Annotated in this window: 49 protein-coding genes, 1 tRNA gene, 1 pseudogene and 1 riboswitch (1 of these 52 running past the window's edge); of the genes and pseudogenes, 21 read left to right on the forward strand and 30 right to left on the reverse strand. The window is 45.6% G+C overall.

The genetic code is table 11. The features are described from left to right. Positions 1 to 184: 184 nt before the first annotated feature. Both FCL48_RS19735 and FCL48_RS19740 read right to left on the reverse strand, forming a co-directional pair. Positions 185 to 733, reverse strand: a complete 549-nt coding sequence (locus tag FCL48_RS19735) for a hypothetical protein (RefSeq protein ID WP_136874870.1) — start codon at positions 731 to 733, stop codon at positions 185 to 187. Continuing rightward, a complete protein-coding gene (locus tag FCL48_RS19740) occupies positions 717 to 962 on the reverse strand; it encodes a hypothetical protein (protein WP_136874872.1) in 246 nt (81 codons plus the stop codon). Before FCL48_RS19740 ends, FCL48_RS19735 begins: the two co-directional genes overlap by 17 nt. A 314-nt stretch (positions 963 to 1,276) precedes the next feature. Here FCL48_RS19740 and FCL48_RS19745 point away from each other — a divergent pair. Continuing rightward, a tRNA-Arg gene (locus tag FCL48_RS19745) sits at positions 1,277 to 1,353 on the forward strand. 220 nt (positions 1,354 to 1,573) lie between these two features. Here the strand turns inward: FCL48_RS19745 and FCL48_RS19750 are convergent. Beyond that, entirely contained in the window at positions 1,574 to 1,951 is a 378-nt protein-coding gene (locus FCL48_RS19750) for a YbaN family protein (protein ID WP_169309293.1), read from the reverse strand. Between the two features lie 175 nt (positions 1,952 to 2,126). Here FCL48_RS19750 and FCL48_RS19755 point away from each other — a divergent pair. After that, a pseudogene (locus FCL48_RS19755) lies at positions 2,127 to 2,327 on the forward strand (IS3 family transposase); the annotation flags it as partial. A 127-nt stretch (positions 2,328 to 2,454) separates the two neighbouring features. Here FCL48_RS19755 and FCL48_RS19760 read toward each other — a convergent pair. The 3 genes from FCL48_RS19760 to FCL48_RS19770 form a co-directional block, all read right to left on the reverse strand. After that, positions 2,455 to 2,913, reverse strand: a complete 459-nt coding sequence (locus FCL48_RS19760; protein ID WP_136874876.1) for an Sbal_3080 family lipoprotein — start codon at positions 2,911 to 2,913, stop codon at positions 2,455 to 2,457. A gap of 384 nt (positions 2,914 to 3,297) precedes the next feature. Further along, entirely contained in the window at positions 3,298 to 4,362 is a 1,065-nt protein-coding gene (ada, locus tag FCL48_RS19765; protein WP_136874878.1) for a bifunctional DNA-binding transcriptional regulator/O6-methylguanine-DNA methyltransferase Ada, read from the reverse strand. Positions 4,363 to 4,772: 410 nt separating this feature from the next. Next, the gene (locus tag FCL48_RS19770) at positions 4,773 to 5,192 is read right to left on the reverse strand and encodes a hypothetical protein (protein WP_136874880.1); all 420 of its coding nucleotides are present in this window, start codon (positions 5,190 to 5,192) and stop codon (positions 4,773 to 4,775) included. Positions 5,193 to 5,738: 546 nt separating this feature from the next. On the opposite strand from FCL48_RS19770, the gene FCL48_RS19775 reads away from it, so the two are divergent. Beyond that, positions 5,739 to 6,005 carry a hypothetical protein gene (locus FCL48_RS19775; RefSeq protein WP_136874882.1) on the forward strand — a complete coding sequence of 89 codons (267 nt, stop codon included), beginning with the start codon at positions 5,739 to 5,741 and terminating at the stop codon, positions 6,003 to 6,005. 96 nt (positions 6,006 to 6,101) lie between these two features. Here FCL48_RS19775 and FCL48_RS19780 read toward each other — a convergent pair whose 3' ends face one another. Then, positions 6,102 to 7,289, reverse strand: coding sequence for an MFS transporter (locus FCL48_RS19780; protein ID WP_136874884.1), 1,188 nt, complete (start codon positions 7,287 to 7,289; stop codon positions 6,102 to 6,104). 147 nt (positions 7,290 to 7,436) lie between these two features. Between FCL48_RS19780 and FCL48_RS19785 the strand changes: the two genes are divergently transcribed. Continuing rightward, positions 7,437 to 8,249: a molybdopterin-binding protein gene (locus FCL48_RS19785; protein ID WP_136874886.1), complete on the forward strand. Its 813-nt coding sequence runs from the start codon at positions 7,437 to 7,439 to the stop codon at positions 8,247 to 8,249. Between the two features lie 175 nt (positions 8,250 to 8,424). On the opposite strand, the gene FCL48_RS19790 is transcribed toward FCL48_RS19785, so the two are convergent. The 4 genes from FCL48_RS19790 to FCL48_RS19805 all read right to left on the reverse strand — a co-directional run bounded on the left by FCL48_RS19790 (position 8,425) and on the right by FCL48_RS19805 (position 12,085). Then, positions 8,425 to 8,739, reverse strand: coding sequence for a pyrimidine/purine nucleoside phosphorylase (locus tag FCL48_RS19790; protein ID WP_136874888.1), 315 nt, complete (start codon positions 8,737 to 8,739; stop codon positions 8,425 to 8,427). A gap of 214 nt (positions 8,740 to 8,953) precedes the next feature. Further along, entirely contained in the window at positions 8,954 to 9,493 is a 540-nt protein-coding gene (locus FCL48_RS19795; RefSeq protein ID WP_136874890.1) for a DUF924 family protein, read from the reverse strand. 108 nt (positions 9,494 to 9,601) lie between these two features. Next, positions 9,602 to 10,498 carry a carbohydrate kinase gene (locus FCL48_RS19800; protein ID WP_205747780.1) on the reverse strand — a complete coding sequence of 299 codons (897 nt, stop codon included), beginning with the start codon at positions 10,496 to 10,498 and terminating at the stop codon, positions 9,602 to 9,604. 237 nt (positions 10,499 to 10,735) lie between these two features. Continuing rightward, a complete protein-coding gene (locus tag FCL48_RS19805) occupies positions 10,736 to 12,085 on the reverse strand; it encodes a sodium-dependent transporter (RefSeq protein ID WP_136874892.1) in 1,350 nt (449 codons plus the stop codon). Between the two features lie 683 nt (positions 12,086 to 12,768). Between FCL48_RS19805 and FCL48_RS19810 the strand changes: the two genes are divergently transcribed. The 4 genes from FCL48_RS19810 (at position 12,769) to FCL48_RS19825 (ending at position 16,510) form a co-directional block, all read left to right on the forward strand. Beyond that, on the forward strand, positions 12,769 to 13,779 hold the full coding sequence (locus tag FCL48_RS19810) for a DUF2278 family protein (protein ID WP_136874894.1): 1,011 nt from the start codon (positions 12,769 to 12,771) through the stop codon (positions 13,777 to 13,779). 317 nt (positions 13,780 to 14,096) lie between these two features. Next, positions 14,097 to 14,459, forward strand: coding sequence for a hypothetical protein (locus FCL48_RS25265; RefSeq protein ID WP_205747781.1), 363 nt, complete (start codon positions 14,097 to 14,099; stop codon positions 14,457 to 14,459). 491 nt (positions 14,460 to 14,950) lie between these two features. Beyond that, positions 14,951 to 15,463, forward strand: coding sequence for a YgjP-like metallopeptidase domain-containing protein (locus tag FCL48_RS19820; protein ID WP_136874896.1), 513 nt, complete (start codon positions 14,951 to 14,953; stop codon positions 15,461 to 15,463). Between the two features lie 21 nt (positions 15,464 to 15,484). Continuing rightward, entirely contained in the window at positions 15,485 to 16,510 is a 1,026-nt protein-coding gene (locus FCL48_RS19825; RefSeq protein WP_136874898.1) for a radical SAM protein, read from the forward strand. Between the two features lie 227 nt (positions 16,511 to 16,737). Here the strand turns inward: FCL48_RS19825 and FCL48_RS19830 are convergent, their stop codons facing one another. The 8 genes from FCL48_RS19830 to FCL48_RS19865 form a co-directional block, all read right to left on the reverse strand. Continuing rightward, positions 16,738 to 17,727, reverse strand: a complete 990-nt coding sequence (locus FCL48_RS19830) for a sirohydrochlorin cobaltochelatase (RefSeq protein ID WP_136874900.1) — start codon at positions 17,725 to 17,727, stop codon at positions 16,738 to 16,740. A 106-nt stretch (positions 17,728 to 17,833) separates the two neighbouring features. Next, positions 17,834 to 18,016, reverse strand: a riboswitch (cobalamin riboswitch). 96 nt (positions 18,017 to 18,112) lie between these two features. Next, positions 18,113 to 18,541 (reverse strand): universal stress protein, encoded by a 429-nt coding sequence (locus FCL48_RS19835; RefSeq protein ID WP_136874902.1) that lies wholly within the window; start codon positions 18,539 to 18,541, stop codon positions 18,113 to 18,115. Positions 18,542 to 19,171: 630 nt separating this feature from the next. After that, positions 19,172 to 20,545, reverse strand: a complete 1,374-nt coding sequence (locus FCL48_RS19840) for a sigma-54 dependent transcriptional regulator (protein ID WP_136874904.1) — start codon at positions 20,543 to 20,545, stop codon at positions 19,172 to 19,174. Continuing rightward, complete coding sequence (locus tag FCL48_RS19845) at positions 20,538 to 22,709, reverse strand: transporter substrate-binding domain-containing protein (RefSeq protein ID WP_136874906.1); 2,172 nt, start codon at positions 22,707 to 22,709, stop codon at positions 20,538 to 20,540. The genes FCL48_RS19840 and FCL48_RS19845 overlap by 8 nt, the downstream gene beginning before the upstream one ends. After that, positions 22,684 to 24,654, reverse strand: coding sequence for a TRAP transporter permease (locus FCL48_RS19850; RefSeq protein WP_136874908.1), 1,971 nt, complete (start codon positions 24,652 to 24,654; stop codon positions 22,684 to 22,686). The genes FCL48_RS19845 and FCL48_RS19850 overlap by 26 nt, the downstream gene beginning before the upstream one ends. Beyond that, positions 24,651 to 25,103: a DUF1850 domain-containing protein gene (locus tag FCL48_RS19855; protein WP_240744899.1), complete on the reverse strand. Its 453-nt coding sequence runs from the start codon at positions 25,101 to 25,103 to the stop codon at positions 24,651 to 24,653. The genes FCL48_RS19850 and FCL48_RS19855 overlap by 4 nt, the downstream gene beginning before the upstream one ends. Before the next feature lie 77 nt (positions 25,104 to 25,180). Then, positions 25,181 to 26,140, reverse strand: a complete 960-nt coding sequence (locus FCL48_RS19860) for a TAXI family TRAP transporter solute-binding subunit (RefSeq protein WP_136874912.1) — start codon at positions 26,138 to 26,140, stop codon at positions 25,181 to 25,183. 325 nt (positions 26,141 to 26,465) lie between these two features. Continuing rightward, positions 26,466 to 27,068 (reverse strand): MarC family protein, encoded by a 603-nt coding sequence (locus tag FCL48_RS19865; RefSeq protein WP_169309295.1) that lies wholly within the window; start codon positions 27,066 to 27,068, stop codon positions 26,466 to 26,468. 689 nt (positions 27,069 to 27,757) lie between these two features. Here FCL48_RS19865 and FCL48_RS19870 point away from each other — a divergent pair. The 6 genes from FCL48_RS19870 to FCL48_RS19895 all read left to right on the forward strand — a co-directional run bounded on the left by FCL48_RS19870 (position 27,758) and on the right by FCL48_RS19895 (position 34,996). Further along, positions 27,758 to 30,064 carry a DNA topoisomerase 3 gene (locus tag FCL48_RS19870; protein WP_136874916.1) on the forward strand — a complete coding sequence of 769 codons (2,307 nt, stop codon included), beginning with the start codon at positions 27,758 to 27,760 and terminating at the stop codon, positions 30,062 to 30,064. A 429-nt stretch (positions 30,065 to 30,493) separates the two neighbouring features. Then, positions 30,494 to 30,808, forward strand: coding sequence for a hypothetical protein (locus FCL48_RS19875; RefSeq protein ID WP_136874918.1), 315 nt, complete (start codon positions 30,494 to 30,496; stop codon positions 30,806 to 30,808). A 98-nt stretch (positions 30,809 to 30,906) separates the two neighbouring features. Further along, positions 30,907 to 31,611 (forward strand): hypothetical protein, encoded by a 705-nt coding sequence (locus tag FCL48_RS19880; RefSeq protein WP_136874920.1) that lies wholly within the window; start codon positions 30,907 to 30,909, stop codon positions 31,609 to 31,611. Positions 31,612 to 32,006: 395 nt separating this feature from the next. Next, positions 32,007 to 33,335, forward strand: a complete 1,329-nt coding sequence (locus FCL48_RS19885; RefSeq protein ID WP_136874922.1) for a replication-associated recombination protein A — start codon at positions 32,007 to 32,009, stop codon at positions 33,333 to 33,335. A 170-nt stretch (positions 33,336 to 33,505) separates the two neighbouring features. Further along, the gene (locus tag FCL48_RS19890; protein ID WP_136874924.1) at positions 33,506 to 33,847 is read left to right on the forward strand and encodes a PilZ domain-containing protein; all 342 of its coding nucleotides are present in this window, start codon (positions 33,506 to 33,508) and stop codon (positions 33,845 to 33,847) included. A 357-nt stretch (positions 33,848 to 34,204) separates the two neighbouring features. Beyond that, the gene (locus FCL48_RS19895) at positions 34,205 to 34,996 is read left to right on the forward strand and encodes a hypothetical protein (protein ID WP_240744896.1); all 792 of its coding nucleotides are present in this window, start codon (positions 34,205 to 34,207) and stop codon (positions 34,994 to 34,996) included. Here FCL48_RS19895 and amrS read toward each other — a convergent pair. The 9 genes from amrS to mqnB all read right to left on the reverse strand — a co-directional run bounded on the left by amrS (position 34,993) and on the right by mqnB (position 47,199). After that, entirely contained in the window at positions 34,993 to 35,994 is a 1,002-nt protein-coding gene (gene amrS / locus FCL48_RS19900; RefSeq protein ID WP_240744897.1) for an AmmeMemoRadiSam system radical SAM enzyme, read from the reverse strand. The genes FCL48_RS19895 and amrS overlap by 4 nt on opposite strands. A gap of 118 nt (positions 35,995 to 36,112) precedes the next feature. Beyond that, complete coding sequence (locus FCL48_RS19905) at positions 36,113 to 36,862, reverse strand: arginyltransferase (protein ID WP_136874930.1); 750 nt, start codon at positions 36,860 to 36,862, stop codon at positions 36,113 to 36,115. 21 nt (positions 36,863 to 36,883) lie between these two features. Then, positions 36,884 to 38,233: an NADP-specific glutamate dehydrogenase gene (gene gdhA, locus FCL48_RS19910; protein WP_136874932.1), complete on the reverse strand. Its 1,350-nt coding sequence runs from the start codon at positions 38,231 to 38,233 to the stop codon at positions 36,884 to 36,886. Next, positions 38,233 to 41,271: a PEP/pyruvate-binding domain-containing protein gene (locus FCL48_RS19915; RefSeq protein ID WP_136874934.1), complete on the reverse strand. Its 3,039-nt coding sequence runs from the start codon at positions 41,269 to 41,271 to the stop codon at positions 38,233 to 38,235. The genes gdhA and FCL48_RS19915 overlap by 1 nt, the downstream gene beginning before the upstream one ends. A gap of 279 nt (positions 41,272 to 41,550) precedes the next feature. After that, on the reverse strand, positions 41,551 to 41,946 hold the full coding sequence (locus FCL48_RS19920; RefSeq protein ID WP_136874936.1) for a response regulator: 396 nt from the start codon (positions 41,944 to 41,946) through the stop codon (positions 41,551 to 41,553). 1 nt (position 41,947) lies between these two features. Further along, positions 41,948 to 44,542 (reverse strand): sensor histidine kinase, encoded by a 2,595-nt coding sequence (locus FCL48_RS19925; RefSeq protein WP_136874938.1) that lies wholly within the window; start codon positions 44,540 to 44,542, stop codon positions 41,948 to 41,950. A gap of 5 nt (positions 44,543 to 44,547) precedes the next feature. Next, positions 44,548 to 45,489, reverse strand: coding sequence for a molybdenum cofactor guanylyltransferase (locus FCL48_RS19930; protein ID WP_136874940.1), 942 nt, complete (start codon positions 45,487 to 45,489; stop codon positions 44,548 to 44,550). A 154-nt stretch (positions 45,490 to 45,643) separates the two neighbouring features. Next, on the reverse strand, positions 45,644 to 46,495 hold the full coding sequence (locus FCL48_RS19935) for a 1,4-dihydroxy-6-naphthoate synthase (RefSeq protein WP_136874942.1): 852 nt from the start codon (positions 46,493 to 46,495) through the stop codon (positions 45,644 to 45,646). Then, positions 46,474 to 47,199, reverse strand: coding sequence for a futalosine hydrolase (gene mqnB, locus FCL48_RS19940; RefSeq protein ID WP_136874944.1), 726 nt, complete (start codon positions 47,197 to 47,199; stop codon positions 46,474 to 46,476). The genes FCL48_RS19935 and mqnB overlap by 22 nt, the downstream gene beginning before the upstream one ends. A 312-nt stretch (positions 47,200 to 47,511) precedes the next feature. Between mqnB and queA the strand changes: the two genes are divergently transcribed. Beyond that, positions 47,512 to 48,588 (forward strand): tRNA preQ1(34) S-adenosylmethionine ribosyltransferase-isomerase QueA, encoded by a 1,077-nt coding sequence (queA, locus tag FCL48_RS19945; protein WP_136874946.1) that lies wholly within the window; start codon positions 47,512 to 47,514, stop codon positions 48,586 to 48,588. A 28-nt stretch (positions 48,589 to 48,616) separates the two neighbouring features. Here queA and FCL48_RS19950 read toward each other — a convergent pair whose 3' ends face one another. Next, a complete protein-coding gene (locus FCL48_RS19950) occupies positions 48,617 to 48,874 on the reverse strand; it encodes an FmdB family zinc ribbon protein (protein ID WP_136874948.1) in 258 nt (85 codons plus the stop codon). A gap of 273 nt (positions 48,875 to 49,147) precedes the next feature. Here FCL48_RS19950 and murI point away from each other — a divergent pair, with 273 nt between their 5' ends. The 5 genes from murI (at position 49,148) to rpsA (ending at position 54,322) form a co-directional block, all read left to right on the forward strand. Next, complete coding sequence (gene murI, locus FCL48_RS19955) at positions 49,148 to 49,930, forward strand: glutamate racemase (RefSeq protein ID WP_136874950.1); 783 nt, start codon at positions 49,148 to 49,150, stop codon at positions 49,928 to 49,930. 58 nt (positions 49,931 to 49,988) lie between these two features. After that, the gene (locus FCL48_RS19960) at positions 49,989 to 50,642 is read left to right on the forward strand and encodes an outer membrane lipoprotein carrier protein LolA (RefSeq protein ID WP_169309296.1); all 654 of its coding nucleotides are present in this window, start codon (positions 49,989 to 49,991) and stop codon (positions 50,640 to 50,642) included. 1 nt (position 50,643) lies between these two features. Next, a complete protein-coding gene (locus FCL48_RS19965) occupies positions 50,644 to 52,443 on the forward strand; it encodes a RiPP maturation radical SAM C-methyltransferase (RefSeq protein ID WP_136874954.1) in 1,800 nt (599 codons plus the stop codon). Between the two features lie 8 nt (positions 52,444 to 52,451). Then, on the forward strand, positions 52,452 to 53,051 hold the full coding sequence (locus FCL48_RS19970; protein ID WP_136874956.1) for a YfcE family phosphodiesterase: 600 nt from the start codon (positions 52,452 to 52,454) through the stop codon (positions 53,049 to 53,051). A gap of 68 nt (positions 53,052 to 53,119) precedes the next feature. Further along, positions 53,120 to 54,322, forward strand: coding sequence for a 30S ribosomal protein S1 (rpsA, locus tag FCL48_RS19975; protein ID WP_136874958.1), 1,203 nt, complete (start codon positions 53,120 to 53,122; stop codon positions 54,320 to 54,322). Between the two features lie 41 nt (positions 54,323 to 54,363). On the opposite strand, the gene FCL48_RS19980 is transcribed toward rpsA, so the two are convergent. Further along, entirely contained in the window at positions 54,364 to 55,551 is a 1,188-nt protein-coding gene (locus tag FCL48_RS19980) for an MFS transporter (protein WP_136874960.1), read from the reverse strand. Positions 55,552 to 55,812: 261 nt separating this feature from the next. On the opposite strand from FCL48_RS19980, the gene FCL48_RS19985 reads away from it, so the two are divergent. Further along, positions 55,813 to 57,671, forward strand: partial view of a response regulator gene (locus tag FCL48_RS19985; protein ID WP_136874962.1) — the 5' portion only. 214 nt of this gene lie beyond the right edge of the window; 1,859 of the gene's 2,073 nt are visible here — the first part of the coding sequence; its start codon is at positions 55,813 to 55,815; its stop codon lies off the right edge, out of view.

A 57,671-nucleotide genomic window follows, 5' to 3' on the forward strand; every position in this document is an offset into this window, starting at 1 on the left:
TTTGATTTTATTATGAATTGTGGTGATTCCATTATAATTCAAAGGTTAGGGCTCTTCAATGTTTTATATCATAATATCATGCATTTACTGATAATTTTCACCTATTTATTCAATCCCGAAAGTTGAGCCCTTAACAAGTAAGCTTGGTGCGGCCCATCCCGGCACGTGACATTGAATTATAAATTCAAGGGTTCAATTCACCCAAGTAAAATTCGGAGAGGACTTCACACATGCCAAGATCAAAAGCCCCATCCGGCAATTGGTGTATCAAACTCTTGCCGTAGGCCCACTGAATGGTTTCTATCTCTTTGGCAAGAGGTGTGCAGAGAAGCTCCGGGTCAGGGTAGATATCAACCCTGCCAAGATCTAACCTGTCACTGTCAAAACATGCCTGAACCGTAATATCACCATGGCTTATCGTGCTCGTATGCAGGCAACAGGCCGCCTGCAACAATTCAAATTCACTATCGTTGAGAGGGATAATATCACGCAGCTTCTCGGCAAGTTGCGCACCCCTCCGACCGTGCCCAGGGTCTTTGTGCTCATTTTCTCTCTGGCTGTCATGAAAGATAGAAAACAACTGGACGACTCTTGCGTTGACTCCCTGCTGCTCTGAAAGTTTAGCGCCAATATCGTACACCCGGCTCCAGTGAATGACGCCGTGGGTGCCCGTCCAGTTTAACGGGTAATGTTCTCTAATGGCTTCGAGTAATTCTTTACTGACTGCACTCAACTGTTTCACCTTTGCTCTTAAAGTTTACTAACCCGCGTTTCTCATGAGCATTTTGATTACAAACTCGACTACATGATTTCAATTTTAAAAATTGACTATCGCAGAAAACAGTGTGTTTTTCGTTTAAAATCAAAAGCTCACCCTTCGGGTCAATAGATTTTTCCGCAGGTGCAGCCTTACAAGCCACTTGCGGTAATGTACTACCGGAGTCTGCGCTTACCTGCTTCATGGCTTGTGTCTCCACCTGCAAAAAACTTTATTGATGAGGAACCCCGGCTAAAGCAGAAGCAGGTCCATCCCCTGCCTTCTTATCTTTTTACATATATCCCGAGACTCTTAAGATATCTTTAAAATTTGATTATAGTGTGCCGCAATAGTGAAAGAAAGATTTTAAGAAATCGACCCCCGTCAAGGAGTCAAAACAAAGGCCAGTTCAGCGGGATATTTGATATCCTGCAAATTCTATCAGGGCTCACCGCCAAAACTCTTGCAGACTGTTTTCTTTCGTGTATATTGTCTTTTCCATACACGACACAACACCATGCACCCGTAGCTCAGCTGGATAGAGCACCGGACTTCGAATCCGGGTGTCGCAGGTTCGAATCCTGCCGGGTGTACCAAATATATCAAGCACTTAGAGCGTTTCGCTTTAGGTGCTTTTTTGTTTCAAGATCGTTTGTCTCGCACCTGTCTCGACTTTCTATTTGTAACTTTCAACAGAGAATTGTTCGCCTTTCTCTATTCTTGAATCTTTTTTGATCTGATTTACGATATCCTTGCCACTATCAATATTTTAATTTCTCAAGCTCCACCAATTATAGGATTATGCCTGTATTCTGATTAGCTCCTCTGCAAGCTTAGCAGGTAGAGCGTCACCAGGCCACCTATGACAGACAACATTATGCCCACCCAAATATTGCCAACGAGACAGATGCTCACAAAAATACAGAGCCAGAGCGTAATAAGAGCGCTACGCAGTGCGGTAACTGTTATTGAACGGGTCTCAAGATAATTCTGAATGGTGTTTCCAAACACCGGATGGTTAAGCAGCCATCGTCTGATCTTTGGAGAAGAGTTATAGCTCAACACCGTCGCCAATATCAAAAAAGGAGTCGTCGGCAGGATTGGGAGAAAGGCCCCGATGAAACCGAGACCAATGCAGATGCATGCACCAATTTTCAATAAAACTCGCACTAACGGTTCTGAGACAGCTTTCATAAACAAGTTCCAAAGGCACATCGTGATTTTAAAATTCGTGGTCCTCTCTTCTGGATTAGCTGGAATTTAATACAACGATAAATAAGTTCAAGCAACCAGTCTTCTCAAGACTATCCAGATAACGTTCTATTGTGGCAAACAGATTTTTCCGGGCTGATGAGAACGGATGTGAAGAGTGGCTGAGAGTTTCTTCCAACTATTAAAGCAGGAGCGTATTAAGCGGAAAACCTACAAAAACCGTGAAACGGCAGGGAAGGATATATTCAACTATATCGAAATGTTTTACAATCCAGTTCGTCGACACGGATTCAACTATGACATTTCACCTGTTAAATTTGAGAAACAATACGCTATGAGGCGAAAAAGGGTTAAGTAAATCGGTAGAGATTCAAAACAGCTAGCTGGAGTTCTGCAAGGGAAACGGTTGGTTTTGTATTACCAACCGTGAGGGTTCTGGAAGCATCTCTAGATATTGAGATGCCTGTGCCAGCTTTGGACAATTTCTATTTTGGATTTGGATTCACGATAGGATAGTTTTTTAACATTTCATCAATAATGGGATCCATTTTTGTTTTGGTATTCTGCCACTTCATAAGTGAAAAACCTCCTTTACCATTTAGGTGATATTCAGCGTATCCAATCTGGGTTTGCATATGATAGAGGCGCAATTCAGCATGGTACATATACATTGCCATGTCCCACGTTTGATTACACATATATGTGAGATTGTATTCACATTGCGACGGAAGGTTGTCTGAATACACCTGAGTCGTAATATCATGCCGTCCAAAACCGTCACGAATCACACCAATCATTTGTCCATCAAAACACATTTCTTTACCATCTTCGATACATACATGCTTTATTTTTTCAACTGTTTCAAGTGGTTGAACCTTTACAGCAGTGCAACCAAACATTGGCACTAAGGCTACAATTATAAAAAGATGTCTAATAAATAACAATTTTATCTCCCTTCCTTATCAAATAATTTTTGTGAATATTCCAAGAGGTTTCTGTGGAATACGAGTCGTATTAACTAACTTGCATAACATGCTGATACAATGATATTTTCTGAGTCTATGATAGAAAAATACGAATGTCAAATCTTGTCTGAGAGAACGAAGTACTGACAGGACCTGGCATGTTGGTATAACGTTTTTGATCTAAGTTTATGTTCTGGAATTACTTTTTATTTTTGATCACAGCTTTTTACCCTTCTCAAACGGAATGATGAGAAGGTCTCTTCATTCATTAGTCGTGGAAATGGAGGCACGAAAATTAACTTGTTGCGGAACTGTTGGAGATGTTTAGAATTCTGTGTCAGCGTTTAACTTCTATTCAAGCTATCACTCAACTGGATCTTGCTCGGATTCAAGCAGCATCTTTTTCCGCTTGCTTCCCCATCTATACTCACCTGTCTTTCCTGCTTTTGATATAACCCTGTGGCAGGGAATAACAACCGCCAGTTTGTTTACAGCACAGGCAGAAGCTACCGCACGGACTGCCTTTGGTTTTCCCATCCGCTCAGCCACCTCCGTATAGCTCAGTGTTTCGCCTGGTTTGATTTGTCTTAAAACCTCCCAGACCTGTTGTTGAAATGCTGTCCCTTGAATATCGAGAGGAAGGTGGAAAGTATCTTTTGGTGATTCTATGAATTCAACGACTTCTTCGATAAGGGTTTTAAATCCCATGTCAGCCTTGTTAAGCTGAGCATTTGGAAACCTGGCCTGAACCTGGCCAGGCAGAGTTTTAGCATCATCCCCAAGTTCGATTGCGCAGATTCCCCGATCAGTCGCAGCAACGATTACCCAGCCAAAAGAACATTGAGCAAGCCCATAGGTTATCGTCACCCCATCGGCCCCACTACGATATACCTTCGGTTTCATGGCCAGTTGATCTCGCTTTTTATCGTAAGCACTGCCACTGGAACCATATCCAGATGAATATATCGCATCGGTGATTGATGCACTTGTTGTAAGGTTTGTCTGAAAACGGCGCGACTGATGCCTTGAACCATACTGTTTGGGAGTAATACCAACTATTTTTTTGAATAATCGATGGAAATGGTAAGGACTCAGATGTACTTGCGTTGCCAATTTTTCAAGTTTGATGGAGGTTTCACTTTGTTCTATGATCCTGCATGCATCAATAATCTTCTGCTCTATTTCTTTAACCTTTGACAATGCCGTGGGTTTACATCTTTTGCATGCTCGATATCCCGCGGCCTCAGCATCGTTGCAGGATATAAAATATTCCACATTGTCACGATTGGGTAACTTTGACCTGCAACTTGGCCGACAATAGATACCTGTTGTTATGACTGCGTAGTAAAATAGTCCATCCGCATCTGAGCTGTTGTTACATACGGCATTCCATCGAGTATCATCTGTGTTAAATTGTGTCAAAGTCATTTTCAGACCCTCTCGATCAAAGTTGTAAACTTGCCTTCCGAGTCAATACCCGACTCATTACCTGGACCCCACGACCATCAATTGATCAGATTATGAGAAGCCGCCATTCATATTGACTCATTTGTTTTATCTTTGTTTTCATGTGTCTTCCTCAGGTTAATATTTATTGGAGTAGACACAGTATATAGCCCTGTTTAGATTGGAACACTCAGCTTCTTGCTATCTCATTCAAGTTTATAACAACCAGGGTAAATATTTGATATTTGCAGTGAATCTGGTCTAAAAAGATTGTTCCTGTTTCTCTTTTATCGCTCACCACAGGGGAGATGGCCCTGCATTGCGAGGCTATGCATGGGGTATTGGATGGCAATGACCAAACACAGAAAATGAAGGGGTATCAGGTACTTCCTTTATGCACACTGCCCGTATGTCTGGCTCATGGTTTCAAGAAATAACATAGTCCAGAGCACTGTGCGTATCCAATTGGTTTTTATAAGACGTTCCACAAGTTCTCTTTTTTTCCCCTCGGCGTGTAAACGATTATGACAGGGAACAGAAAAGCTGAACGTCGAAATCCAAATTGCAGCAATGAAGCCGATACGCAGCCATCGTGAGGTCAGAAATAAAACGTGCATTATTTCAATCCCGACCTGAAAAAGCATCAGAGGGGTGACGACCAGTGCTATCAAGCCGGTATATCTGGCATGCCAGGTGATAAAATACTCGTCTGCGGTATATCGAAATGAAGGATAGATGATCAACTGAACAAGCCAGATCAGAATCAAGAGACCACTGTCGATTACCAGTTGACTAACTGTCAGATATTCCACGTTACAACCTCACAGCATAAAGCCCTAGCACCCAGAGTAACATTTTGAGACTAAATTCCTTTTGTCTGGACGCTGTCATATTAAGCATTTGATGTGGATCCATGCTCAGGCAGATGAAAGTGTTGTCAGGGTTGCACCTCACAGATCACGTTCAACATCTTTATCATCCATCGTGTAACACTCTGCAACCAAAATGTCTTTCTCGTTGAGGGGGAATTGCAGTGTGAAGCAGTTGCCTAAGCTATTCAATGATCTTGAGAGTACCTGCTATCACTCGTTTTCTTTCAGCTTACACGTTTTTGGGGTGGGATAACGCCTGCATTTGCACATTGAGCCATACCGTCATTACCCTCGATACAGTTTCGGGATTTTTTTTGTTGTTTAAACTGAGACTCTCAGCAGTTGCCCATTTTTACCTGTAGATATCAAGGATTGAGGTATATAGGCCATAGAATGCGAGAGGCTGGTTACTGGCCTGGAGATAGAGTATAATGCTGACATCTCAGCAGATACAGAGTTCAGACCAACAATCTACCAGAGAAAAAAATGATTATACCAATAGACAACTGCCCTGACGTTGATACAGATGACCTTAGCAGCGAGGAAAGGCACATCATCCAGAAATTGCTTTGCTGGAAATTAATCGTCAACTCCGTGGACCACTTCAGAGAAAAAACGGCACTGTCTCTTGCCACCGGCTGGAACAACTCCGGCCCTGTCAGTGCAAGCAAAGGGTTAACCCTGGTAATAGAACAGATGGAAAGGGAGCTTCTCATGCGTTTGCAAGAGGAGAAGGGTCAAAAAGATGCTTGACTGGGTGAGGCATCGATCAGTGTGCAATGTTTCCCCCGTGTGAGCCTTCCACCTCTCTTTTAAAGAAAAGGTGTCCTTCGATTTGCATATGCTATTTCAACCCTTTTCTTTAAAAGAGATCTGGCGGAGGAACAACCAGACAGCAGGAGGTAAAATCAGGGCAAAGGCATAACAGAGCAGCAAAAAGGCCTGCTGTACCCCAGCGTTATCGGCGAGCCTGCCGATCAAAGGCCCGGTACAGACGAAGCTGATACGAAAAACAAGTGATTGCAACGAGAGGATTCCAGCTCTGTTGGCAGAAGGAATTTCCTGCTGGGCATAATTCATGAGCATAGGCCCGCGCAGACCTCGCATAATGGTCAGCAGATAATAGAACAAAAATCCCCAGACCCCACCAACCAGGCCAAGTCCCAGATAGCCTGCGATTATCAGGCCAGAAAACAGAAACACCATCTGGCGAACCCCAAGTTTTAGATGGCTGCGCGAACTGCTAAAGGCCGAAATTGCAACGCTGAGATTTGCCACCGCCCAGATTGGTCCAAACCAACCAATGGGCACACCTCCCGCCTGCATGTAGGGCTGAATGAGCCAGACCGGATAAAAAGAAGCCATCCCCAGGATCAGATTTAAAAGGATCGTATAGCGAAGCCGACGGTTCTCTATAAATGCGTAGCGGGCCGACTGCAGGGCTTCGGCCAAATGGCTGGTTGGGGCTTGCAACTGCCGACAGGGTTCAACCAGGGTACGTGTCAGCATTAAAGCGAGAATCCAGACCACCACCTGAACCCAAAAGGGAAGCAGCGGAGCCTTCGCATACAGCACGCCTGCAAAAATCGCCCCGCAGGCCTCACCGATCTGCCCCAGACCATTCATCCGGCCTTCATGATGGGCATATTGATGTTCTTCTTTGGTTGTCTTGAGAGTTTCGTATAAAAGGGCACTGTCAGAGCCACTGATAAAGGAAAAAGATATCCCCAGGATAATCTCGGCCACCAGTACAAGACCAAAGGAGTCCGCAAAAGAATACAGGGCCCAGCCGATAATGCCCAGAATCGAGGCAGCATTCAGCGCTGCCCGATAACCGATCCTGTCACTGATATAGCCTGAAGGATACTCCATAATCGCCATGGCAATTGAGTAAATTCCCTGCAATAGCAGGATTTGTGTCAGGCTCAACCCGATATGATCCTTCCAGAACAAGGTGATAATTGCCATGGGAAACAGGCTCATTTTCAAAAAGGAGAAGAGGTAGAGCTTTTTTATGTTGGCGTTAATTATGGTCATCAGTCAAGAAAAGGGCTTTCCGGTTCGCTTTCTGGCGGAGTGCGCTTACTTTTGTATTAAAAAATAGATTTTATTGTAAATCTGGGATTTTATCGTACAAGTGCACCATGCGATAATACACTCCATATCCATACTATACGAGGCGTTATGAAAAAAGCAGCGAAAGTCGAAATCATTATCGTGGGCAACGAGATATTAACAGGAGATATTTTAGATACAAATACAAACTGGTTGTGCAAGCTGATATATGGCCGTGGTGGCAGTGTCACACGGGTAACAGTCATCCCCGATGAACTTGAAGTGGTGGCGGACGCCGTCCGTCAATCCGTTGCGCGAAAGATTGATATACTGTTCACTTCCGGAGGACTGGGACCAACATCGGATGATTTAACCCTTGAGGCGGTGGCCTTGGGGACAAATCGTGAAACTGTTTTGCATGAGGAAGCCCTTGAGTTGGTGAGACAGCAGTATGACCATTTTTTTGAAAGGGGTATCATGAAACAGGGAGGTTTAAATCCGGCCCGGCAAAAGATGGCTTGTCTGCCACTGGGTGGAGAGCCGCTTGTCAATCCTGTGGGAACCGCTCCCGGAGTTCTTCTTCGGGTGGATAAAACAACAATCATAAGCGTTCCCGGAGTACCGTCTGAGCTTAAGGGCATTATCGAGCAATCTTTGCAAACCTTTCTCAACGAGGTCTTTGGAGACGGTGAGGCAATGTCGCGCTGTGTAGGAGTGATGTGCAACGATGAATCCCAGCTTGAACCTGTACTGGTGCAAATCGTGGAAAAATACCCCGAGATTTATACCAAATCTCTTGCAACAACACTTGGAGAGAATCCTGAAATGAATATTATCATGACCATTTCCGGCATCGGAGAAAAACAACCTCTTCTGGATACCGCCTTTGAGGAACTGTGCAATGGTCTGACAGGGCTTGGATTCCCTATTACCCTTAAGTAGAGTCAAAGGGTTACAACTGGCAGACACCCGGTGGAAGATTATTGGGATCACGAAAAAGGGGCGGTGCCCGGACCTTTGCACTTCAGGATTCCTCTGAGCCGCAACCTCTTTAATACCCATCATTTACGTTAACCGGCGACGAGAACCGCCTCCGGTTGAACTATACACAATGTCTCTACTTAAGATATGAACAGCAATAATCAGTAAGGCTTTTGACCTTGAGTTTAAATTTACTCTCTGATGGAACTTCAAACTCCTCGCCACCTTTTATCGCCTGCCAGCCTTTATCCTCTGAGATTAAGACCTCCAGTTCCCCTGAAAGAATCTCCATAATTTCCTTTTCTGCAGTTCCAAATTCATATTCTCCAGGAAACATGATACCAAGTGTTTTTTTTGACCCGTCAGCAAAGACTAATGTCCGGCTTATCACCTTCCCGTCAAAATATATATTTGCTTCTCTGATTGCCGTAACATTCTTAAATTCTGACATACCATTGACCCTTATCGCAATATATACGGATACGTTATCCTGATTGTTGCGCCCGATGCGTCTTATCAGGACAACTTCTTGTTTAAATAAATTATTTCCGTTTACAGATCTTGTTATTTTAGTTTTAGAAACTCACCGTCCATAATCATCAGTTTCACACCGGTTTCTGTGACCAATCAACAGCTTGAAACGGGATAGAAATAACACCGACAGCTTAAAAACTTGAGCCCGGCGTCAATAAGAACTCCAACTCTTCAGAAGTCGAAATACGACCCTGAATTTTATTTCTGTGCGGATAACGACCAAAACGCTCAATGATAGCTTTATGCCTCATTTCATACTCCAGGTTACTCTTTGCTCCCAGCTGGGTAAATAACTTTACGGCCTCCTCGTGAATCAGCAAAGACTCGCTATGCATAAACGGCATGTAAAGAAAGGCCCGTTTGTCTGGAGAGAGTTGCCCATCAAAACCCTTAGAAATAGCTGTTTGGGCCAGCACCAGAGCAATGGAATCATAGGCAAAAGACTCTGGCTTATCCCGAAACATATTTCTTGAAAATTGGTCCAGTACCACAATTTCAGCAAGACTGCCAAGGGCTGTCGTACGCCACGAAAATAACTCGCATCTTATCGCCCGGGCATGAACTTTTAAAAACCTCCTGCATATCAGCGCATCAAACTCAGGGTCCTTCTTGAACCATTTCGTCTGATCCGTTTCGTTAAACCAGAATTCAATTATCTCTTGGTACATTATCTCGTCTCCAAGATGTCAGGGTGAGCGTTTCTCCCAGCTTCCTACGGCTGTCCTGTCCTGTGCCGCCAGGGAACTCGGTTTTAAGTTTACCGTGCCTTACAGGATCTACTAAAATATTCGAAATCTCTCCGGAAGGTGAGGCATAGCACCCTTTTGCGAACAGACAAAGGCCGCCACCTGGTTAGCGTTATCGTTTATTGTATCCAGCGTATATCCTTTTAACAGGCCAAGAATTACTGTTGCGGTAAAAGAGTCGCCAGCACCAATGGTATCCACAATATCTGTCTGACGGCCCGTGTGCTTTGAAATCTCAGAAGCGGACACCAGCAGACTACCCTCACCTCCACAGGTCAAGACGGCTAACTCAAGCTCATAACGTTCAACCAAGGCCTTAAGTTGAGCTTCTGCTGTACCTTTGAGATTTTCCATTCTGGCAATATGGACTATTTCTTCATCGTTGAGCTTTACTACATCTGCCACTTCCAGTGACGAACGGATAATAGCCTCAGTGTAAAAATGCTGGCGAAGATTAACATCAAATACTTTTAAGGTGTCTTCTCTCACCAGGGACAGATAGTCCATAACAGCTTTACGGGAAATATCCGAGCGCTGCACCAGACTTCCAAAACAAACAGCATCCAGCCGTGCTGCAAGTTCCTTAGTGCATTGCCGTATGGACAAGCGGTCCCAGGCAACGTCATCTGGAAAGGTGTAGCTCGCAACACCCTGGTCATCTACCTCAGCCAAAACATATCCGGTCGTAGCCCCTCCAATGACGGTGATATGATCGGTGGACATTTGTTGCCGTTCCAGTGTACTGAGCGCAGCCCTTCCCCTGTTGTCGTCTCCGACTGTTGAAATAGCATAGGATTCCGCACCCAAGGCACCGGTATGATAGGCAAAATTTACAGGTGCCCCGCCGAGTTCTTCCGAGCTGTCTATAACATCCCACAAAATTTCGCCAATTCCTGCAATAACAGGCGTCTTCATCTTGTTGGCTTGCATAATTACTCCCTCACCTGAAAGTGATATCAAATTGTGATTTCAGCTACGCCAGCCTGAATACCTTCTACGCGTTAACATAGCACACAGTAGACATCATACCAGAATTAGAGATCTCTTCAATTCCTGTTGAGAAGACGGAGAAAAGCAATAACGGATCAAAAAACAAAAAGAATGGAGCAATACCTTCATATAGACAAGGATATTGCTCCAGACAGGTTAACTCAGAGGCCGGGAAATTTAAAGTTTGATCACTCCAATTTTGGTAAGAAACACCAGAAAAACCAGAACCGGGGCGATGAATCGAATAGTGAAAAACCAGATATTAAAAATAGTCAGATAACCACTGCCATCTTCTGTAATTTCTGCCTTTGAAATCTTCTTATCCAGAATAAAACCTGTATATATTGCGATCAGCAGGCCACCAATTGGCAGCATGAAATTACTGGCAACGTAGTCCAGAGAATCAAGAATCTCCATTCCTTTAAGAAGTTTCACATTGCCAAAGGTGGAATACGAAAGCGCCGAAGGAATACCCGCAAGGTAGACCGCAATGGTCATGAAAATTGTTGCCTTCTTCCTGTTATATTTCTTTTCATCTATCATAAAGGCCGTCAGTACTTCAAGTAAGGAAATAGCCGAAGAAAGTGCTGCAAAAGCGAGCAAGAGAAAGAACAGGGTGGATAAAACCCCACCAAGTGGAATGGTGGCAAAAATCTGTGGCAGGGTCTTGAAGATCAGGCCAGGTCCGCCACCTGGTTCCATACCAACAGAGAAAACAATTGGGAAAATTGCAAGGCCTGCAACAATTGCAACCAGCGTATCTAAAAAAGCAATACGGATAGCAACCGGGTAGATTGCCTCTTTTTTATCCATATAGCTCGCATAGGTGATCATGGCTCCCATCGCCAGACTCAGAGTAAAGAAGGAGTGGCCAATCGCCTCCAGGACACCATTGACAGTCAGTTTGGAAAAATCCGGATAGAGCATGAACCTCAAGCCTTCCATTGCTCCACTGGTGGTCATTGCATAAATGGCCATAAAAAATATTATGGCAAAAAGTGTCGGCATCAGAATCCTGTTCCAGCGCTCAATTCCCTCTTTGATGCCACTGATAACCACTACAAGGCAAAGTCCCATAAATCCGGTAAGACAGATAAGCTGGCGAACTGGATCGGTGACAAGTGCACCAAACATCCCGGCAATAGCTTCTGGTTCATTCCCCGCAAAGGACCCGGCAACAGATTTAAACAGGTAATCCAGTGTCCAGCCTGCCACCACACCATAATAGGAGAGGATAATAAAAGCGGCCGCCAGATTTAACCAGCCAATACTCTTCCAGAATTTTGATTGAGGTGTAAGCTCACGAAATGAACCGACAACATCCTTCTGGGAATGTCGACCAATCAAAAACTCCGCCATTAAAATGGGAAGGCCACAGCAGAGAATGGCAATAAGGTAGACCAGAACAAAAGCACCACCGCCATTCATACCTGTGATAAAGGGAAACTTCCAAATATTTCCAAGCCCTACGGCTGAACCCACCGCCGCCAGAATAAACCCAAACCTGCTGCCCCAATGATTACGCACGAAATACCCCCTTTATGCTCAAATTAACAAAAGGCGACAGTCTAGAGCAAAATCTGAGGATGTCAACAATTTCCTCGACATTTTATGCGACTATATTCTCTTTCTTCTGCGAAATTTGATGTTTACACAAACATCCGCATACCTGCGCAAATAACCCCCTCCTCGTAAGCAAACCCATCGTACCTGTCTCATTTTACTCAACCTAACATACCATATAATATAATATCATATGGCATGCGAGTTATGGTGGAATACAGGTTACCCAACTTTTATAATTGAGTACGGCCTGTTAGCCTTCACATGGAATCAGAACACCAAAGGAATCGTCTACCTTTCATCGTGGTATATCAGAAAGGAGTCGGGAATTGCCCTGAATATTTCCACAAGTCCCGTGGTAAAATGGAAACAGGGTCTACATGGGGTTGAATATATAGATCTGAGCCCCAGAAAATGTTCCTACACATAGTACTGCATGAAGTATGAAACCAAAAACTTGCTTAAGCCCACGCCTGACTTATTATATCTGCATAATATTTTATATCTCTTTGCCGTTTTTTGGCCGTCACTGACACAGGTTTCCTTTTTGTACCTGAGCACAAAATGTTCAGCAGTGAAATTGATACAGTCTCGTTTGTTTTTTTCATAAACTCCCTGCTGTCCCATGCAGCACAAGGAGGTACATTATGTCATTGAACAATTACGGCGTACTCAAAGGTAAAGCCATTGACAGCATGGCCGGGCATGGCACCAGCCCTCACTATCAGGTTCAGCTGCGTGCCAATGATGTAGACTTCCGAATCGCCATCAACGTCAAATCCAAGCTGAGCCCATCCGAACTCCTATTCCTCGTCGATGACCGATTTCAACATCCCATCCTTGATTCATTGACTAGGTATGATGAAGGCTTTACCAAAATCCTCTCAAATCCAGGCGGTATAGCTCTGGACTTTATACGAGCCAATCTTTTTGATCACAATAACATGCTGCCCCTCGCTCACAACATACCCGGACCCGATAATGATCTTAATGAAAAGATCGGTCATTATATAAAACGTGCAATAGCCAGTAGTAACGCCATGGTCTACGCATTTGGCCAGCGCTGGGGCCCGGAAAATGATAAAAATGATAAATATTTTGGATTTTTACCCGGAAATGGTATCCACGATATTCATATGAATCAGGGAAACGTGGGCACATTCATAAGTGATGACGGGGTATGGCAGGATGGCGGCTTACTGATCCATTACCCGGACCAGAACCAATGGGTTGGTGTATTTTTAGCCTTTCAATCACAGAGCTGGCATACCGACGACATCACGGGCCACTCTATCATCCCCATCCACCCTGAAGCCCCGGTCACCGCATCTGAAGGACTGGTTAAAATCGTAGCGGCTCTGGTCAATCCGCCAGGAGATGATGCTGGCAAAGAAACCATCACCTTGCTCAACCTATCCCCTGACATTCTTGATCTGAACGGTTGGTCCATAGTCGATAAAAACGAAAGGAAGGAACAGCTCACCAACCTGATACTCGCTCCTGGGGCCGCAACAGCAGTCGTTTTATCCGGTGGGACAAGTCAGCTTTCCAATAAGGGAGGAATCATCTCTCTACTTGATCAGAATGGCATAAAAATAGACGGTGTTTCCTATACCAAAGCCCAGGTGAGTCGTCAGGGATGGAGTATTACGTTCTGAAAAAGTGGTCCTGGAAACTGATCCTATCCTTACGAAGAGACGTTTAAAACCCGTTGAACTTTTGTTCCATGTATTAAAACGCAGATCCCTCTGGGCCTTTGAACCACTCTTGATATTTTTAATACCTGTTAGAAGGGGCTCACGGACATGCCCCACTCTTTATGTTTTATCAGGTGCATGCGTTCCTTCTCAGAGTGTAGAACTGATTATAACCATTCACCTTTTGAGATGAATACATTCACTATTAAGGCCTTTAGCAATAATGTTTTTGGATGGAGACTCAAACTAGCCTATCCAATTTAATTCAGGAGGTCATAATGTTTTTTTCTTCTCGCCTGTTACTGCTGACCTTACTGTATGCTTTTCTTATTACACCTGCATGGGCTGAAGAATTTGAAGACACCATAAAAATGTTTTCTGATGCAGGTATTTCGGAGCTGTTTGACAGTGCTTACGGTTATGCATTGTTCCCGACTATTGGAAAAGCGGGATTCGTTGTTCGCGGTGCCCTTGGTAAGGGACGTATTAATGTACAGAAAAAGTATATCGGAGATGTCCTTATGGGCCAGGCTACGGTCGGCTTTCAGGTAGACGCTGCTGATTTTAGCCAGGTTATATTTTTGGAAGATCAAAGTGCCCTCCAGAAATTTACAAACGGAGATTTTGAATTCGGCGCATAAATCAGTGCCGTTGCGCTGACAGCAGCAGCCGGAACATCAGCCAAAACTTCAGGGAGCTCAGCCACCGCAAGTGGTGGTAAAAACAATCCCAACACCATCAGCCGTGGTCACAACAAGGGAATGGCCACCTTTACCATCGAAAAAAGTGGTGCAATGGTTAAGGCAAGCGTTGAAGGACAGAATTTCAAATTTACAAAGGCGACAGAATAAACGTCAATACCATCTCTGCATCTTCCTCAGAAAGGTAAGCCTCATCCCTATCACAGTACCATGAACAAATCCGCAGCATGAGGTGACTGCTCTTTTCTACATCCACCATAACCCACCAGAGGGTGCCAGCAAAGAACAGTGCCTTTATCGGCGAGCTCTGTTACTTTACGATATGGGTTTTGTAATCCTCCCTTAAGTAAAGGTGAGAAATGCAAGGGCCGGATTGTAAAAGTACTATTGCATTCCATTCTCTATTTTAACATTCTCAAACAGGTGACATAGTGCAGAAATTGCAGTATCTCCAGGGATATCCGGAGAACCTTACAGCTCAGGTTACGTCTTTGATAGAAACAAAGAAATTGCCAACCCTTCTTCTTGGGAAATATCCAGCCCCACACGAGATTCGAACAGACAAAGCTCTCTACGAATATGTGCTGGCTATAAAAAACAGTTCTATGCAGCAATCCCAACCACTGAGCAAAGTTCTCTACGACTCGAAAATTAAAATGCACAACCAGGCGCTTGGGGTGCATAAAATTATTTCTCGGGTACAGGGTGGTAAGCTGAAAGCGAAAAATGAGATCCGTATCGCCTCCACCTTCAGAAACGCACCTGAACCTCTGCTCCGCATGATTGTCGTCCATGAACTTGCCCATCTCAAAGAAAAGTCGCACGACAAGGCGTTTTACAAACTCTGCAAACATTTGGAACCCCAATACCATCAGCTGGAGCTTGACATGCGTCTCTATCTGACCCAACTCGATCTTTTTGGACCGTTGTACGTACCTCAATGACGGTAACTATCAAAGCATATAATGAATTACCCTATTGAACTCGGCCCCATACGCCCAGTTGACGAGGCCGACAGCCTGTTGATAAGAACGACGCGTAACTGCCCCTGGAACAGGTGTGAATTTTGTGTGAATTATCAAGGTGAACGCTTTTCAGTACGCTCTGTCCAGGAGATTAAAAACGATATCGATACGGCTGCACACTATTTTAACGGCCACCCGTTTACCAGCTGTTTTTTGCAGGACGGAGACAGCCTTATCATGAAAACTGGTGACCTGCTGGAGATCCTAGATTACCTGAAAAAACGCTTTCCCACCCTCATAACAATCTCAAGTTACGGCAGGGCATGGTCCATAAGCAGAAAAAGCCTGGAGGAGTTGCAGGAAATATGCAGTGCTGGTTTAAATATGCTCTATTGTGGCATGGAGTCGGGTTCTGCTGCTGTGTTGGAGACCATGAAAAAAGGTGTCACCCCCAGAGAAATCATCAGCGCCGGCATACAGGCAAAACAAGCAGGAATTTTTCTTTCAGAATTCGTGATATCAGGCCTTGGCGGAACCCGTCACTGGCAGGAGCACGCAAGCTCTACCGCTTTAGCACTCAATGAAATCAACCCGGACAAAATACGGGTTCTCACGATCGGGGTAAAAAATGGTTCCGGATTGGAGAAAAAGCTCCTTGCCGGAGAATACTGCCTGCAGACTGAAGAAAACATCATTGAAGAACAGAAGCTGATGCTTAAAAACCTCAATGGAGTGACCAGCCACTACGCCCATCACCATGGAATCGACCTGCTTATTGAGGTCCGAGGTAAGCTGCCTGAAGAAAAGGACCGGCTCCTCTCCATTCTGGACCGCTTCCTCAACCTGCCCGAAAACGAAAAGTTAAATTTTATCCTCGGCAGAAGACTTGGTCTCTACAATTGTCTCAATGATTTACGCGATACAGGCCGTTACGATGCGGTTGAAGAGCAGTTCAGAAAGCTCAAATTGACTCGCCGTGATGAGCTGGAGACACTTTTCCACTCACTGAGGGCAAAGGTCGTTTAACTGCATAAAGGATATATCTTTCATCTCAAGGTATTAAAGGTGCCTGGCTTATGGACAGGATGACACATGTATCTTTAGTACAATCGATTTTTCTCAGGCAAACTCCCATACCAAGGTCCTGATCCCACTGTGAAAACCGGTAACCTTTGCCCCAAGCCAACCCACCAGAAACTCATAAACAAGGATGCCTGGGCTCAACAGACATCCTTGCCTTTTTCCACGAACTACTACTTCAGGTGGAGACCTCTTGCTTCTGCCGCGTCGGCAATGTGTTGCACAAAGATGTTGGCAAATGCGTCATTTGATCCAAGCCCCTGCATCACGGGCTTGACTTCGTAGCCTTCTTTTGTCAGGATTGATTTCCAGGAATCCTCTTCCGGACCAGACATATCATTGGTCGCATGGTCCCCTGCAACAATCATGAATGGCTTGAGAAGTATTTTTTTGGTTTTGGCATATTTCAGGTGACCAATAAAATCTTCAAGTGCAGGTGCTCCTTCAACCACGCCGATATGCGTTGTTACCTCCGGATACATTTCCCGCATTTTCTTCTGAGTTTCTGCATAGATTCCAGTCGACCAGTGTTCATTTCCGTGTCCCATGTAGAGCAGGATAGCACCCTCTTCTTTGGCCTGCTTCACATCGTCTGCCAGCGTCTTAATGACAGCCGTCACATCGTCGTGATAAGAGTATTGATCACCTGGCATTCCAAGGGCTGGTCGTCCCATAATGATTGTGTCTACTGGCCGCCATTTCTTCTTCATCGTATGGATGGAGGCAAGTGCATTGACATACTGCTGAAGATCGTGGGATTGTTCCATAAAAAACATGTGGGTAGGTTGCACAATTATATTTGTGTATCCATCTTCCAAGAGATCTCCAACCGTTGCAATAAAGTTTTTCACATAGAGGACCTCTTTGGGAACTCCCTGGTCGAGCCATTTTTCAGGCTCTGCCTGGCGTTTTTTCCAGACGGAACGAATCATATTTGAAGTAAAGGTCAGGCGAACTTCTGTTGCCGGATAGGCTTTTCTTACCACATTACTGATATTGACGATGGAACTCACGGCCGATGGCACCGTAGTGCCAAAACTCGCAAGGATAATAGCATTTTTCCCGGTACTGTCGCCCTTCATTGGCCCGGAGGCTATAGCTGAGCCGGAAAGCATAAAAAGACTGACTAAAACCGCTGTAATACCATACAAGCTTTTCTTCATCTTCCTTCTCCTTGACCGTCCGGGCAAAAAAAATCCCGGACCATAAAATATGATCCGGGATTCCCTGTTGTCCGCGTCTCGTTTAGATAATGATCCTGTCCAGAGGATTCATTTACAATGTTCAGACAGGTCTTCTGACTTCTGGATCAACCTACTCACTACGTCTTCCCGAAATATATTCAGTGACTTCAATGTAGTTTTCGTCCCCAGTTACAGCGGCGGGCCCGTTCCGGATTTCCACCGGATTCCCTTTTAAGCTAAAAATAGCATCTAAACCTGTTCTATATTGACAGCATTCCAACAGGCATGTCAAGCTTTTTACGTTTATTTACAACTATCTACAACGTAGCACCTCCGGTATCTCAACCTCCGTCAGCAGCATTGATCAGGGGACAATGAGAACCGGGCAATATATTTTATTCAGCACCTTATGGGTAACACTGCCAAGAAACAGTCCTGCGATATCAGAGTGACCATGGGAGCCCATTATTACAAGATCATAATTCTTGGATTTTGCCCGCCTGGTGAGAATTTCTCCTGCAGAACCTGTGATGGTCTCGACAGTATATTTAACACCCTGATTTTCAAAAATCCCTATCGCACCTTTTAAAAGCACCTTAGCTTCTTCTACCCTGTTTAATTTTATCTGTTCAATCAGTGATTCAGGGACTTCGGAGAAATTCATTTGCCACTCATCACAGTAAATAATGTTGACGTGGGCATTGGTCATTTTGGCAAGACCAAGAGCATATCTGGCGGCGTTGAGAGAGTATTCCGAGCCATCAAAGGGAAGAAGAATATTGTTGATTTTCATACGATGCCTCCTGTAACAAGAAAGGAACAATCTTACGTCTCATACAATTATGAGACAACCGGTGACAGCAATTATAATCCTACACCCTAGAGACAATTGGGATGTGTATTTCCTCCCGGAATAAAAGTTAATCAATTATAACCACCTCTTTATTGTTCCCGTTATACAACCGAGAAAACTCACGCGAGAGGACAGGTCTATAGGAAAACAGTATTGTAATCAAAGCAGGAGAAATCAATGCGACAGTGTAGTAATCCTATCCATCTTTTTCTTTATGGTGGGGATGTATTTACCCATTAAACCGTCTTCGGTTTACTGGATATTACACAGGACACCTCAAGCTTTATTTCTGTCCCGCTTTTGAGAGGTGATCTTTGATGAGCTCTTCTCTGCAGTTACTCCATTTCTCTACAATTCCAAAAAAGTAGACCACCTTCTCAGAAATTATGCTGATAACTTTTAGGTCTTGTATTGGCAGGGTGAAAAGCAGCATTTCGTTTCCAGATATGGAGGAGTTATTCATCTGGGTGCTTTGAAAATGCTGAAAATTCGGGACTTGCAGACACGTACCTGCCATGGGGGGACCCGATGAGAAGATAACAGGTTCCGGCAACAACTTGCGGAAATCATTCAAGTTTCCTGATCAGGATTTTTCTCAGAATTCAAACGGTATCGTAAGTTTCGCTCGCTGATACCAAGTGTCTCGGCTGTTTTTCGCCTGTGGCCATTAAGGAATTTGAGTGTTTCGTTGATGAATTTTTCCTCCAGCTCACGCATACTTAATCCGACAAAGGGCCGCAGGGATACCTCGTGCTGGTCTGGCGAAAAGTTTAGCGAAGAACTCTTGATATTTTCCGGAAGGTCCTCAACATCAACTTCACTTCCTGAGGACATTACCATTGAATATTCTATGATATTAATAAGCTCTCTGATATTCCCTGGATAGTTGTAGATGGCGAGTCTTGAGAGAGCCTCCCTGGTGAACTGTTGTACATTGAGACCCTGTTCAGTGTTAAAACGCCGGATGTAATGGGCTACAAGTAGCGGTATGTCTTCTTTTCTTTGTGAGAGCGGTGGCAGCTGAATTTGTATAACGTTTATTCTGAAGTAGAGATCTTCGCGAAAGGTCTTCTCGACAATAGCCTGAGCGAGGTCCATGTTCGTTGCTGCAATCACTCGCACATCAAGATTAATTGTTGTATTGGAGCCGAGACGGGATATCTTTTTGGACTGAAGAACACGTAAGAGTTTAACCTGCAGGGGTTGCGGCATATCCCCAATTTCATCTAAGAAAATCGTGCCTCCCTGGGCGATTTCAAATTTTCCCGGTTTGGAACTTATGGCGCCGGTAAAAGCACCTTTCTCATAGCCAAACAGTTCACTTTCTAGAAGAGGTTCAGGAATAGCGGCGCAATTAATGATCTGCAGGGGGCCTTTCTGACGCTTTCCAGAAAAATGGATTGCCCGTACCACGAGTTCTTTTCCTGTTCCACTCTGACCGGTGATGAGAATGGTGGAATCAACATCTTTGACCTTATCGATCATCCTGTACACCGGTTGCATAGCCTTGCTTGATCCAATCAACTCACGGTATCGGTATTTACCTTCCAGTTCTTTGGAAAGGTACTCTACCTGCGAGTTCAAATGTTTATAGCGAACGGCACGATCGAGATTAAGCTGAAGCTCATTGATATCAATTGGCTTGGTTATGTAACTGAAAGCGCCACTTTGCAGGGCGTGTACCGAAGACTCAATTGAACCATAGGCGGTAATCATTATAATTTCTATCGATGGTTGAATACCTTTGATTCTTTTCAAAATTTCTATTCCATCGATTGTACCTATTCTCAGATCAAGAAGGCAGAGGTGAAATGATTCAGATTCCAGCAGTGTCAGTGCTGCTTCAGGGTCTGTAAATGTTGAGACCTCGTAAGTGTCTTCAAGGGCGAATGTGAGGGCGGTCAGGATCGACTCTTCATCATCAATAATGAGTATCTTATTCATGGGATTGCCTCGCTTCTGCTCTGTTAAAGTACATGGAAATGGTCGTCCCGATGTTTTTCTCACTCTTGAGCTTGAGCCAACCGTTATTCTGACGTATAAGCTGGTCTGCCAGGGAAAGGCCAAGACCGGTTCCCTTGGCTTTAGTGGTGAAAAAAGGCTCAAGAGCGTTTGATTTCTCTTCTACATCCATGCCAATTCCATTGTCGGTAACCTGAATACAAACCTGATTTTCTTCAGAGAATGCTTTGAGCTCAATGGTGCCAACAAAGCTTTCTTCGCCGGAGTTTTTTGCTTCTTCAAGGGCGTCAATGGCATTTATAATCAAGTTGATTATGACCTGTTTAATCTGATCATGATCTGTCATAATTGACAGATTTTCAGATATCTCGCGACTCAAATGAAAACCTTTATTACGGATTCCGTGTTCAAGCAGTATGGTCGATTCATCGATTACTTTTTTCACGGATACAAGCTCGGTTGTCACTTTTCTGGGACGTGCGTAGTTGATGAGTCCTTCAATAAGAATGTTAATACGGGTTATTTCTTTTGGGACACAATTTGTAATTTCCTGTTGAAATTTCGCGTTATGTATCTTGCGTGGGATAAGTTCGGCAAACGTCTTGATAGAACTGAGCGGATTCCGGATTTCATGCGCTATGCCGGCAACCACACGGCTGAGTGCACGATTCTTTTCCTGTTCAAATAATCTATTTCGAAGTTCAAGCTCAGCTGTGACATCCTCAAAACTCAAGATAATCCCATTAATCCTTTGATCATACTGGTAAAGCGGCGAAACGTTATATCTCAGATGGCGCATCCTTGTATCGGAGAACATAAATTCTATATGTTCTCCCAGAAAATGTTTGCTTTGACCCGATAGTAACGGGGTAATCTTCGCATCCAGCATATGGGCGAAGAGAGAGATGTCCTGGTAATTTTTTCCATCCAAAGGCCTGTCAAGATCAAGAAAGTTATAAACCATCTTGTTGATTTTGGTAATACTCCCCTGCTGATCGAGAATGATGATGCCCCGTGGACTGCTATCGAGGATTTGTTTGAGGAACTCATTGTTGTTCTGAGCAATGGTGATCTGTTTTACAAGGGCTTCATTGACGTCTTGAAGATCAACGGTTTTACGGGCTACTTCTTTTTTCAATTGTCGGTTCCAACGCATCCCAAGAAGAAAAACAATCAGGAATATCGAGATAACACCAAGGCCGACCTTCCACACCATCCGTACAATTCCACTTATCGCTTCTGCATCCTGATCAAACCATTTACGGTACAGATTACTGAATTCACCAGATTTTTTCATCCGCCGAATGCCGGTATTGACCGCGTTGAGAAGGCGGAAGTTATTTTTTGGAACAGCGAAAGAATACTCGACTGGCATCAGGTATGAATTGAAGAACTCATACCTGCTATTGAGGTCATATTTATTCAGGTAGTACCTGGCAGTTGCGATATTGCCGACAAAGACATCCGCCCGCCCTGCAAGAAAGAATCGCAGGGCGGTTTTCTGGCTGTTACTGACCTGATAATGAATCCGACGAACGTTTTTAAGAAAGTCATATTCGAGGGTGTTACTCTGGAGGGCCACGATCATGTTTGAAAGCGTGGAGAAGTCCTTGTTCTGGTCACCCGTAACAGGGGCAAGGATCCCAATAGAAGATGAGAATATCTGGTCAGAATGTTCCATGATATCAGCATGCTGGCTTGAGTACGAAATACTGGCAATAATATCAATCTCATGTGACGCTATCTTTCTGAGGGCTACATCCTTTACCATGGGGATAAAGGTAAGATCGATATTTTGATCCTGAAATATAGCCGTGAGCAGATCAACTGTAAATCCTTCAACGGTTCCTTTGGTCGAGTAGTTGAGTGGTGCCAGATCCGGTTCATAGGCCACCAGAAGTTGAGAATCGTCCTCTTGAGCAAAACCTTGAAGAGGCTGAAATATAGAAAGTACTGTCAGGAGTACGATAAAGAAGGTCGCGAATTGGTTCACCTTGTCATGTCCTTGTGACCTGATGTCCTGATACTTGGAAAAAGGTGGTTTTTCGCCTGTGCAGAGCAAAAAGTTCTGTTGTGCAATCGTTTTTTGCCCTGCAACGTGACTGATAGGATAAGATGGTTTAACGGGCTCCGCTCGCTTGCTCATGTATAAACGTCTGACGAGACTTACTCAGTCTCCATTGCAGGACGAGAACCAGGGCTGCGATACTGCATCCGATGATATCCTGAAGCATATTCGGGGTCATAAAACACATTGCCCCACCTGCTAATACAATCCTCAGCAGCATATGCATTCTGGTGAAGAAGAAACCTTCTGCTGCAGCTCCAAGCATTATCACTCCTATCACTGCTGTCAGGGCCACAATGGTACCGCCTAAAAGTGTCGTGTCGATCATGAGTAAAGCATTATTGTAGACAAAAATATAGGGAATTATAAAGCCGGCAATGGAAAGTTTCATCGACATAAAACCGGTTTTCATCTGATCACCTCCTGATATACCGGCAGCGGCAAAGGACGCCAGTGCTACAGGTGGAGTGATGTTGGCAAATATGCCAAAATAGAAAACGAAAAGATGAGCGACAAGCGGTAGCACACCAATTTTTATCAGGGCCGGACCTGCGATGGTTGCTGTGATAATATATGTTGGTATGCTGGGTAACCCCATGCCTAATACCATGCATGCCAGCATGGTGAATACCAAGGTGAGAAATATTGATTGCCCACCGAGTAAAACGATACCGTTGGCCAGTTTGAGTCCAAATCCCGTCTGGGTCGCAACTCCCACGACAATACCTACGGCTGCGCAGGCGATTGCTACCGCCACTGCAGAACGAGCGCCATCTTCCAGAGCACCAATAATATCCAGCAGTGAGAGTCGTGTAGATTTACGAAGCATGGCCACAATCACCGTCAGGATGATAGTGAGAAAGGCGGAGTAGATGATCGTAGTTCCACTGAAAAAAAGCATGTACATAAGAAAAATGAGTGGAATAAACAGGTGCCCCCGGTCCTTTATCACGGACATCACTTCTGGAAGGTTTTCGCGGGAGATTCCTTTCAGGCCGTCTTTGGTTGCACGAAGGTGAATCTGAACGATAACACCAAGGTAAAAAAGGAGCGCTGGAAGAGTAGCCGCCAGAGCGATGTCCTTATAGGGAATACCGAGCATCTCAGCCATGATGAAAGCTGCAGCTCCCATTACCGGTGGCAGGATCTGTCCTCCGACGCTAGCTGATGCTTCGACTGCACCAGCAAATTCTTTGGAGTACCCTATCTTCTTCATTAACGGAATAGTAAAACTACCGGTGGTTACCACATTGGCGACCGCAGCTCCGTTAATGCTTCCAAGAAAACCACTGGCAATTACCGCAACCTTCGCTGGCCCGCCTTTGCTTTCTCCGGCGATCGCCATGGCCATGTCGTTAAAGAGTTGCCCCATTCCCGATTTTGCCAGAAAGGAACCAAAGAGGATGAAAAGAAAAATATAGGTTGCTGAAACGCCGATGGCTGTACCGTAAATCCCCTCTGTCGTCACATACATGAAATTGATGATGTCTTCCCAGGAGTAGCCACGATGGCGAAAGATGCCGGAAAGTTCTCTCCCGAAATGTCCATAACAAAGGAAGAGAACGCCCAGCAGAGGAAGTGCCCAGCCGGTTACACGGCGTGCGGCTTCAATAACTAACACAATAAGGATGCCTCCAAAGAGTAAATCAAGCTGATTGGGCATCCCTCCGCGATTGTAGATAGCTGTGTTTTCAATAGCCATATATATCGCAGAGCTGAAGGCAAGAATCGCAAGGATCAGATCCCACCAATGGAGGCGATCTCGCTTGAGCTTATTTGATGCTGGATAGAGCATGTAGGCGAGAGCGAGAATAGCAGAAAGATGTATCGATCGATGGACCAGAGTTAGAGGGGTTCCAAAATATGAAGTGAACAGATGATACAGTGAAAGTGAGACAGCAAGAGTCGTCACCATCAAGGTAAGCCCCTTGTTGCCAAATACTCGTGTAGAAGATTCCTTGTCATATTTTTCAAGGACCTTTTGAGCTTGGTCGTCGAGAGGGACGTTCTTGGATATAGTCATCGTATTTCACCTCTAATTGAGAGTTTTAACGGCTCGTGATGTGGCATATCTTCAGTTCTCAGGAGAATATTGTTGTTTAATTGAACTTGAAATTTTGCTGATCGGGAATGAATCCATTGCAATGCAGGAAGAACCTTGTTGATATCTTCATATATCATCCAGTCCCTTTCCTTTCTGAATGTTCCTCCGTATTCGGGTACACCTGCCCCGTAGGACTGAAAACGAGTTGTAACTAAGAGAAGTTCCCCGGTCGAAAGAATATGATAATACTCCTCCCAGGGGGTAAGTTCCACTGAGTGAATCCAGCTGAGTCGTATAACATCCTTTGCATGTACAGCTTGAGTAAATAGCACCTCTCCTGTTCGAGCGTGGCTCAGTGCCAGGAGTAACGACTTGGATTGGTTTCGTGGTGGGCTACTGCCCCAAAGAAGAGTAGCGGTCATTAGCATCACTATCGCCGCTCCGAAGAGCGGAGACAGGGAGCTTTGTAGTCGGTTCCTCATGAAAGGTACACGTGTGCTCACGTTTATTTCAATGCGCCGACTTCTTTGAAATACTTTTCAGTACCCGGGTGAAAAGGAATTGGCATGCCGTCGGCCACAGTTGGCAATGAGATGTTTTTGGCCGCATTATGGGCGCCGTAAAGGGTCTCCAGATTTTCAAAAAGTGCTTTTGTTATCTGGTATGCAGCATCTTCGGAAAGAGAGTCACTAATGAGCAACAGATTGGTAATAGTTGCAGTTTTCACATCTTCCTTCTGCCTGTAGGTTCCTCCTGGGATTGTACCTGAGGAAAAGAAAGGATATTTTTCCTTGAGGTAGGCCATGGCCTCGCCATCGATAGGAAGTACAATGGTGTCGTGAGATACGGAAAGATCGATAACAGTCGAATTTGGAACTCCGCTTGTGACAAAGGCTGCGTCTATCATTCCATTTTTTATCTGATCAATGGCTTCACTATAGCTCAAATAGTCTTGCTTTATATCATCGTATGAAAGCCCATACGCTTCAAGGATGAGGCGAGCGTTCAACTCCACTCCAGACCCGGGGGCGCCAACACCAACATGTTTTCCTGCAAGATCCTTGATACTCGTGATCCCAGTTTTACTGGTTGTTACAACTTGTACGAAATTGGGGTAGAGAGCTGTCAGGCCACGGAGGTTCTTAATAGGCTCTTTTCCTTCGAAAGCTCCAGAACCATCATAGGCCTGGGCAACTGCATCTGCCATAACAATTGCGATTTCAGCTTTACCTGCTTTAAGCAGGTTGATATTTTCTACGGAAGCACCGGTCGCCTGCACCGAAGTATCAATTCCAAGCTCACTTGACAACACATTCGCGACAGCACCACCAATAGGGTAGTAGACACCAGAGGTACCACCGGTGGCAACGGTGACAAAGAGATCTTTTCCAATATCAACGGTACCGGTTGCCCAGCTACTGGTTGTACCCAGCATTAACAGTAGAATAGCAAAACATTTTTTCATTGTGATCCTCTAAATATAGATAGTTACGATGAACCAACTACGGGATGAACCGTGTCGGCAAGGAGTTACTGGTCATCAGTTAGCAACAATGATGCCAGACTCCTTTCATGGTATTTTCCCTATCATTTCCGTTTCTAAGAAGATTCAACACAACCAAGGGAAAAACAATTACCGGCAAATTCTGCCGCATGCGGCAAATTTTGCCTGTGCTCGTAGAGGGGAGAACAATCTGCGCTGAAAACAGTAATTTTGTAGGAAATAACACACTGCATTTCCTGTTTTTATTGATGAGATGAGAACATTTCACCCGTCTTTTTGTGATATTTCAATTCATCAGACCTTTCACACCGTCGGCGATGAACTGAATGGCAAGGGAAGCAAGAAGTACGCCCAGTAATCTTTTGAAAACGTTGTTCAAGGTCTGGCCTACCAGGCGAACCAGGGGTTTAGAAAACAAAAAACAGACCAAAGTGATTGCATAAATTGCGAAAACGGCTCCAACAAGAGGCAAGAAAGATAATTCCTGCTCACGCACATCTGAAAAGAGAAGAATTGTCAGGGTCAGACAGCCCGGCCCTGAGATCAGAGGAATTGACAGTGGAAATACAGAAATGTCTTCAAATACATCACTATTACCGCTCCCTGAAGTTTCATCTGGCTTGGTGATCATGCCAAATGCTGCATAAAAAATGAGCAGGCCACCAGCTATCTTAAATGATTCCATCTCAATCCCCAGGGTTCCCAGGAAGCGTACCCCCCAGAAACCAAAGCAGAAGACGAGAAGTATTGAAATTACAACCGAACGAACAGCCATCATGCGGGCATAGGCCCTGTCTTTTCCGCTCGTCAAAGCATTAAAAATGAGCGAGGCCCCAATCGGATCAACAATCACAAAGTACGCAATAAATGCATTGATAAAACTGTCCACGTTACACCTGTTGGCAAGAAAACCGATATTTATTAGTGACAAGCTGGCAAACAAACAATCGGTTCATATGTTATTCTCTTTCTACTTTTTCATCCAGCCTGTATTTGAGAGTTCAAGGATAAAAACAAATGAAGAGCAGGTGAGAAAAGAACTGCTTCAGCAGTACACTTTGTAAATAAAATTTATGCAGTGTAGTATAAAACCGATGACGACAGCAGTCTGTAGCGAAGAAATCATTGGTTCATAACCAATTTATGGTCTGCAAGAGGTGGTTACTGCCATGTCATTGGGCGGCAACCGAACTTGACGCATGACAAAATTTAAGATAAATAGGCTCCTCAGCCAAAACAGCATGATCTTTTCATCCCCTGCAAGGATGTGTTTTAAACCATCAGAAAACAAGTTTTCGTGACTTGGCAGTAAAGCTTTTCATGAAAAGAGATATGGTTCTTCGGGATTGAGCGTACTTGAAGTGAGAAAAGGTGGTTGATCACAACCTGGGACAGGGAAACAGACATCTGTTCCGGTCTTTAAAGCCGCAAAGCAAATCTTAACATTTCTTTTTTAAAACCCCGACTCCCGCACAAAGCCCGGCTCGACAACCTGGATCAAGCAAGGCAGGAAGCTATACGACATTTACCCGCAACAAACAGTGCTGTTTTTTGCGGTATTAACAAAAAGAGTATTTGATGGGAAAAACCTTACTTATAGCAGAAAAGCCAAGTGTCGGCAAAGACCTTGCCGCGTATCTTGGAATAATCAGTCGGGGCAAGGGATTTTTCACCTGCAAAAATGATATTATCTGCACCTGGTGTATCGGCCACATTCTAGAACAGGCAGACCCGGATTGCTACGATCCCAAATACAAAAAATGGAGGGCTGAAGACCTGCCCATCATTCCTGAAAAATGGATCCTTGAACCTATTCCACGAACCAGAGAGCAGCTGCAGACCATTAAAAACCTCCTCAAAGATACAACGGCAGTTATCAATGCAGGCGACCCGGAACGAGAAGGCCAGCTCATCGTCGATGAAGTGCTCGATTTTCTTGGCTACGAAGGTCCTGCGAAAAGGCTGTGGATTTCCGCCCTTGATATCCGAACTATCAAGAAAGGTTTTGCCAATCTCAAGGATAATAAGGAATACCAGAACATTAAGAATGCGGCGATCTGCAGATCAAACGCTGACTGGCTGGTCGGCATCAATGTTACACGAGGGCTGACTCTAGCAGCCTGTCAACCGGAAACGGTCCTTTCAGCGGGCAGGGTACAGACACCGACCCTTTCTCTGGTGGTTGATCGGGACCGGGAGATTGAAAATTTTCAGAAAAAGCCGTTCTGGATCCTCAGGGCAAACATCGACCACCCCAACGGAAGTTTTATAGCAACCTGGAACCCCAATGAACTGAGTGCCGGCCTCGATGCAGAGGGTCGCCTTATAAACGAGGGTGTTGGCGATGAAATCATCAACAAAATGCAGGGAGCATCCGGCCTTGTAACTGCCAGAAAAAACGACCTCAAAAGCAAAAAACCTCCACTGCCCTTTTTACTTTCTGATCTACAGAAAAAAGCGGAGGATAAATTTGGATACTCCCCCAAAGAGACCCTGGAAATCGGCCAGGGGCTCTACGAAAAGCATAAAGTCCTCACCTATATGAGAACCGAGTGCAGATATCTGCCCAATGAAATGTTTGAGGACGCCCCTTCGATTATTGAATGCCTGAAAAAACAGGGTATTGAAGGAGCCGCTGATGCGGACATAACCATTGAATCTCCTGCATGGAATACCAAAAAGCAGGGGGCAGAGGCGCACCACGGGATCATCCCCACAGAGGTAATGCCCGGCCATCTCAGTATTGAGGAGAACAATATCTATCAGCTGGTGGCCAGGCGTTTTCTGAAACAGTTCTACCCGGATTACCAATATTATTCCAGCAGTGTAGAGATCGAAGCCGAGGGTGAGAAGTGGAACGGTAACGGTATTCTTCTCAAAGAGCTTGGCTGGATGGTCCTCAACGATCAACAGACAAAGGATAAACTCCTGCCCACAATGGCTAAAGGCGATGCGGTGAGCTTTGCTGGGGTTGAAAAAGAACAAAAATTTACCAAGCCACCAAGTCGTTTTACCGAAGCATCCCTCCAGGTTGCGATGACAGAAGTCCATAAATTTGTCGATGACCCCGTCATAAAAGCACGCTTAAAAGAAAACTCGGGCATCGGTACCTCCGCCACCCGTACCAATATCATCACGGAACTCCAGAACCGCAATTACCTCGAAAAAAGCGGCAAGACCCTCATTTCTACAGCAAGGGGTAGAGAACTCATTGATAAAATCCATCCTTCGTTAAAAAACCCCGGCATGACCGCCATCTGGGAAGATGCACTTAACCGGATATGTGAAGGAGAGCTTGGGAAAACAGAATTTTTAACAGAACTCACAAAACGCATGTCTAATATGGTGAAATATGCATTAGCCACACGTTTTTCTGAAAATGTCATGGGCAAGGTTTACCGCTGCCTCTGTGGAGGGTACCTCTCACGGCTGGAATCAAAAAACAAAAAAGGCAAATATTTCTGGGTCTGTTCCAAAGGTCAGGAGAACGGCTGCCCCCTCCGCTCGGATTTCAACGGTGCACCCGGTGCCGCATTCATGGACCGGCCTGAATCAGGCCCTCCCTGCCCTCACTGTGAAAAAGGCTACCTGATCCGCTTTGAAAGCAACCGGAAAATGGGCCATTATTTCTGGGCCTGCTCTACAGGAAAAAAAGGCAAATGCCCCCTTCTAAGAGACGAGAATGGTGCTCCCGGCAAGCCCGTCATTGACCCCAAGGCCCCCCAGGCACCTTGCCCGGAAAAGGGGTGTAAAAAGAAAGTTACTCTCATTCAATCCCAGAACAACAAGGATTTTTACTTCTGGAAATGTTCCGATCCAAGTCACCCTTTGAGGAAAAATGACAATGGAAAGCCCGGTGACATTATCGTTTTTTCCAGTAAATAGAATGATTGAAGCGGTGGCTTGGCAGAATTTTTCAAGTGTGTCCTTATTTTTTAGTCAGACAAGCCCCTGATAATCAACCGCACTATCCCACCCAGGATCTCAAGCCATCTTGAATGTCTGTAGCAATGTTTAAAAGAATGACTTACATTTAATACTGGGCGTGCAAATGTGTCCTGCAAAGAAACTATTTCGCAAGCCCCTTGTTAGCCTGACCTTCTTTAGGGTCCTTTGAAAAACGAGAAAATTTGTTCACATTCGAGTTGTTTGAGGAATTGTACCACAGGCATAGGATTGATATCGGAGTCTACGCTTACCTCCGAGGATAAAATTCTGAAAACACTGATAAAGTTTGCAAAATTGGCAGTTTTTCAAGGTGGTCTTTATGCAATGTCAGGTAGATGTATCCCATACATTTTTGTAGGAGAAAAAATGAGAGCTACATATCTTTTTTTGGTCCTCTGTATAGTCTTTTTACCGTCCCTTGCAACAACGGCAGCTCTGTCCAATGCTGCGCCTCTGCTTCCTGAAAGCCTCGCTGCCCGTTCAGAGATTGCCACAAACCAGAAAACACACACTGTATTTCTGGAAGAAGATGACCCTCAAAAGCTGACAGAACTCATCAATCTCACCAACAATGAATATGCACAAAAGGGGTGGTCAGTCTTTGCTATCAACTCCTACCTGCATAACGGGGATCTCGACGGGGTGTTTATCACCTATCAAAAAGGCTTAACTGCTAAATAATAAAAGATTTTTTATCCGGTTGAAATTACAGGTATAAGATTTAGAAATAGCGGATAATTTAAAGCATCCTTTCTTCCTATGTGTTTCAGGGGGTAATTATGGCAAAAACTATACTTGATGGCCTCGTAAAAAACTCGACCTGCTTCGTCGTACTTCTTTCAGGTTTTCTTCTCTCATCCTGTGCACCCAAGACCTTCATAGAGACAACCATCAATACCAGCCCTAACGGGGCTCGGGTTTTTATCAACGGCTCTGAATCGCTTCAGCCGAGCCCCTTTCAGTACACTTTTGAATTTGATGACAATCAGGAATATGAGCTTTTTGTGCAGAAAGAGGGATACTTTGAAGAGGAATTTATTCTTTCAAAAGATGTTCCCTCTCTCGCCCAAGGTGAGGTGACTATCCCCTTGTCCAAGAGTCCGCTCTGGGAAGCAACGACCTTTTCACCTGCTACAAACAGCTGGATACAGGTTCTGGTTGACAATAGTTTCACAGAAAAAGTCGCCTGGCAGACTCTTCTTGATACGGTCATTAAACATTCCCCTGACCTTAAAGAACTTAACTACCAATCCGGATACCTGCAGACACATTACACCGTTAAAAAATTCGACACAAAAAACGGCGAGTTTCTCCTTCGCTGTCAGCTTACAGCTGCTCTCGTTTCATCCAAACCGCTTATTTACAGAATCAAAGACCTTGCTGAGTGGTCTGGCAACGGCGTTCAGTGGCACTCCTATAATCGAATTTTCTTTGAGCACGATGACATCATAAAAGAAATTCAAGACCGCCTTGGCAGCAAATAGCCTTCCTTTTCCTTAACAAAAAACCGGAAACACAAAGAATCATCTCTTGGAACGGATACAGTAAGTTCATTCCCCCACCATTGTCCTTTCTTATTTTTTCACGTTTTTTCAGAAAGATAACATGAGCATCAAAAATTTTAACCTCCAACATTGCATATTACTTCATATGATATCATATAAAGCAACATAACTTGGCGATCCTTGCGGGTGAAGGTTTCAATCAAAAATTTTTTTCTTTTTAAAAAAATCAAACAGCAGGCATCAACGAAAAAATGTTTACAGTAGGACAAACTTTAGGTCAGAGAAGTCCGACTCGACAAAAAAACAAATAATGTGTCAAAAAACTATCTTGGAGAGCAACTCCAACCAGGGCGAGACAACTACAGGTATAACAGATGCAGAGATCTATTTTCGAACAGGTTCCAGAGCCCACTGACGTTCCACTTGCTGAAAAAGTAAGGCCACGTCTACTGGAAGAGATAAAAGGCCACACCAACCTTCTCTCCCCCCAGGCCGCGCTACGCAGGATGATTGACAGGGACGAATACGGTTCATTCATCCTCTGGGGCCCCCCAGGAAGTGGAAAAACGACAATAGCAAGGTTCATCGAACACAGAACCACGATGCATTTTTGTTCCTTTAGTGCTGTACTCAGCAAAATTGCAGATGTGAAAGCACTTATGGAAAAAGCCAAACAACTGCACCTCTACCACAACAAAACTACCCTTGTCTTTGTTGATGAAATTCACAGATTCAACAAATCACAGCAGGACGCCTTTCTGCCATATATAGAATCGGGAGCAATCATTCTCATCGGGGCCACCACAGAAAACCCCTCCTTTGAGGTTATCCCGGCTCTTCTTTCCCGCTGCCATGTCTTCGTCCTGGAACCACTGGTCGAAGACCACCTCCTCTCCATCTTAAAAAGGGCTCTCGCCCATATCGGTAAACGACTGGAAATTAAAGATACAGCCCTTGAAATTCTTGCCCAAAAGGCCGGAGGTGATGCCAGAAGGGCCCTCAATGACCTTGAGCTGATCAGTCGAAACGCAGAACAGGGTGATAGTATCGAAGCCGAAGATGTCCTTGCGCTCCTGAGTAAACGATCTCTGTTTTATGATAAAAACGGAGAGGAACACTATAATCTCATCTCTGCCTTCCAGAAATCGATTCGCGGCAGTGATCCCCAGGCAGCACTGTACTGGCTTGCCAGAATGATTGAGGCCGGAGAAGACCCACTTTATATTACCAGAAGACTTGTCCGGATCGCTTCAGAAGATGTTGGCCTTGCCGACCCCCAGGCTATTGTTCAGGCGATGGCCATAAAAGACGCCGTTCATTTTCTCGGTATGCCGGAGGCAAATACCGCTCTGAGCCAACTTACGGTATATCTTGCCACTGCGCCAAAAAGTAATGCTCTGGAAACTGCATATTTTCGGGCAAAGGCGGAGGCAGAAAAGACCAGCCATCTCAAAGCGCCGCTTCATGTCCGTAACGCCCCGACAAAGCTTATGCAAGATCTCGGTTATAATAAAGGCTACCGATATTCCCATGATTATGAAAACAACTACTCGTATCAGAACTATCTACCTGAAACAATGAAAAAAACCGAATACTACATCCCCTCACCCTTTGGTTTTGAAAAGGAGATTAAAAAACGAATTGACTGGTGGAATGGGCTGAAAGAGCAACAACTACAAAAAGAGAAACAGGGCGGAGAATGAGAACCTTTCAGAAAATGATCATACTACTTACATTTAATGATATTCTCGCGCCCTCCTTGTATTTTTGACACTTGGTTATTATTATCATTTATAGGTATTTATAAGTTCTACAACATTTTTCCAAGCCGTTGTACGACATCTCAATTCACTCCAATCGAAATGAGGTAAACATGGAAAAACGAAGACATGACCGCATTACAAGCCAGAAATTTCTGGTTAACATTTCTGATGGTGCAGGCTTTTTTACCGGAACAGTAAAAGATTTTTCAAGATCCGGGCTGCTTCTCGATGACCTGCCAAAACGTCTTGATGGGAAGTCCAAAAATATTTCGGTAATTATTGACAACAAGACAGAAAATTTTAAACTAAAAGCAAAAACCCGCTGGACTAGGCAGCAGGCAATAAGCCAGATGGTTGGTTTCGAAATAGTTAATGCCCCCTGGGGGTGGGCTGAATTTGTCCTCCAAAATCAGGAAGCCCCAAGCAAGGCTCCGGCAGAAATAACAATATAAACCCTTGTACGACAACTGCGTCAGAAATTAAAGGCAATCATTCACGATGCTGGAATGATTGCCTTTTTTGTATTTGTATGGTAGGGCCATACTTCAATAAAATCGTGAGCAATGGAGGAGGCCCTGGTAGATTTTGCTGCGTTTCGAGTAAAGCAGGTGTAATCCTTTTACAGCCTTAAAGAAAGCTCCGGGGACCAGTACGACTAAGGTACCTATCTTTTTAAATGAGAATTATTTAATTTTTCCACAAACCCGCATATCCGTCACACTCTTACAATTACTGTACACATGAACTTTATCTACGAAAAAATCACATATCTCTTTGACCCATTACACTATCTTTGGGAACATGAAAAAATGCACAAGAAAATCTCTTTTTTTCTGGTGCTCTTTTTCCTCCTCAGCCTTATCGGCATAGAGCTTAACAGGCAGGGTCTCCTGCCTGTAGCCTTTCAGAGCTTCACCCCTAAAAACCACTTTTTTGCTGTCCAGGCAGCCTTTACTGTGGTGCTTATTCTGGAGGTCATCAGTCTGATCTTCACGATCCCATGCTCCTTTAGCCGTTCGGTGGGCAAACAGTTTGAAATTCTGGCGCTCATCCTCATGCGAAACGCATTTAAGGAACTTTCCTACTTCCCAGAGCCCATTACTTTTCTTGGCAACCAACAGGCAATTTTGAACATTCTCTCGGACGGCTTCGGTGCCCTGTTGATCTTTGGTCTTCTCGGCTATTATTATAAAATCCAGGCCCTTTCGGCAGAAGACAAAATGCGTCCTGTCGATATCTACAGTTTCGTGGCAGCGAAAAAAGGCATCGCCATCATCCTGCTCGCTGTCTTCACCTTTCTTGGGGTAAACAGTGTCATCGCAACAATGACCCACCAGGAACATCCCGATTTTCTCCACAGTTTTTACACGATCCTTATCCTGACAGACATCCTGGTCGTATTGTTATCCCAATGTTTTCAGCCATCGTTTTATGCAATATTCCGAAACTCCGGTTTTGCCCTTTCGACCCTGATTATTCGTATTGCTCTGGCTGCGCCACCTTTTTTTAACGTCCTGCTCGGCATAGCTGCAGCAGTCTTTGCCATCCTGCTGACCATTATCAGCCGGGCACTCTTTCTAAAAAGGAGCAGCAAGCATTAAGGTAATTGCCACATTCCGGCAACCTTTGCCTGGCAGGATGGACAGGCTCCATCAACGAGCCTGTTTTCATTAACAATAAAATTATTGCGTACAATCAAAGGCAGACCACAATCAGGACATAAAGTTGCCATGCCATCAGTGGTTCTGATGTTACCACCGTACACATAGGGCAGACCACAGTCTCTGCCGATTTGCCGGGCAAAGTCAATATCAGATGGCCGTGTCATCTTTTTATCCATCATTTTATACGCCGGATAAAAGGCGCTTACGTGCCAGGGAATATTGCGATCGACCCCTGCTAAAAAGTTCGCGATCGATCGAAGTTCCTTTTCGCTGTTATTCATTTCGGGGATGATCAGAGTGGTCACTTCAACCCAGACTCCGCTGTCCACAAACCTTCTGATATTATCCAGAACGGGTTCAAGCCTTGCCCCACAGACTTTTCGATAAAAGCCATCGTCCCATGACTTGAGATCAATATTAATAGCCGTTAAAACCGGAGCCATTGCCTGCACCACCTTCTCAGACATATAGCCATTGGAGACAAAGATGTTGCCGAGTCCTCTCTCTTTTGCAAGCACTGCACAGTCGTAGGCAAATTCAAAAAAGACCGTGGGTTCAACATAGGTGTAGCTCAGGGATTTGCAGCCGGAAGCAAGGGCGGCGTCCACGATTTCCTCAGGCGATCTGTAAACGGTTGTCCGGCTGCCGGGCAGACCATCTTTTACCTGGGAAATCGAACTGTTCTGACAGTTTAGACAGCGAAAATTACACCCCGGCGTTGCAATGGAATAGCTCAGAGACCCGGGCAGAACATGAAAAAGTGGTTTTTTTTCAATGGGATCGATATTTTCCGCCACCACCTTGCCGTAAACAAGACTTTCAACAGCTTCTCCGGTACCTCGTCTGACACCACAGATGCCAATCTGTCCTTTTGCCAAACGACAACTATGGTGGCAAAGATCACATACTGCACTTTTTTCTGAGAATGAGTTCACAGCAAACACCTCCTCAAACATTCATTTTAAGGTATCAATCTCTTTTCACGATAGTAAGTTTTTAAAAATGAAATCAAGTAGTTGAGCTTTCAATCAAAATATTGATGAGAAATAAAGGCTAGTCAATGTGCTTCCAGCTATTGTCTATCAAAACTGAATGAGGCCTGAAATTACTCTTGTAACTCATTGCAGCAACATCCTTGATAAGATAACCAAGGTAGAGATACTCAACGCCCCAATCCAGACAGACCTCCACCAGCGTCATAATATTAAATGTCCCCAGACTCCGTTTTGCCTCCTCCGGATCAAAATAAAAATAGACAGCGTTGAGCCAGTTATAGCCAATATCCACAATAGATGTCCCGATCAACCGGCCATCTACCCTGAACTGCAACTGGGCACAACTGACGATGGAGGTGAGAAAAAAATCATGAAAATAGCCCCGGGCAGAGTTATTTTCCCTTGGATATCGCTCTTGTAAGAATCGGTCACACAACTCTATATTTTCATCATCTACCCGTAATGGCATGAACTCAACGACAACATCACTGTTTTTTTTGACACTCCGTTTTTGATTTCTGTTCGGCACAAAAAGTCTGGGCCGAAGGCGGATCGGAACACAGGCCTTACAGTCTTTGCAGTGCATCGTATACAGGCAATCCCCATTGCGCCTGTAGCCCGCTGCGAGAAACAGTTCCATTACGCGCTCCCCAATCGGCGCAAAGGTCGCCTGATGGAAGGTGGCGACATAGGGTAAGCCATAGGGGCAATCGATGTTGATTGAAAAAAAATACTGCTGTAATTTCGGATAGAGTGCTCCAAACTCCTGCCGGCATTGCGCATCATATGTTGAGGTCATGTCTTTCATTCAACCTATCTTTCCCCTCATCTAAACAAGGCCCTGATCGAGCATGGCATTCACTACTTTTACAAAACCTGCAATGTTGGCTCCTGCAACATAGTTACCTTCAACCCCGTATTCAGAAGATGCAGCCAGACAGGTGCTGTGAATAGATTTCATAATCTGTTTCAGGCGGTCATCCACTTCCTTCCGCGGCCAAGACAGACGCATGGAGTTCTGTGCCATTTCCAGACCGGATACGGCAACTCCACCGGCATTGGCAGCCTTACCCGGAGCAAAAAGAATGTTGTGGTCAAGAAATATATCGACAGCCTCTGGAATGGTCGGCATATTTGCACCTTCACAGACCAAGGCGACACCGCCTGACAACAGGTGGCTTGCGTCTTTTGCATTGATCTCATTCTGGGTGGCACAGGGAAAAGCACAATCTGCCTTATGCTCCCAAAGCGGATTGTAATCACGCTCGGGAGAAACAGGGATATATACAGCCTCGGGGTAACGCTCCTTGTATTCGCTGATCCTTCCCCGCCTGATATTTTTCAACTCTTTGACAAAGGCCAGTTTTTCAGCGTCTATTCCCGCCTCATCGTAAACATAGCCGGACGAATCGGAGAGGGTGGCTACCTTTCCTCCCAGCTCAATTATTTTCTCTGTCGTGAACTGTGCGACATTACCGGACCCTGAAACCAGGCAGCTTTTCCCCTCCAGGGTTTGCCTTCTGGTCTGCAGCATCTCTGCTGCGAGGTAAACGACCCCATACCCTGTGGCCTCAGGACGAATAAGGCTACCTCCCCAGGCAAGGCTTTTGCCGGTCAACACTCCGGTAAACTCATTTTTCAGCTTCTTATACATGCCAAACAGATAACCAATCTCGCGGGCGCCAACTCCGATATCTCCTGCCGGAACATCGGTATTAGGCCCTATGTGCCTGTACAGTTCCATCATAAAGGACTGACAAAAGCGCATCACCTCATTGTCTGATTTTCCCTTGGGATCAAAATCCGAGCCGCCTTTTCCACCTCCCATGGACAGGGTGGTAAGAGAGTTTTTGAACACCTGCTCAAAGGCCAGGAATTTAATGATTCCAAGATTGACAGAGGCATGAAAACGCAGACCGCCTTTATAGGGACCGAGGGCACTGTTCATCTCCACTCGAAAACCACGATTCACGTGTACCTGCCCATCATCATCCATCCAGGGCACCCGGAACATAATAACCCGTTCCGGCTCAGTAATCCGTTCAAGGATTCCCTGCTGACGATATTCAAAATTTCGATCCAATACCGGTTTCACACTATGGATCACCTCATCCACAGCCTGATGAAATTCCTTTTGCTCAGGATCTTTATCGCGAATCTTTTCTATGGTGTTTTCCATTATTCCTCTCCACTGAAAATATATTTCTGGCTCCAGACCTCATTACCATTTATTTCACATTTGTCTTCACACGATGCTGCTTTTTCAAAGATGACACTTTGCGACCGGGTCCCGTCGCACTTGAGAACGAAAGGCTGCTTGGTTCGTACATGATGCACATAAAGTCCTTTTTTCATGGATTCCTGCGCCTCAAGCCAATCCCAGCGGAAAAAATCTTGTGCCTCCTGACTGCTGCCATTCTTGCTTTCATTGAGCGTCAGATACGGGATACCGAGGGAGGTAATATTCTGAAAAAAATGAGTCCCCTGCGAGGCTTCCGCTTTAATGGAGCTGTTTCTGACCTCTATAATCCCTGCAACACCGGATATATCTGCCCATTGTACAGGAATACCAAGCCAGGGGTCGGAAGACCCCCAGCGGCCAGGTCCTATCAGAAGGAACGGAAGGTTCTCGGCAAGGAGTCTTCGGTTGATTTCGCCTATTTCGCTTGCCATCTCCTGGGTTTTAGCCCCATCAAACCCTCTGGTGGGTACATAGACAATGTCACGGATTGTATCAAACTGCCCATGTCCTAAGGACTGATGAACATGACAGATAGCATTTTCAATTTCATGATCGCAAATCTGCACATCAGCAAATTCTCCACCTGTAATCATCGGCCTGATCTGCAGGAAGTAAAAGGTAGATAACCCAAGCTCAGGATCCACGTCCACCGCAAACTCTATCTCGACTTCCCCACCCATAGCTGTTCTGCCGATGTTGAGAAGCTCCTGTAGTATGCTGGCCAGCGGATAACCATCATACTTTAGCATCTGGGCAAAGGTGACAATCTTTGGTCCCGGCATCCTCGTATCCCGAACTCTGTTTTCCACAGCGACATAGGTTGAGGTCAGCAGGCTCACAGGAGTTTCATGGTCAGCCTCCTGAACAGTACGTAAAACAAGGTTGGATATATCCCTTTCCAGACAGTTCTCCGGACTGACATCCAGAGCATAAAACTGTCTCTGGCTGTACTTCAGCATGTTCTCCACTGTGGAAAACTGTACCAGTTTTTTCGGCCTGGCAGGAGAAAACCAGAGGGCCTTGCCTCCCTCTACAACGGTTTTACCAAGCCCCAGAGCCACATGGGCAATCCCTTCAGCGGCTTTCATCCCCATAACCGGATAGAAATTATGGGACTGGGCGACCCCGGAAACTCCGGGATACCAGAAATCCCCGTATCGTTTGCCTGCAAGCTGTTGAATGATCACGGCCATGGAATCATCGCGACCAAGCCCTGTGACCTTTGAAAAGGCTATTGGCCCTTCAAACCAGGTCGAGGCGTATACCAGCTTGATTGCACTTTCAAGCTGAGCGAGACGTTCCTCAAACTCAGGGTGATTGTTTGCCAGAAAATAGGTGGAATACAGGCCCGCATAGGGTTTGAACTGGCCATCTTCCAGAAGACTTGAAGAACGTACAGAAAGAGGTGTTGTCGTTTTTTGCAGGAACCCCCTCAGGGCCTTGCGGAGCCAATGAGGAAGGGTTGCATCGAGAAACAGGTCGGCGACTTGTTCGTCGGGATAATTTTTGCAATAGTAAAGATTCTGTTCCTCGACAAAGGTATCAAAACCATCGGCAGTGATAATGCAGGTTTTCGGAATCGTAACCGGAGAGGAAGCCAGCACGGAGTTTTCATGATGTGCCCGTTGCAGACAGGCCCACATAAAGGCGATTCCCCGTGCCTTACCTCCCATTGACCCACTACCGATTTTCACAAAATCCATAATCTCAGGGTCGTAGAGATCGGGGTCAAATTTAACGACCACTCCCTGTTGGCGGTGCTTGCGCAGAGAATGTACCTTGGCAACCAGATCCTCCCGCATCCTGGCCCAGTCGTGGTCGACTGAAAGAGAATCCTTGTGGATACGACGGGCCAGCACCACTTCTGCCCGGGCCATGACCCAGTTGAAAAAATGGTTGCGCAGGGCATGGTAGCGCAGGGATTTTTCTGGAATCACCTTGAGCTGTTTTTCAAACTCATAAAGATTTGAGGCGGTACCAATGGCCGTTTCATCCGGCAGACGAAAAACAAAATCCCCAAATCCCAGGTAATTGAGAAAGAAGCTATGGAGTTCATCCCGTATCAGAGGAGAGTTTTTATCGAGAAATACTGCGGGAATGCTGTGAGCGCAGTCACGGTTCCGCTCTTCGGTTGAAACCATCAGCAGAGGAATATCGTGGGATTCCTGGCGGATAAATTTCAAAAACTTCCCGCCCGCCTGGGCATCTATTGCTCCGGATTTTTTATATCGGGCATCAGAAATAACTGAAAACACATAGGGTTTGTAGGCCTGATACAGGGCCATGGCTTCTTCATAACAGGTGGCGATAAGAATTTTAGGCCTGGCCCGCATCCTCAGCAGCCTGTGTCTTTCGTTGAGACTGTCACTGAGTACGGACTGGGTCTGCCGTACAATCTCATTGTAGATAAGAGGTAAAAAAAGCGATCTGTAGAGCGGTGAATCCTCCACATAGATAATGACCCGGACCATGGCCGACTGGGTATCCGCATCGACATTGCGGTGATCTTCAACATTTTTTATAATCGCCAGCAACAGATCAGCTTCACAGCACCAGAGAAAGGTCTTGTCAATACCATAGTCTCCGACCCTCTCCGGAAAGGTTGCCCGCAGATTATGGGCAACAAGGATAACCGGAAGATCAGGTCGAATATTTTTAATGGCTTTACCGAAGACATAGGCATCCATCCCCCCTAAAAAGGGCATGGTTATGACCATATCAAAGTTTTTTGTCTGGATGAGCCCGAGAGCCTCTTCAGCGGAAGAAGTTCTGGTTATCTTAGGGGGTTTACTAAGATTCAGCCCATGGTACTCATTGATCAGGCGGGTGGCGAGACTTCCATCCTCCTCCATGATGTAGGCATCATAAAGGCTGGAAACAAGCAATATTTCCTGAACCTTAAAGGGCATCAGGTCATGAAATATTTTAAAATGAGGATCAAAATGAGGAAGTATTTCTTTGGAGTCAATATACATGGCTTCCTCCCTGTGAGATAGTGTCCATCCTTGAACATAAGGGTTTGGGTCAAGACCTGGATGCAACATACATTTTTACCATATCCATACCCTTACTCTCAGAGTCATGCTTCCCTCCAATGGTTACGATACATGGTATAACGCCATGGTTAAGCCAAACAACAGTTTTCGAACGACCACTCGATACAACTACCTTGGCTGCAACTACACGACCCGCGACCCTTTATCCATCTACAATACAGTATATCTCTTTGGGAAAAAGGGAACTCATCTATAATCTCAGCCTTTGGATCCGCCAAGCCCACTTTCAACGGCACGGATCACAGCATCAAAACTGCCCAGCTTGTCGAGAATGGCAACAGGGGCAAGAGCCTTTGAACGTTCAATCACCTGCGGATCTCTGTGATTGCCCGTAAAAAAAATTACGGGAATATCCAAAAATGTCTTAATCTGTCTGGTCGCTTCAACCCCGTCAATTTTACCCGGAAGGGCCACGTCCATAAAGAGCAGGTCCGGTTTTTCACTGCGTGCCCACTCCACGGCTTCTTCACCCGTTGTGATGACATCGCTTGTGATATAACCATGGGCTTCAATTTTTTTACGAAGCATCATCCCAACGAGGACTTCATCCTCAACAAGCATAATCAACCCTTTTTTCCTGCCCCTGGTCTCCATTTTAAGTTCTGTCCTTAAAGGTAATATGAAAAGCAGTCCCCCTGCTTCGGTCTATAGCCAATGTTCCCCCTAACTGTTTTACCACCATACTGGATGTAATCTGGAGGCCGAAAGACGTTGCATTTTCAACATCAATTTCCGTTGGCAGCCCCGTTCCATTATCCTCTACAACAAGATAATAAACACCTTTTTTTACCGCGAGTTGGATACGGATAATTCCTTTTTTCCCTGAAGGAAACGCGTGTTTTACAGAGTTGGTGATAAGTTCACTGACGACAAGGCCTACAGGAACAGCTTTATCAAAAGGGACAGTCACCTGACAATAATCAGCACGAACCTCTATCTGATTGGAAAACGTCATATGCTCAACCTGGGTACGGGCAAGCTTTGCCAGATATTCACCGAGGTTGATTTCAACCAGGTTTTCTGACTGATAGAGATTTTCGTGGACCAGGGCCATGGCCCTGATCCGGTGTTCCATTTCCTCAAATATTTTCTTTGCGGCCTGATCTTCAATCTCCTCCATCTGCAGGGCAAGCATGGAAATGATAACGAGCATATTATTTTTGGTCCGATGGTAGACTTCACGCAGCAGCAGATCTTTTTCCTGCAGCAAGCCCTGCAGACTTTTTTCTTTGACTCGTATTTTTTCCTGTACCTGTACGTGGTCCGATATGTCAATCATGGTTCCAACCGAGGCGGGAACGCCCTTCCAGGGGATATACGAACCATCCACTTCGACATCAAAAACCTCTCCATTTTTCCTGAGACACTTCACATGGTGAGGCTGATCGGTTCGTCTGTAGAGACGTTCCTCCTGAAGAGACATCCTTTCCATGACCTCAACCTTATATTCCGGAGCAATAAGATCTATCGGCCCCATCCTGTTTATCAGTTCTATCTTACTGTAACCAAACATCTTGACGATTGCCGCGTTGACATATTTAAACCGGTTCCCCTGAACAATACAAAGTCCTGCAAGCGAGGCCTCCATGGTGGCGATAAGCTGGCGTTCCCGCTCTCTCAGGGCGTTGGACAACTTTCTATTCTTTTCACTCTCCACATGAACATCTCGCATCATAGCGCTGAGCTTTTGATTATTCCGCTGCAGTTGGGCAGTTCTGGTTTTTATGCCGTCTTCCAGCCTGTGAAAATATTGCTTCTTCATTGTTTCAGCAGAGACAAGGCCATCAATCATGGTGTTCATGGCTGTCGCGAGTGCTCCCAGTTCATCCCCCCGCTCAAGGTCTGATTTTTGAGAGAGGTCACCCTCGCCCACCCGCTCTGCAAGGAGGGCGAGCTTTTGCAGAGGGGCAACAAAATTTCTCACGGCAAGATAAGACAGACAGAGGATAATCAAGGTGATACAGAGGCTGTAGAAAACAAACCGTGTTTTCAGTGAAACTATCATTTCATCAAGGGCATGCCGGGTCTTTTCCGCAGACGAGACCAGGTCCGCTTCTCTTGCCACCATTACGAGTTTCCAACCATGGACAGAAAGAGTTTGACTGGCAACCAGATGGTTCTCTTCACCGAGTAATACCGTTTCAACACCGGACTCCTTGGCAAGAATTCGTGCAACCATCTTCTGAACCTGAGGGTTTGTTGATTGATCCAGATTGTAATCCAGCATATCCCTTGGATGTTCCATTTGTTCAGGAAGAGAAGGAAGACCAAAAAGTGACAGAAATTCTATGGGAAATGCTATAATTTCCCCGGAACTCCCCAGCAGAAAAGATAAAAGCACTCGACCATCACCCTGCTGTTCCAGCCCACCCGCATCCAGAATAGTGTCTACGAGCGTTGAGAGTGGTATATCAATACCTACGACACCACGTAAACGCCCGGTTCCGTCAACAATAGGCCCGGAAGCCGTCACTACGAGTCCATCAACCACATCATCCTGGTAGATTTTAGTCCACCGCACTCCCTTTTGCCCCTCTTCTGATTCAGTAAAAACGGTGAGTGGCGCGCCATTTCGCTGATCAAACTCCGTCGCCACGGGCAATTGGCGAACAGCCCTTCTGGCCTGAGAATTTTTGGTATAATACTTGCCGATTCCTGAGGTCGTAAGCACATGTGTCGCCAGTGCCTCAGGCAAAACCTTTTCCGCCTCCATCAGGCCGGAATCAAGGTGTCTCAGTGCAGCCGTTTCTATGAGGATATCTGCGGCCATGGATGAAGCTCCCCAGTATAAGGAAACGACAGGCTCACCCGGACCTGTGATGTACATCCGATTTTCCTGTTGAAAGTGGAGCGGAATGGGTTCACCTGTCATGGCTGCATAGGCGGAAAGGTCCTGATATACATCGCTTGCCTGGGTGGCTAAAAGATGTACCACGGCGGAGAATTTAGCAAAATACTCCTCATGACGGGCACCCTGTTCGTCGCAGAGACGAGTAAGATATGAAATTGCCTGCTTACGTATTTGTTCCTTATTAATTCGAGTTGAATAGTTACCAAAGGTGTTAACTGAGTCAAGCACATGGTGGGCAACGGGCAGAATAGTCAGTACCACAATAAGAACAAACGCCGCAAAGAGCTTGTTGCCTATCTTGTCACCGACATTTTTTGCAAAAACCCGAGATATCCCCATCCCTCTTATCCCTGCTGTGCGGCCCGTAACTGTTCAGGAGTATTAACGTTCTGCCAGGCAGAGCGTAAGGATTCGGGAATCCGTGGGGTATCAATTTTCAAATGAGTCGCTATGTTGCCAATACGTAAATTGCCGGAAAGAAGCTGTTCTTCAAGAAGATGCGCAGCTTTACCGTCATACCAGGCAAACAGGGGTTCACAGTAATCAGCCTCTACAAGACGGGGAACACGTCCCCAGCAACCCAGCCTGCGCCCGGCAACAAGCCAGTTCACTGCTTCAGCAGAAATAAAAGGCATGTCACAGGCTATAACAAGCCAACTGACAGCTGGTTGCCAGCGCATGGCCGACAGCACACCGGTAAGAGGGCCTGCGACTCCAGGAATATCGGGGACCCGCTGCATTTCATATAAACTCTGCGGGAGCTCTCCCCTGCCTGAAACAACCAGCCCATCAACCAGAGGTTCAACCAGACGAACAACTCTTTCCACCCAGGTCTGATCAGAACCTTCTGTCGTCTTTAAAAGATGTTTCGGCTCGCCCATTCTGGAACTGCGTCCGCCTATCAGGATGCAGGCCCAGACTGGTACCTGCTCTCTTATAATGTCCAGCTTTTCCAACAGCTTTTCTGAAAAATCCTCTATAGTTTGGATATTTCCCCCAGGCCAGTGCAAGTCATCGACTGTCAGCTCATGCCCCTGACCAATATATATTTTGTGCAGACTACAGTTAGCACTCCCCTCTACGAGTACAAGATCGCTTTCCCGGGCTAAAGAACTGAGTTCATAGCGCTGGGGCAGACTCCTGGAGACAATGCCGACATCCAGATGGCATGAATCAAGAATCTCCCGCAGCCTGCCAATAAACTCTGCTCTTTGTGCCTCTGAACCTCCGATAAGGTGAAAAATTGGAAACGCCTTCAGCTGATCTGTTTGATAGAGTTTGTCCATGATATAACCACCACTTTTTCATCTTTTACCAGATAAGTACCGTACAGATTGGCTTCTTGTTTTTTGACCTTATTAGAGCTTGCCCACCACATTTAAGGCCAGAATCATCTTGGTACCTCGCCCCTTAGCACCCTTTTTTGAAACAGCACTGCCCTTAACCAGCGCTGATAAAAATATCCTGTCTACCCTGGGGCAGCGCCCCTTTCTCTCTGCCTTTTTCAATAAACATCTGTACTGCTGCTCGCCCTTCTGTACCAAGGTTTCTTGAAAAATCATTAACATAGAGCTTGATATGACTTTCAACAACCTCCTTATCCAACTCCTGACTGTAGGACTGTATATAGTCAAGACATCTTTCAGGATAGCGAAAAGAATGCTCGACACTCAAGCCTATGACCTGCTCAATTTTTTTCAGAGTTTTCGGCCCAAAACTTCGTTTCGCCGCAATCCCTCCAAGCGGAATAGGCATGCCTGTGGTTTCTTCCCACCAAGCGCCAAGGTCCTGCAGACAGAACAAGCCTTCCTGCTGGTAAGTAAAGCGTGACTCATGAATGATGACGCCCGCTTCCACCTCTCCCTTTTTCACCGCAGCCATTATACGATCAAAGCGCATTTCAACAAGTTCACAGGGATGGGGCAGATACATTTGCAAAAGCAGTGCTGCTGTCGTGAGTTTTCCGGGAATTGCAATGCGCCTCAGGCGGGTTATATCCACCATTTCAGGGTCTTTAACAACGAGAAGCGGGCCACATCCCCTGCCAAGAGCGCTTCCTGTCGCCAGAAGACAGTATTCATCCAGTACATGAGCCAGGGCATGAAAAGACAGTTTGGTGACATCAAGTACCCCTGCCACCGCCCAATTATTTAATTGCTCGACATCTTCAAGAAGAGGTTGACTAAAGCTAAGCCCATGACAGTCCACCAGTTTATGCACAAGTCCATAGAAGATAAAAGTATCATTGGGACAGGGAGAAAACCCCAGACTCAGGTTGCCATTTTTTTGCATTTCATCTCTCTTTGTGTTTCTTCAACAATCATCTTTACTATCATTCCTGCTTTTTCGCAGGCTTCCTGCAAACGCCAGTTCAAGGGGTTCCGGTCTTCGACCATATTTGAAACACAACGCAGTTGGAAAAGTTCCACTCCAAAAGTCTTGCAGACCTGTGCTGCAGCCGCACCCTCCATATTCTCGCACAAGCCATCCCATCTTTTCTGAAGCCAGTCTCCGCGGGCTTTTTTCCCTGTAACACTGTGTACCGTAATAAACGTCCCACTGAGGTAGGCAATCCCGTTATTTTCAAGCACAGCTGTAGAGCTGGAAAAGAGGGGATTCCCCAGTTCAAACACGAGATGTTCTACAAGGTCCTCCCTGAAATACTCAATCCCGGCATCTCCCATACATATTCCAAGATCACCAAACAGGTCACGCTCTGCCACACAGACATCTAAAAGCTGTGGCTGGCGGGCAGAAGTGTTCTGAGGGAGAAAATAAGCCCCTGCAACCCCAAAATTTATTATCCCGTCAATAGTTTCTGTCGTCTCACAGAGAAACCTTGTAAGGTTCAACGTCGTGAGAACGGGTCCAACCCCAGTAACAAGAGCCCGCCAGGAATTAGAGGACAGACCCTTTGTCTGCGAAAGATCAAGAGCATCCATCGCCTCTAAAAACGCGTTCATCTCAAATTCAGTTGCAGCTGTCACCAGGATCATGGTATCTACAAGCCCCTTTGCACCTTAGGCCAAGATGGCCAAGACATCAGAACATTGCCAGGAGTGCAATATAAAAAGTAAGGAAAAGCATGAGATGCGTATCCTGTTTTCTGGAAAAAGTATTTTCTTGTCACAAACAATGTCCCATCTCTTTTAGCTTTTTCCCCAACCGGGTAGAAATGTACCTTGCAAGATCAAAGAGATGCGATACCTTCTGAGCTGAATAAATACAATCATCACAATAACACATAATAATTTTATATACATTGGCCCATTGGCGACTGTAGTATTTTTTACCCAAATATCAAGATAATGCAAGAAGATCTCAAGCTGGCAGCCTACCATTATGATCTGCCCCAGGAATCAATAGCTCAACGACCTGCGGATAAACGCGACAACTCTAAACTCATGGTGCTGAACCGGGCAGACAACAGCCGTCAGCATTGTCACTTCAGCGATGTCCATGAATTTATTCAAAAAGGCGACGTTCTTGTCGTCAACAACACAAAAGTTTTCCCGGCAAGACTCTTTGGTCAAAAAGCCACAGGGGGAAAAATTGAAGTGTTTCTCCTCGAGTTTCCAAAACTTCTTGAAAGTTCGACACATTCAGGACGGGCCCATGGCTTACTGAAATCATCCAAACGACCTGTAATAGGTTCAACAATCACCATAAATGAAGAGCTCCGTTGTCAGGTAGTGGACTATCTTGAAGGCGGCAAGGCTCTCCTGGAGATTCATTTCAACGAAGACCTCGGCTTGATGAGATGCCTGGAACTCGCCGGAAACGTTCCACTGCCGCCCTATATAAACAGAAAAGAAGGTTCGACCAAAGAAGACAGCCAACGATACCAGACGGTCTATGCCGATCAGCCTGGTGCGGTCGCAGCCCCAACTGCAGGTCTTCATTTCACTCAAGAATTATTGGAGAAGCTGAGAAACAAGGGTGTGACAATCGCAGAGGTCACCCTGCATGTAGGTTATGGGACCTTTGCACCGGTTCGGGAGTCGGATATTACCCGCCACCAGATACACAGGGAATATCTTTCAATTGGCCGGGATGTGGTAAAAAAGGTAAACGACACAAAAAAGCAGGGGGGAAAGATCTGGGCTGTGGGTACAACTTCAGTAAGGGCTCTGGAGTTTGGTGCAAGAGAGACCGGGACTTTACAAGCCATGGAAGACTGGTGTGATCTCTACATCTATCCAGGCTTTACCTTCAAGGTCGTTGATAACCTGATCACCAACTTTCACCTGCCGGACTCATCTCTTATGTTTCTTGTGTCAGCACTCTGCGGGAGGGAAACCCTTCTTAACTGCTATGAATCAGCAATTAAAAAGGGTTATCGATTCTTCTCGTATGGCGATGCGATGGCAATTATTGGCAGCTAAACGTTTTGGTATCGTGAATTTACGTGGTTCAGGTCGTGCTTGCTGCCGGGCAGCCAGCACAGGCGGAATCTGTCTTGCAGGCGGCGGGCTTTGAAACCCCACCGTTGGTACTGCTATAGCCGTCTGCATACCAGCCACCACCTTTGAGTTGAAACGAACTCATCGACATCAGTTTCGTAATGGGACCATCACACTCAGGACATTTGGTTAAAGGAGCGTCGGCCATTTTTTGCTGGACCTCAAAAACTTTTTCACACGTTTTACATTCGTACTCGTACACTGGCATTGTCTTCACCTATGGTGCCATAACCTTGCTATGGCAAACTAACCTAATAAAATTATTAATCAATTCGACAGCTAGTCCAAACTGCCTCTTTCGCTGGTGCAAATCTAATGCTCCAAGCCAAGTCTGTCAACACTTTGAACAATTCAAGTTACATTACAACACCTCCTTTTAGTTGAATCGTTCATTGCTTGTTGTTAATGTCTATTTTTGTTATAGAGGGCCCTTTAAACCACTCTTTAACTCTCCTTATACTTCTGTACTTAACGTAATTATATGATAGGAATATTTGATTCTGGGGTTGGCGGCATGACAGTTGCGAAAGCTGTTGAGCAGCTGTTACCTGAACACCCTTTACTGTACTTAGGCGATATAGCAAGAACACCATATGGACCCAAAAGTGCCAAAACAATTGAGGAATACTCGATTGAAAACACACGTTTTCTCATCAGAAACGGAGCGAAAATCATCGTCATTGCCTGTAACTCAGCCTCCAGTGTTGCAACCGGTCGTCTGCGTCGGGAATTTAATCTTCCTATTTTCGAGGTCATTACTCCCGCTGTAAACGCTGCCGTCAAGCAATCTGCAACCGGCAGGATAGGCGTTATAGGAACAAGGGCTACCATTGACAGCGGCTTGTATGAAAAACTGATACACCAACACAATGCCAAATTTAAGGTGGTCTCAAAAGCCTGCCCACTCCTTGTCAGCCTCGTGGAAGAGGGGTGGCTCAACAAACGTGAAACCAAAATGATCCTGCGTAGATATCTGAGTTATTTTAAAGATTTCCAAATAGACACCCTGGTTCTTGGGTGCACCCACTATCCCCTGCTGAGCCAACTTATCCAGCACAGGGTTGGTAGGCGTGTTCAACTTATTGATTCATCTCAAGCCACTGCACAATATCTGAAGCAGTGTCTTGTGGATAGTACAATCTCAACTCCCATTCCGGGGCATACCGCCCGTGAAAATAAATATTACGTCACGGATCTGACAAAAACTGCAGAGGGCGTCGCCCAAACTATTTTCCAAAGGCCAATAGAACTCCTCCGGGCATAATATCATGACAAAACAATTCTTCCATTTTTTCTCCAGTGTAATCCTCTGCTGTTGTTTCATGGCTTTATCAGGGCATCTGGTACAGGCCAGCGACACCGAGTTTCCTGAAGATATTGCCAAAAGACTACAGCAGCGTTACGACAGCATGAAGAGCATTACCTTTAATTTTAACCAGAATACACGGGGAGAAATCACCGGAAAACCAAAAACAGGTTCCGGCACCGCCGCATTTTTAAAAGGCAACAGTAAGAGTAAAATGCGCTGGGACTACCTCGCTCCCAAGCGACAGGTTTTGCTGAGTGATGGTCTGCATTTTTTTATGTATTTTGAAGAACTCAGGCAGATGATCATCTCACCCGCCTCAAGCCTTGAAAAAGATCTCACATATTCATTTTTTTCCGGCAAAGCACAGTTACAAAATGACTTCTACATCCGACCGGCCGATACCGAACTCGCCGGCGAGGAAAATAGCACCACCAATATAATAAAACTGATTCCCATTGTCCCCCACTCCCAGGTGCAGGATATTCATCTCTGGGTGAGCAAGGACTCTCTTATCCACAGAATACATATTCAGGATCACTTCGGAACCATTACCGTCCTTAATCTCAGCAATATTCACACAGATGGGCTGGAGGGCAAAGGCCAGGCTGAAATAGACACCCTCTTTTCCTTCACGCCGCCTGAGGGTACTGAAATCATTCAGCAATAGCATGAATCCCTCCCCCTCTGACACCTTTGCCCTTGGACTGTGTTCCATGCCCTGGGCAATTTTAAACCGTCCTTCGATCCAATTGGCTGCGCTGTCAGGGTATCTGCAGCAAAAATCTGCTTACCAGGTAGAGCTGTTTCATCCTTATCTTGCAGTGGCAAACAGTCTTGGAACCAATCTGTACCCTAAGATTGCCTTGTCCGGTTGGGCGGGAGAGGCTCTTTTTGCTCCCCTTCTCTACCCGGAAAAAAGGGAAGATGCAGCCAGACTGTTTTACACAAGTCTACCCTCGGTAAACTCGAAAGAAGTGGACTTCAACGCTTTGACTGAACAGGTCGAAGCTTGTTGTCAAAATCTGCTGGAGACCATCGATTTCAGTCACTACGGACTTTTTGGATTTTCCATCTGCTTTAGCCAGCTCTTCCCCTCCTTGTATTTAGCCAAGCTCATAAAGGCCCGACAACCCGACCTTCCTATTGTGATAGGTGGTTCATCATGCTCGGGAGAAGTGGGAAGATCCCTGATCAAGCAATACAATCAGGTCGATTTTGTCATAGATGGAGAAGGAGAAGCACGACTTCTGAGCCTCTGCAATTTTCTGACAAATACGGAGACGATGCTTGCGGATGGTATCCATAGTCGCATACCGGTCACAAAAAAGTCCCTGCCCGTTTCTCCACTTGCAATCTCGTCCCTGCCCTACCCGGATTACAGGCCCTACCTAAGCGAGATGCGGAAAAGTTTTTCCCATCAGCCTTTTATCCCCATTCTTCCTGTTGAGTTTTCTCGGGGATGCTGGTGGAACAAGTGCACCTTCTGCAATCTCAACATTCAGTGGGCAAATTATCGTTTTAAGGACTCTGGCAGAATGGTGGACGAGGTACTGGCGCTGGCAGAGCGACACGAATCTCTTCAGTTTACCTTCACCGACAATGCGTTGCCGCCAAAAGGGGCTGATCACTTTTTTGCAGCAATCAACGAGATGCCTCTTGATTTTGATTTTTTTGCAGAAATCAGAGCAACAGCAAAGATTGAACGCCTGAAAACATATCGCAAAGGGGGCCTGACAACGGTTCAGGTCGGCATTGAGGCCCTGTCTACCTCACTGCTCAAGAAAATGGACAAGGGCAGCACGACTATGGATAATATCGCCATGATGAAACTCTGCGCTGAACATGACATCAAGATGGAGGGTAACCTTATCGCAGAATTTCCAACAACCTCCAGTAAAGAGATAGAAGAGACACTGCTCAACCTTGACTTTGTCCTGCCTTTTGCCCCGCTCACGGTGGCTTCGTTTTTTCTTGGCTACGGCTCTCCCATCTACAGAGCGTTGGAAAAATATGGTATAAAGACCACCCTGCCCCATGACAAAACAAGATTGCTCTTCCCAAAAGAACCTCTCAATGCCCTGACAATGTTGATCTACAGCTACCGGGGCGATAAAAAGAAGCAGCAACAGAAATGGAAGCCGGTCAGAAAAAGGGTTGCCGCCTGGCAGGATTTTCATACCAACAGACCAGATAAAGCTCGTCCCGCCCTCTCTTACCGGGATGGTGGAAAATTTATTATCATCAGGCAGGAGAGACCTTCTGGAAAAACTCTGCATCACAGGCTTCGTGGCCTCTCGAGGAAAATATACCTCTCCGCGCAGGTTCCAACCCCGATATCAGAAATCAGGGCATGTTTTCCCCAGATAGCCCACGACACACTTGCAACGTTCATAGATGAAATGTGCTTAAAACGGCTCATGTTTCAGGAAAACGGACGTATCCTCTCCCTTGCCGTTCAACAACGTTGAAACCTTTTATGACAATACTTGCCATTCTCTCCGATACCCATGACCAGGTCGCAAACCTGCGGGCCGCAATAGATTATTGTAACCACAATCAGGTCGATGTTGTTGCCCACTGCGGCGATCTCATCTCCCCATTTATGCTCAAGCAGCTGGCCCGTTTTGATGGTCCTGTCCACCTGATTTATGGCAATAATATCGGAGATCAACGTCTTATTGCCGACAGGTGCGGCCGGGATTTTCCCAACATTACCCATCACGGCATTCTTGGCAAATTCACCATTGATACTTATACAATAGCCATGGTCCATTATCCTGAGCAGGCACAAGAGCTTGCCAGACAGTCAATCTATGATATAGTCTGCTGTGGGCATTCGCATATTCCCAGGATACAACAGTTTGAACAGTCGTTGCTTATCAACCCAGGACCACTGTTAGGAGAAAATGACCAGGCTGGCTTTGTCATCGTAGACCTTCTCAAGGGTACAACTCAACGTATTGGTGTAGGAATATGCATGTTTGATCATGACATTCCCATAACAGAAACTGCACCCCAGCCACGTGCTCTTCATCCGCCAATTGAAACAATAGAACATAACCGGCAACGCCCTTAACAACGTCAACTGGAGCTCAATTCCATTGGCAATAACCCCTCAACCACAGCCATAACAAACAGGAAGATATGACAGAAGCAAACAGTGAGAGCTTTGAAGATCTCTTCAAAGCAGAAGCCAACAAAAAGATCAAGCGCCTTGAGCCCGGGCAGAAAGTTAAAGCGACCATCGTAGGTATGAATGCTGAAACTACTTTTCTCGATGTAGGCGGAAAAAGCGAAGGTGTGTTAAACAGCTCCGAGCTCAAAGACAAGGAAGGTAATTTCACTCACAAAGAAGGTGATACCCTTGATGTCTACTTCCTTCAGGCCAAAAATTCTGAAAGACTGTTTACCACAACCATAGGATCAGGCTCCTCCAATGCCCATCTTGAAGAAGCGTATCGCTCCAGAATTCCTGTGGAAGGTCTTGTAAAAGCTGAGATAAAAGGAGGTTTTGAAATCACCCTAGGTGGTAATGTGAGAGGGTTCTGTCCTTTTTCCCAGATGGGCCTGCGTCGGGTAGAAGATGCAGCCAAGGAATATCTGGACACTCATATGAGGTTTATTATCACCAGATTTGAGGAAAATGGCCGCAACATTGTTCTCTCTGCGCGCGCCATTCAGGAAGACGAACGAGAAGAACTGAAAGAAAAACTCAAAGAAACCCTTGCAGAAGGACAAACTGTTGAGGGCACCATCAGTTCTATTCGAGATTTCGGTGCTTTCGTTGACCTGGGCGGAGTAGACGGCCTGATCCCTATTTCTGAAATCGGCTGGAGCCGCGTGGAAAAAGTTGATGAACACTTTAGCGTTGGCCAGAAAGTTCAAACAATAGTGAAAAGTATTGACTGGGATAAAGAGAGGATTTCTCTCAGCTACAAAGAAACCCAGGCGGACCCTTTTGAAGAGGTGCCCAACAAATTCCCTGTGGGCTCCACCCACACCGGAATCGTAGCGCGTCTCGCGCAGTTCGGAGCTTTTGTAACGCTTGAACCGGGTATTGACGGACTTGTCCACATCTCAAGGCTGGGCAATGGAAGGCGCATTAATCATCCAAGAGAGGTGGTTGAAGAAGGACAGAATCTTGATGTGACAATTGAAGCCATTGACACCATTGAGAAACGAATAAGCCTGGTTCCCGCCGACTACGTTTCTCCTGAGAGCGAGGAAGAAAAAGAGCGCAGCGAGTACAAGGCTTTTGTCTCCAAAGATAAAAAGAAAAAGTCAGACAATGATCTCGGAAGTCTCGGGGCACTGCTCAAGGCTAAAATGGCCCAAAAAAATAAATAAGCCATACCGTTTATCAAAAAAAGAGTCTGGTCCCTTTGTCATCAGGTACCGGACTCTTTTGCTGAGCCATTTTTTTCCGCACCGGCGATCATTACGAAAGCGAAAAGAGACAGGAGTAACACCGTTACCCCAGTCACATGATATGCAGCAGCAATCCCCCACTGATCCATAATCCCCCCCGCTAAAACCGCCCCTGTAAATACTCCCCCGCTCATTGCGAAACCAAACATGCCCATCATGGTTCCATGACCATAGTGCGCTTTTGCTTCAAGTGAGGCGTAACCACCAAGTACCGCCCAGATAGCAGCCTCCACGCACCCAAGCAGCAGGTAGACAACTGCCATGAATGTCACTGTCGTGAAAAAAGGAATACAATACACAACGGCTGATAGAACCAAACTGGAAGAGATAAGAATCTTACGCTTACTGTACTTGTCCGCAAGCTTTCCAAAAGGCACCTGCAAAAGGGCATTGACAAGGGTCCGGCAGGCAATGACAAAGCCAATCTGCAAGCCTGTCACCCCCGGCCACTCGGACATCAGCAGTGGAACAAAAGCCATACTCGGTACCATAATGATCATAGTTGAATAGCGGGCGATTAATATTCCTACGGTTTTTCTGTTATGGACCATCTCCACAAGGCTTTTTAGAAAATTTCCTTCTGTTGCCACCTCACCTGCAGGCCTTCGTGGCATATACAAGATAACCAGCATCAACGCCACCAGACTCAGGCTTGCCATAGTATAAAATACCGACGCCAGCCCCCAGATATCGGACAATATTCCACCAATGACAGGCCCACAGCCAATGCCGCAAAAAATCGCCACATTGAGATAGCTCATGTATCTAGATTCCTGCCCTATTGGTGCAAGCAGACTCATGTAGGCCATACCTATGGGGACAATCATAGCCGACCCAACACCATGAAAAGCACGAATCACAACAAGATGACTCACGTCTTTTGCCATGGGAATAAGGAGTCCGACGAGACCGTAGATCAACAAACCTGCCATGAGAAAACCTTTTCTCCCCCATCTGTCTGAAAGATTCCCCACCACAGGTTGCAAAAGTCCGCGAGTCACTGAAAATGCGGCGATAATCACCCCAAGGGCAAACCCTCCAGCCCCAAGGTCCCTGGCAAAAATTGGCATAACCGGGACAATAATGCCTATCCCAAGAAGGGCTATAAAGACGGAAAGCAGCAGGGTGATCAAGGTGTACTTTTGCAAGTTCAGGGGTCCTGTAAAAAAAAGGGAGGTAATCCAGTACTCTCATTCTCGGTAAAGGTCTGGAGTAGTAATAAAATCTTATTTTTCGGCCAAGAATTCGGGTGAAAAAATCAGGAGATTCAATACGGTAACCTAATGCTGACCATCCGTTAAAAGTTGTGTCATAATACTGTTCATTACAAAAAAAACACAGTATGCTAGGTTACAATACATCTTATTTACAAATTAACGAATATTATACGCTTCAAGAGAACAGATCGAATGGGTTTTCACCTTAAACAAAGTAGCCGCTTCATCTTTATTCCAGTACTCTTTTTCATAGTCTTCATCGTTGTCTCAGCGCTCTACATTCAATACCAGAACCGGGTAGTGGGCAAGCAATTTGCCAACCACGCCGCCATAATCTCGGATGATATCTGGGCGTTAGACAGTGCCGGGGCAAGTATCTACCTCAGGCTTGCCATGAAAGCCGACCATTACAAAAGTCTGAACGTCTCCATTCCGGGAATGGAAAATTTTATTTCGTTGCAGCAGGGCAAACTCACTGGAATTTCGTACCTCCTTCACGAGGCAGGCCTGATCGGCACAAAACAGCTGTCCCAGGAGATTTTCAGTAAAGGCGAACAGATAGGTACGTTAAGCGGGGTCAAATATGTACGTATCATCTTTCCCCTGATCAACATCCTCATTGTACTCCTCCTTGTTCTTTTGACCATCAGCTTCATCATGTTTCTGATTCAAAGCCGCCGTCACCTCGAAGAGGAGGTAGAAATACGAACCAGAAAATTACGCAGCAGTGAGCAGCGTTTCCACGACCTTGTTAATTTTCTACCGGAAATTGTTCTGGAAACAGGCATGGACGGTAACATAACCTATGCCAATCAAGCGGCCAAAAATCGCCTTGACCCCGAACTCACCTCAGGAAAAGCACAGAGTTTTCTCGATTATATTGTTGAAAATGATCGAAACGATGCAGAGAATAACTTTTATACCTCTCTCAAAGGCGAACCAATAGAACTCCAGGAATACTCGGTTATAGGCTATGGCAACATTCCCTTTCCCGTGCTGTTAAAAATTGCCCCGCTTTATACAAACGACATGAGCGTTGGCGGTGCCCGAATGATCGCCATTGATATCAGTTCAAGACGCCGGCTTGAAGAACAGCTCCTCCGTGACCAGAAGATGAAGGCCATTGGCCTTATGGCAGGCGGGGTCGCCCATGACCTCAACAATATTTTATCCGGAATTATCAGTTACCCCGATCTGCTCCTGTTAAATATGTCTGAAAAGGACAAACTCTACAAGCCACTGCAATCTATTCGCAGATCAGGCCTAGATGCTGCTGAAGTCGTTTCCGACCTTCTCACCGTTGCGCGTGGCGTAGCAGCCAGTACAGAGATTACCAGTCTAAACGATCTCATTGCAATATACCTTGAAAGCGCCGATTTTCGCGAGCTCATCTCCCAGCATCCCGATGTACAGATCGAAACCCGCCTTGACCCTGCCCTGCGAAACGTCAAATGTGCTCCCATCCAAGTTCGTAAATGCCTCATGAATATCATCAACAATGGTATAGAATCTATCAGCGGTAGGGGTATGGTTACCATCTCCACGATTAATGAACACTGTTTTCCTCCGCTCAATGAAGAGGCAAAAGATACCACCGTCAAAAGAAATGCTTCTCTGCAAAAACAGAACTTTTCAAAAATCATCATCAGAGACACGGGAAAAGGGATTAATGATGAAGAGATGCGGCACATCTTTGAGCCTTTTTACTCAACGAAAGTTTTAGGAAGAAGTGGAACGGGTCTCGGCCTCACCATTGTCTGGAATACAATGCGAGAGCATGGAGGCACAGTACATGTGACAAGCAGCAGCAGCGGAACAACTTTTGAACTTTTTTTCCCAAGCATCAACGGTAAAATCAACCATCTGCCCAAAAAGGATAACTGGCAGGACTACATAGGTACAGGTCAAAGGATTCTTGTGGTTGATGATGAGCCAAGACAGCTGGAAATTCTTACCGGTTTACTGGCGTCACTGAATTATGCGACCGTCGCTGTTTCCTCCGGAGAAGAAGCCGAACAATTTCTCAGGCAAAACTGTGTTGATCTGGTGGT

This window comes from Desulforhopalus sp. IMCC35007 (assembly GCF_005116575.1).
Classification (GTDB): domain Bacteria; phylum Desulfobacterota; class Desulfobulbia; order Desulfobulbales; family Desulfocapsaceae; genus Desulforhopalus_A.

Bases quoted from the DNA above. Each gene is read 5' to 3' on its own strand.
- FCL48_RS19830 (WP_136874900.1), bottom strand. From the start codon at position 17,727: ATGAAGAAAAGCTTGTATGGTATTACAGCGGTTTTAGTCAGTCTTTTT.
- FCL48_RS19850 (WP_136874908.1), bottom strand. From the start codon at position 24,654: ATGACTATATCCAAGAACGTCCCTCTCGACGACCAAGCTCAAAAGGTC.
- FCL48_RS19965 (WP_136874954.1), top strand. From the start codon at position 50,644: ATGAATCCCTCCCCCTCTGACACCTTTGCCCTTGGACTGTGTTCCATG.
- FCL48_RS19855 (WP_240744899.1), bottom strand. From the start codon at position 25,103: ATGCTAATGACCGCTACTCTTCTTTGGGGCAGTAGCCCACCACGAAAC.
- queA (WP_136874946.1), top strand. From the start codon at position 47,512: ATGCAAGAAGATCTCAAGCTGGCAGCCTACCATTATGATCTGCCCCAG.
- FCL48_RS19930 (WP_136874940.1), bottom strand. From the start codon at position 45,489: ATGGACAAACTCTATCAAACAGATCAGCTGAAGGCGTTTCCAATTTTT.
- FCL48_RS19835 (WP_136874902.1), bottom strand. From the start codon at position 18,541: ATGAAAATCAACAATATTCTTCTTCCCTTTGATGGCTCGGAATACTCT.
- FCL48_RS19780 (WP_136874884.1), bottom strand. From the start codon at position 7,289: ATGACCATAATTAACGCCAACATAAAAAAGCTCTACCTCTTCTCCTTT.
- murI (WP_136874950.1), top strand. From the start codon at position 49,148: ATGATAGGAATATTTGATTCTGGGGTTGGCGGCATGACAGTTGCGAAA.
- FCL48_RS19775 (WP_136874882.1), top strand. From the start codon at position 5,739: ATGATTATACCAATAGACAACTGCCCTGACGTTGATACAGATGACCTT.
- FCL48_RS19750 (WP_169309293.1), bottom strand. From the start codon at position 1,951: ATGAAAGCTGTCTCAGAACCGTTAGTGCGAGTTTTATTGAAAATTGGT.
- FCL48_RS19810 (WP_136874894.1), top strand. From the start codon at position 12,769: ATGTCATTGAACAATTACGGCGTACTCAAAGGTAAAGCCATTGACAGC.
- FCL48_RS19885 (WP_136874922.1), top strand. From the start codon at position 32,007: ATGCAGAGATCTATTTTCGAACAGGTTCCAGAGCCCACTGACGTTCCA.
- FCL48_RS19925 (WP_136874938.1), bottom strand. From the start codon at position 44,542: ATGGGGATATCTCGGGTTTTTGCAAAAAATGTCGGTGACAAGATAGGC.
- FCL48_RS19890 (WP_136874924.1), top strand. From the start codon at position 33,506: ATGGAAAAACGAAGACATGACCGCATTACAAGCCAGAAATTTCTGGTT.
- FCL48_RS19785 (WP_136874886.1), top strand. From the start codon at position 7,437: ATGAAAAAAGCAGCGAAAGTCGAAATCATTATCGTGGGCAACGAGATA.
- FCL48_RS19880 (WP_136874920.1), top strand. From the start codon at position 30,907: ATGGCAAAAACTATACTTGATGGCCTCGTAAAAAACTCGACCTGCTTC.
- FCL48_RS19800 (WP_205747780.1), bottom strand. From the start codon at position 10,498: ATGCAAGCCAACAAGATGAAGACGCCTGTTATTGCAGGAATTGGCGAA.
- FCL48_RS19860 (WP_136874912.1), bottom strand. From the start codon at position 26,140: ATGAAAAAATGTTTTGCTATTCTACTGTTAATGCTGGGTACAACCAGT.
- FCL48_RS19960 (WP_169309296.1), top strand. From the start codon at position 49,989: ATGGCTTTATCAGGGCATCTGGTACAGGCCAGCGACACCGAGTTTCCT.
- FCL48_RS19895 (WP_240744896.1), top strand. From the start codon at position 34,205: ATGCACAAGAAAATCTCTTTTTTTCTGGTGCTCTTTTTCCTCCTCAGC.
- FCL48_RS19915 (WP_136874934.1), bottom strand. From the start codon at position 41,271: ATGTATATTGACTCCAAAGAAATACTTCCTCATTTTGATCCTCATTTT.
- FCL48_RS19825 (WP_136874898.1), top strand. From the start codon at position 15,485: ATGAATTACCCTATTGAACTCGGCCCCATACGCCCAGTTGACGAGGCC.
- FCL48_RS19950 (WP_136874948.1), bottom strand. From the start codon at position 48,874: ATGCCAGTGTACGAGTACGAATGTAAAACGTGTGAAAAAGTTTTTGAG.
- FCL48_RS19905 (WP_136874930.1), bottom strand. From the start codon at position 36,862: ATGAAAGACATGACCTCAACATATGATGCGCAATGCCGGCAGGAGTTT.
- rpsA (WP_136874958.1), top strand. From the start codon at position 53,120: ATGACAGAAGCAAACAGTGAGAGCTTTGAAGATCTCTTCAAAGCAGAA.
- gdhA (WP_136874932.1), bottom strand. From the start codon at position 38,233: ATGGAAAACACCATAGAAAAGATTCGCGATAAAGATCCTGAGCAAAAG.
- FCL48_RS19875 (WP_136874918.1), top strand. From the start codon at position 30,494: ATGAGAGCTACATATCTTTTTTTGGTCCTCTGTATAGTCTTTTTACCG.
- mqnB (WP_136874944.1), bottom strand. From the start codon at position 47,199: ATGATCCTGGTGACAGCTGCAACTGAATTTGAGATGAACGCGTTTTTA.
- FCL48_RS19790 (WP_136874888.1), bottom strand. From the start codon at position 8,739: ATGTCAGAATTTAAGAATGTTACGGCAATCAGAGAAGCAAATATATAT.
- FCL48_RS19840 (WP_136874904.1), bottom strand. From the start codon at position 20,545: ATGAATAAGATACTCATTATTGATGATGAAGAGTCGATCCTGACCGCC.
- FCL48_RS19920 (WP_136874936.1), bottom strand. From the start codon at position 41,946: ATGGAGACCAGGGGCAGGAAAAAAGGGTTGATTATGCTTGTTGAGGAT.
- FCL48_RS19970 (WP_136874956.1), top strand. From the start codon at position 52,452: ATGACAATACTTGCCATTCTCTCCGATACCCATGACCAGGTCGCAAAC.
- FCL48_RS19740 (WP_136874872.1), bottom strand. From the start codon at position 962: ATGAAGCAGGTAAGCGCAGACTCCGGTAGTACATTACCGCAAGTGGCT.
- FCL48_RS19935 (WP_136874942.1), bottom strand. From the start codon at position 46,495: ATGCAAAAAAATGGCAACCTGAGTCTGGGGTTTTCTCCCTGTCCCAAT.
- FCL48_RS19870 (WP_136874916.1), top strand. From the start codon at position 27,758: ATGGGAAAAACCTTACTTATAGCAGAAAAGCCAAGTGTCGGCAAAGAC.
- ada (WP_136874878.1), bottom strand. From the start codon at position 4,362: ATGACTTTGACACAATTTAACACAGATGATACTCGATGGAATGCCGTA.
- FCL48_RS25265 (WP_205747781.1), top strand. From the start codon at position 14,097: ATGTTTTTTTCTTCTCGCCTGTTACTGCTGACCTTACTGTATGCTTTT.
- FCL48_RS19845 (WP_136874906.1), bottom strand. From the start codon at position 22,709: ATGAGCAAGCGAGCGGAGCCCGTTAAACCATCTTATCCTATCAGTCAC.